Origin of the sequence: Streptomyces sp. P9-2 (genome assembly GCF_051903975.1) — a bacterium.
In the GTDB taxonomy this organism is placed as follows: Bacteria; Actinomycetota; Actinomycetes; order Streptomycetales; family Streptomycetaceae; genus Streptomyces; species Streptomyces cellulosae.
The window spans coordinates 6,677,435-6,731,084 of sequence record NZ_CP192633.1 but is presented as its reverse complement, the minus strand read 5'-3'; the positions used below and the strand labels follow the sequence as shown (position 1 = coordinate 6,731,084).

Below are 53,650 nucleotides of genomic sequence, written 5' to 3'. Positions count from 1 at the left end.
CGGCCGCGACGCCGCCCACCTGCACGAGGCCGGCCGCCGGGTGACGGCGGCCGACCTGTCCGAGCCGATGCTCGCGTACGCCCGCGACCACCACCCGGGGCCCGAGTACATACGGGCCGACCTGCACGGATACGACTTCGGGCCGGACGTGTTCGACGCCGTCGTGTGCCTGGACAGCGCGCTGCTGTACTGCCACACCAACGAGCAGCTCGACCGCTTCCTGTCCTCCTGCCGGCGCGCGCTGAGCCCCGGCGGCCTGCTGGTGGCGGAGATGCGCAACGGCGCGTACTTCCTGGGCCGCACGGACCTCCTCGACTCCCCCGCCGATGCCGAGTTCGTCTGGCGGGGCGCCGTGCACCGGTCCGTCACCACGCTCGCCGTCGACCGCACGGCGCAGCTTCTGCGCCGGGTGCGGGTGTGGAGCGCGGGCGACGGTGCGGAGCCGGTCGAGGAGCGGTCCGCCTGGCGGCTGTTGTTCCCGCAGGAGCTGCGGCACTTCCTCACCGCGCACGGTTTCGAGGTGCTGGAGCTGCACGACGGCCCCGGCCCGCGCACCGAACCGCCGTGGCGCGAAGGGCTTCCGCCCGGCCGCACCGCCGACGCCGACCGGCTGCACGTCGTGGCCCGCCTCGCCCGGCCCTGACACCGCTTCTCTCTCTTTCTCCCACGGACAGAAGGACTTCCTCATGCACGACGACTCTGTGTCTCCCCTGCCCTCCCACAGTCGCTTCGCGGGACTGCGCCGCCGCGGCTTCCTCGCCGCCACGGGGGCCGCCTCGCTCGGTGCGTTCTCGCTGGCCGGCTGCGGCGGCTCCGGTGACGACGGTGGTGGTTCCAAGGCGGGTGGCACGCCGCAGCGGGGCGGGCGGCTGCGTGCCGCGTTCGCGGGCGGAGGTGCGGGCGAGACGCTCGACCCGCACCGGGCCAACCTGTTCGCCGACGCCGCCCGCGCCAAGGCGCTGTTCGACAAGCTCGCCGACTACGGCCCCGACCTGGCCGCCCGCCCGCGCCTGGCGGAGCGCTGGGAGCCGAACAGGACGCTGGACCGCTGGCAGGTGACACTGCGGGAGGCGACCTTCCACGACGGCCGTCCGGTCACCGCCGAGGATGTGCTGCACAGTTACCGTCGGATCGCCGACCCGCGGGAGGCGTTCCGCGCCAAGGCGTCGCTGGAGCCCATCGACCTCGACGCGAGCCGGGCCACGGGCCGGCGGTCGGTCGAGTTCGTGCTCAAGCGGCCCACCGCCGAATTCCCCAACGTCCTGGCCGCGTTCGGCGCGTACATCGTGCCCGCGCACGCCGACGACTTCGACCGCGCCCCTGTGGGATCCGGTCCCTTCCGGTTCGTGTCGTTCGCGCCGGGCCGCTCGGCGGTCTTCCGCCGCCACGACGACCACTGGGACGGCGCTCCGTACCTGGACGAGGTCGAGTTCGTCGTCGCCAACGAGGAGTCGGCGCGCGTCAACGCGCTGCTCGGCGGGCAGGTCGAGTACGCGCACGAGCTGAACCCGACGACGGCCCGCGCCCATGAGGGCAAGGGGCAGATCGACATCGTGCGGCTGCGGAACAGCGCCATGCAGGCGTTCTGCATGAAGACCGACCGGCCGCCCTTCGACGACGTGCGGGTGCGGCGGGCGTTCTTCCTGATCGCCGACCGTGAGGAACTGGTCGACGCCGCGCTGTCCGGCGCGGGCGAGACGGGCAACGACCTGTTCGGCAAGGGGTACGAGTACTACGCCGACGGTCTGCCGCAGCGCGAACAGGACCTGGAGCAGGCGCGGTTCCTGCTCAAGCAGGCGGGCGCGGAGGATTTGCGCGTCACGCTGGACACCTCGGCCGTCGCCGCAGGGTTCACCGAGGCGGCGAGCGTCTTCCGCGACCAGGCCGAGCGGGCGGGCGTCACGGTGGACGTGCGGATGGGCAGCAAGGACTCGTACTGGAGCGACATCCTCGACGGCGGCACCCTGTGCTGCTACCGCTCCGGCGCCATGCCGATCGAGTCGCACATCTCGCAGCGCCTCCTCACCGACTCCACCACCAACGCCACCCACTGGCGGCACCGTGACTTCGACGCGCTGTACCGGCAGGCGCAGTCCACCCGGAACGCCAAGGACCGTGGCGCCGTGTACGAGCGCATGCAGCGCCGGCTGTACGCCGAGGGCGGGTTCCTGGTGTGGGGGTTCGCCGACTGGATCATCGGAACGTCACGCGGGGTGCGGGGAGTCGAGACGAACGCGCCCGCCAACACGCTGGACTGGGCGCGTTTCGACAAGGTGTGGCTGGCGTGAGCGGACTACGCTCGTTCGTCGCCCGGCGGCTGCTGCTCGGGGTGGCGCAGGTCGTGGCCGTGGTGCTTCTTGTCTTCGCGCTCACCGAGGCGCTGCCTGGCGACGCGGCCGTCGTCCTCGCCGGCGACCAGCCCGACCCGGCGCGGATCGAGGCGATCCGTACGGCCATGGAGCTGGACCGGCCCGCGTGGGAGCGGCTGGTGGACTGGGCGGCGGGCCTGCTGCGGGGAGACTTCGGTACGTCGTTGACGTCCGGGCGTCCGGTGGCGCAATACCTCACCGGCGCTTTCGGCCCGACGCTGCTGCTGGCCGCGCTCACGGTGGCGTTGCTGGTGCCGACGGGCGTCGGGCTGGGCGTGCTGGCCGCGCGGTACGAGGGACGGCTCGTGGACCGGCTGACCAGTTCGGTGACGCTCGCGGTGTACGCGGTGCCCGAGTTCGCCCTCGGGGTACTGCTGGTCACGGTGTTCGCGCTGCGGCTGGGCTGGCTGCCGCCGACGGCGGTCGGTCACGGCACCGACCTGCTCGCGCACCCGGGGGTGCTCGTCCTGCCCGTCCTCGTCCTGCTCGCCCGGCCCGTGTGCTCCCTGGTCCGGCTGGTGCGCGCGGGCATGATCGACGCGCTGGCGTCGCCGTACGTGGCGCACGCGCTGCGGTACGGGGTGTCCGGCGCCCGTGTGCGGTACCTGCACGCGCTGCCGCACGCTCTGGCGCCGGCGGTGCAGCAGTTGGCGCGGACGATCGACTGGCTGCTGTGCGGGGTGGTGGTCGTGGAGACGCTGTTCGTGGTTCCGGGGCTGGGCACCGTCCTGCTCGGGGCCGTGGGTGAGCGTGACGTGCCGGTGGTGCAGGGGCTGGCGGTGGTGTTCGGGGTGGTCACGGTGGTGCTGAACCTGGGTGCGGACGTGATCGCGCATCGGCTGGCCCCGCGGGCGGGGGTGGCGGCGTGAGGGGGCGCGCGGGCCGGTTCGTGCTGGGGGCCGTTGTGGTGACCGTGCCGGTGGTGATCGCGCTGCTGGGGCCGGTGCTTGCGGGTGAACCTCCGGCGCGGGCGGCGTCGTTCACCGAGGGCGGCGATGGGCATCGGCTGGGCACGGACTTCGTCGGACGTGACGTCTGGTATCAGGTGCTGCACGGCGGGCGGTCGGTCGTGCTGACGGCGCTCGCGGCCACCGCGCTGGCCTGTCTGGTCGCGCTGCCGGTCGGGCTGGTCGGGGCGCTCACCCACCGGCGGCTCGTGGAGGAGCTGCTGATGCGGCCGCTGGACGTGCTGCTCGCCGTGCCGTCGCTGCTGATGATCCTGCTGGTGGCGACCGTGTTCGCGCCGGGGGCCGTGGGGCTGGCGTTGCTCGTCGCTGTGGTCAATGTGCCGGACGCGGCCCGGCTGGTACGGGCTACGGCCACGGAGATCGCGGCGCGCCCGGCCGTGGAGGCGCTGCGGTTGCAGGGTGAGACGTGGTGGCGTATCGCCGTCGGCCATGTCGGGCGGTCGATGCTGCGCACCTTGGCCGCGGACGCCGGCACCCGGCTGACCGGGGTGCTGTATCTGGTCGCCACGGCGGCGTTCCTCGGTGTGGGCGCGGCGCCCGATGCCGCCGACTGGGCGGTGATGGTCGACCGGAACCGCACGGGTCTCTTCGTGCAGCCGTGGGCCGTCGTCGTGCCCGCGCTGCTGATCGTCGCCCTCACCACGGGCACCAACTTGCTGTTCGACGCGGCGCTGGACAAGCGGGGCCGGAGTCCGGGAGGGGAACGTGTCCGTGAGGCGTGAGAGCGGTGCGGGAGAGAGGCCCGTGGCCGAGGTGCTCGATCTGCGGGTGGAGATCGACGGGCGGGCGATCGTGGACGGGGTCGGCTTCCGGGTGCTGCCGGGGCGGGTCACGGCGCTGGTGGGTGCGTCGGGGAGCGGGAAGACGACTACGGGGCTTGCGCTGCTCGGGGAGTATCCGGGCGGGGCTCGGGTGAGTGGGGAGGTGCGGGTGACCGCCGGTGGGGCGGTGGGACGTACGACTGGAGGGCCGGTGGGGCGCACCGGGGAGCCGGTGGGGTATGTGCCTCAGCATCCGGCGAGTGTGTTGGCGCCGGCGCGGCGGGTGGACGCTTTGCTGATGGACATCGCACGGCCGCTGGTGCGGCATCTTCCGCGTGGGAAGCGGCGGGCTGCGGCGCGGGAGCTTGTGGTGCGGGCCCTCGCGGACGCCCAGTTGGCGGATGCGGAGGCGCTGTTGCGGCGGTATCCGCATCAGTTGTCGGGGGGCCAGCAGCAACGGGTGGTGCTGGCGCAGGCGTTGCTGCTCGGGTCCCGGGTCGTGGTGGCCGACGAGCCGACGACCGGGCAGGACAATCCGACCAAGCGGCGGGTGGTCGAGCAGCTCGCGGCTCTCGCGAGGCGTGGGATCGGCGTGGTGCTGCTCAGCCATGACCTGGACGTCGTGCGGGCGCTTGCGGACGAGGTGGTCGTGATGCGGGCGGGGCGGGTGGTCGAGTCGGGGCCTGTGGAGCGGGTGTGGGCGGCGCCGCGTCATCCGTGGACACGGGAACTGCTGGACGCAGAGGGTGGGTCGACCTCGTTCGACGGCGGGGGCGCTCGGTCTCGGCGTCCTGTGGTGCGGGTGCGTGGGCTGGCGGCACGGTACCGGGACGGTTCGCGGTCCGCGTCGGTCGTGCTGCGTGTCCCGAGACTGGATGTGCACGCCGGGGAGTGTCTGGCGGTGGTGGGCCGTTCCGGCAGCGGTAAGACGACGCTCGCTCGGTGTCTCGCCGGGCTGCATCGGGATTTCGAGGGCGACGTCCGGCTGGACGACACGGTGTTGCCCCGCAGTCTGCGTCGTCGGACACGGGAGCAACTGGCGGGCGTGCAGTACGTGTTCCAGGACGCGCACGCCTCGTTCGACGAGCATCGGCCGGTCGTGCAGCAGGTGGCCCGTACCGCCGTACGTCTGCGGGCAGTGGACGCGCAGGAGGCGGGGCGGGAAGCGGTGAAGGTGCTGGCCCGGCTGGGGTTGCCGGAGGATCTGGTGCGGCGTCGGCCCGGTGGGCTGTCCGGGGGCGAGCTGCAGCGGGCCGCGCTTGCCCGCGCCTTGCTGGCGCGTCCTCGTGTGCTGCTGTGCGACGAGATCACCTCAGGGCTTGACGCGGTCACGCGCCGGGACATCCTGGAGACCTTGACGGAAGTGGTCGGTGAGCTGGGTGACTTGGCGTTGGTCCTGATCACTCATGACCTCGCCACCGCCGCCCTCGCTCACCGTGTCGCGGTCCTGGACGCGGGCGAGGTCGTCGAGGAAGGTCCGGCGCTGGAGGTACTGCACAGTCCCCGGCATCCGTTCACCAGGTCGCTGGTCGGTACGGCGGAGCCCGCTGCACGCCCGTGACGGCGGCCCCGGGGTGACGCTGCCGGGGGCGGTCAGCCGTCCGCCACCGGGCGGCGGTCGTCCAGTACCGGGTGGAGCAGCGGGCGTTTGGCGGTGCGGCCGTCGCCGGACGAACGGCCGCGGAGGCGGCGGAGCAGCCACGGTCCCAGGAAGCCCGCCAGCCAACGGAGTTCGGTGCCGACGGCGCGCAGGCCGGTGGGCAGGGTCTGGGGAGGGAGCGGGTGGGTCCAGGTGTCGTCGCTGCCGGGGAGCCGTAGGGCGTGGGCGAGGGCGGCGGCGATGCGTTCGTGACCGAGCGGGCCGGCGTGGAGGCGGTTGGGGCTCCACAGGCGGGGGTCGCCCGCGACCGGGTGGAGGGCCGTCTCCGCGACGACGACGCCGTGGCGGCGGGCGGTGCGGCGTATGCCCTCGTTGAGGGCGGTGACGCGCGGGATCAGCGGGCGGGCGACGGGGCAGACGCGGGAGAGGTCGGGGATGGTGATCGTGGCGACAAGGGCGCCCTGCTCGGTCAGCGCTCCGAACATGGCGTCCAGGTGGGCGCAGACCTGGTCGGCGTCGAAGCCGGGTCTCAGCAGGTCGTTGACGCCGGCGACGACGGTGGCGAGGTCGGGCCGCAGCGCGAGGGCGGGGGCGAGCTGCTCGGCGTGGACCTGGGCGGCGAGGCGGCCGCGTACGGCCAGGTTGGCGTACTGGAGGGCGGGCTCGTGCCGGGCCAGGTGCTCGGCGAGGCGGTCGGCGAAGCCGCGGAGGCCGGTGGCGTCGTCGCCGTCGCCGACGCCCTCGGTCTGGCTGTCGCCGAGGGCGACGTAGCGGAGGTAGGTCGTCTCGGTGCCGGGGGTCTCGGTATCGGGCTTTCCGGTTCCAGGCGTCTCAGTTCCGGGCACGGGTGTGCCGCCTCTCTTCCAGTACGGCGACGGTTCGCAGGCACCAGTCGCGGTTCTCCTGCTCGAAGGCGACGCCGCGCAGGCAGGTCAGGTAGGGGCCGATGCGGTCGCCGTGACGGAGGAAGTCCTCCTCGCCGCGGTCGCCGCGCAGGCGCCGGAGCAGCGCCTCGAACAGTTCGACGCGGGCGCGGGCGATCTCGGCGCGTTCGGTGAGCTGGTCGATCAGGGTGGCGGTGTCGACGCTGTCGGCCGCCTGGACCTTGACCATGAGGTCGTCGCGGACGAAGGCGGGCTTGGCGGAGGCGGCGGTGAAGGCCTCCAGCTCGGCGAGGCCGGCATCGGTGACGTGGAACAGCCGCTTGTTGGGGCGGCTCTCCTGCACGACCTCGCGGCCCGCGACGAGGCCCTGCTGCTCCAGCCGGGTCAGCTCGGCGTAGAGCTGCTGCGGCTGGGCGTACCAGAAGTTGGCCACGCCGACGTCGAACGCCTTGGCCAGCTGGTATCCGCTGAGCTCGCCGTCGAGCAGTGCGGCGAGTACGGCGTGCCGGAGTGCCATGCGGTTCCTTTCCGGGTGCCGGTGTCCTGCCTCTGTCGCGTTACGCCGACCCCATGATACTCATCATTCTGACTACTCACATCTATGACTACTGAGGTGGTGGCGTCCATGGACACCGTGGAGCGTTTCCGTGCAGCCGTCGACGCGCGTGATCTGGCGGGATTGGAGGATCTGTTCACCGATGACGTGCGGCTGTACAGCCCCGTGAAGTTCACGCCCTTCGAGGGCAAGGCGATGGTCATGGGGCTGTTCGGCGTGCTGCTGCGGACGTTCGAGGACTTCCGGTACGTCGGGGAGTACAGCGGGGCGGCGCAGACCAGTGCGGAGGGGGTGACGTTGCCGTCGGCCGTGCTGGTCTTCCGGGCGGCGGTGGGCGGGAAGGAGATCCACGGGATCGATCTGCTGCACTTCGAGGAGGGCGGGCGGATCAAGGAGTTCACCGTGATGGTGCGGCCTCGCTCCGCGGTGGAGGCGTTGGGGGAGGCTGTGCTGAAGGGGTTGGTGGCGGAGGGACTGGTTTGAGCGGGGGCGGCTACGGAGTGGGGTTGGTGAGGTCGGGCGCCGGGTGCGGGTGCGTAGGGGTTCATCGCGCAGTTCCCCGCGCCCCTCAGGGAGTTGGCCCTGACGGTGTCGAGAGAGGCGCCGAGGGCCGACTGCGTATCGGGGGCGGGTGCGTTGAGGCTGGCCGCGCAGCTTCCCGCGCCCCTGAGGGTGATGGCCTCGGCTGTGCCGTGAACGGCTCGGGAGTCGCCTCTACTGCCGCTGCGTTGCGTAGGGCTGGAGGAGTTGGTCCACCGGGGCGTAGTCGTCGGTGAGGACGGGGGCGTCGCCGAGCCAGGTGGTGAGGGCGTCGCCCGTGGCCGTATTCCAGCCGGTGCTGCGGGCGTTCAGTGCCTTCTGGATCGCGGTCAGGTCGAACGGATGGTCCGAGGCCACGGCGACCACGTTGCCGCCCACGGGGGCGTCCGTGTGGGTCAGGCCGATGTCCGCCGGTTCGCCCAGGAGGGCCACGTGTGTGAACACCTCGCGCAGCGTCGCCAGTTCCGCCTTCGCGAAGGCCTGCTCGCCGTGGTCGATGAGGTTGACCGCGTAGAGGCCGTCGGGGGCGAGTGCGCGTCGTACCTCCCGAAGTGCCTCCACCGTGGTGAGGTGCCAGGGCACGCTCACTCCGCCGAAGGCATCGCCGACGACCAGGTCGAGGGAGTCGGTCGCCGGCCGCTTCAGGCCCAGCCTGCCGTCCTCCGTACGGACCTCGATGCCGGGGTCCGGCCGCGGTCCGAGCCGTTCGCGGTCGATGCGTACGACGCCGGCGTCGATCTCCGAGACCACGCTGCGCGTGCCCGGCCGCGTGGCCGCCAGGTAGCGGGGCAGGGTGAGGCCTCCTCCGCCCAGGTGGTGGGCCGTGAGCCGCCTGCCCGCCGGGAAGGCCGCGTCGGTCACCGACGCGACCGCCTTGACGTACGTGAACTCCAGGTGCGTCGGGTCGCCGGCGTCGACGTACGAGTGCCGTACGCCGTCCAGCACGAGCGTACGGCCACCCTCGCGGGTGGGGTCGGCGACGACCTCGGCGCAGTGGTACCGCGTCTCGACGTCGCAGCCGCCCGGCGCCACCGAGGCCGCCAGACCGCCCGCCGCCAGGACCAGCGCCAGGGCGGGCGCGGCACCGCTCCGGCGGCGCAGGCGCCAGCCGACCAGCAGCGACGCGACCACCAGCAGCGCACCGAGTCCCAACAGGATGCCGCTCACCGGCAGCCGTGACAGCAGCACGAAGCCGGTCAGGACCGTGCCGACGATCGACCCCACCGTGCCGACGCCGGACAGCCGGCCGACGACCGTGCCCGTCTCGGCGAGGCTGGTGAGCCGCACCTTCGTCACCAGCGGCGTCACCGCGGACAGCAGCGCGCCCGGCACCAGGACGGTCAGCGCCGCGACCAGGATCAGCAGCGGCCGCGCCCACTCCGCCACGCTGCGCAGCACGGCCGGCGTGAGCGCCACGACCGCGCCCGAGACGCCGAGCGCGGGGGCGAGGAGCCGCAGCGGGTCGACCTGGTCGGCGATGCGGCCGCCCAGCCACGAGCCGAGCGCGATCGCCGTGAGGGCGATGCCGATCACCAGCGTGCTGGTCCCGAGGGTGAGGCCGAGGTACGGGGCCAGCAGGCGCAGGGCGACGATCTCGACGACCAGCACCGCGGCCGACGCCCCGAACACCAGCACGGCGGCGGTACGGGGCCCCAGACCGGGGCGGCGGCTGCGCGTGCTCTCGGCGACGGGCGAGGAAGACAATCCGGTCACGGGCGACATCCTTGCACGCGGGCAGCCGCCGACACGCCGCCTTGCGCGCGACCTCCGCAGACGACCTCGACCGGTCCGGCCTCGTTCTCGCCCATCCGGTAACTCAACGCCGGACAAGGGAAGTCACCGGCGTTGTGCTTGCCGGTGCGGCAGGAGGGGTCTTCGGTGGTGCGGGGTGCGCCGGGGCGGCCGGGTCCGCCCTCGACCTCCGTCCCGGACGGCGTGAAAGTCACGTGCGCCGGCCCCCGCCACGGCCCCATCATGGCCGGATGAAGGCACGCTTCCTCGGCATCCCCGAGTTGACGGACGTACCGGACGTGGCCGTGGTCGTGGACGTCATGCGGGCGTACACGGTGGCCGCCTGGGCGTTCGCCCGGGGCGCCGAACGGGTCGTCCTCGCCGAGTCCTTGGACGAAGCCCTGGCGCTGAAGGCACGGCATCCCGAATGGATGACCTTGAAGGACGGCCTGCCCGCGCCCGGCTTCGACCTGGTCAACTCCCCCGTCCTGCTGCGGAACACGGACCTGTCCGGGCGCACCGTCGTGCAGAAGACCACCGCGGGGACCGTCGGCGCCCTCGCCGTGAAGGACGCCTCGCTGGTGCTGTGCGCGAGCTTCGTCGTCGCCGAGGCGACGGTCGCGGTGCTGCGGGCGCGCGCATCCCGCGAGGTGACGTTCGTCGTCACCGGCGGCAGCGGGCGCGCCGAGGAGGATCTGGCGTGCGCCGAGTACATAGCCGGCCGGGCCCACGGGGACATCATCGACGCCGACCCGTATCTGCGAAGGGCCGCCGCGTCGCGTTCCGCCGCCGAGCTGACGCAGGGCGTGCGTGCGGGATCCGCCCCCGAAGACGTCAGCCTCTGCCTGGAGTTGGACCGGTTCCCCTTCGCGATGGCCGCCTCCGTCGAGGACTCCCTCATGGTGCTCCGGCAGGTCACGCCGGCGGGCTCGCCCCCGGCCTGACATCCCGGCCACGGTCACCGGACAGCGGTCTCGGTCACGGGTATTGACAACGATGTCAGCACCGTGATCTAGTCCGCTTCCGTCCAGCCCGGTGCGACAGGTGAGCAACAGGAGCCGCTTCCATGGATTCACCCCTCCACAGATGGCGCCGCCGAGCGTCGACCGTCCTCGCCGCGCTCGTCGTCACCGGCGCCGGTCTCGCGCCCGCGCCGGCCCTCGCCCAGCCGTCGTCGTCCTCATCCGCGTCCGGTGCACAACTGACCTCCCTGGTCAACCCGTTCATCGGCACGCAGAACTTCGGCAACACCTTCCCCGGCGCCAGCGCGCCCTTCGGGATGGTGCAGGTCAGCCCGGACACCGGCGGGCAGGGCGGCTACGACTACCAGCAGGACAAGATCCACGGGTTCAGCCAGACCCACCTCTCCGGCGTCGGCTGCTCCGTCATGGGCGAGCTGCCGCTGATGCCGACCACCGGCGCGGTCGACACCGTGGATCCGAATGCGTACCGGTCGACGTACTCGCACGACGACGAGAAGGCCGAACCCGGCTACTACCGTGTCGGGTTGAAGACGTACGGCATCGACGCCGAGCTGACGGCCACCGAGCGCACCGGGTGGCAGCGCTACACCTTCCCCTCCACCGACCGCGCCAACGTGCTCTTCAACACCGGCAAGGCCAACCAGCGGGTGTACAGCTCGGAAGTGCACGTCGTCGGTGACCGGACGGTCGAGGGCCGGGTCGAGGCGGGCAACTTCTGCGCGGGCAAGGACCGGCACACGGTCTACTTCACCGCCACCTTCGACCGCCCGTTCACCGCGCACGGCACCTGGCGTGGTTCCACTCCCCGGCCCGGTGAGCGGGACGCGGCCGGTGAGGGCGGCAACGGGGCCTGGGTGACGTTCGACGCCGAGGAGGACCGTGACGTCGTCGTCAAGGTCGGCCTGTCGTACACGGGTCTCGAGGGCGCCCGGAAGAACCTCGAGGCGGAGACGGCCGGATCGTACGACTTCGACGCCACGCGGGAGGCGTTGCAGGCCACCTGGGAGCGGCAGCTGGCCTCGGTGAAGGTGGACGGCGGGCCGGCCGAGCGGCGGCGCGCCTTCTACACGGCGCTCTATCACGCGCAGTTGCACCCGAACCTCGCCGGGGACGTCGACGGGCGGTACGCGGGCTTCGACGGGAAGGTGCACACGGCGGACGGATTCACGCCGTACCAGAACCTGTCGTTGTGGGACACGCACCGGCCGCAGAACCAGCTGCTGCAGCTGCTGGAGCCGAAGGTGGCGCGGGACGTCGCGCTGTCGGTCGTGGCGATCGGGCGGGACGGCGGCTGGCTGCCGCGCTGGTCGCTCGCCAACAGCGAGACCAACATCATGACGGGCGACCCGGTGACGCCGTTCCTGGTGGAGGCGTGGTCGAAGGGGCTGCTCGCCGGTCATGAGCAGGAGGCGTACGCGCTGCTGCGGAAGAACGCGCTGCGGACGCCGCCGGACGAGTCCCCCTACAACGGGCGCGCCGGCATCGACGCCTACCTGGAGCGCGGGTATGTGCCCAGCGGGCTGGAGCTGGGGAAGGACTGCCCGGACAAGGGCGGCGACAACGACTGCGTGCACCCGGCGTCGGCGACCCTGGAGTACGCGGCGGCGGACGCGTCGCTGGCGCTGATGGCGAAGGGGCTGGGCCGCACGGCCGACGCGCGGACGTTCGCGGCGCGCGGGCAGTGGTACCGGAACCTGTGGGACTCGTCCGTCCAGCAGTTCCGGCCCCGCACCACCGAGGGCACCTGGGTCACGCCGTACGACCCGGTCGAGGCGGGGCACCAGTTCCACGAGGGCGGCGCGTACCAGTACCAGTGGCTGGTCCCGCAGGACCCGGCCGGGCTGGTGTCACTGATGGGCGGCCGGAAGAAGACGGAGGAGCGGCTCGACGCCTTCTTCGCCTACGACAAGTTGCTGAAGGACCCGGCGAAGACCGCCCGCGAGGACTGGATCTCGGCGCCGTACGACTACTACGGCAAGCCGACCTACAACCCGAACAACGAGCCCGACCTGCACGCGCCGTACATGTACCTGTGGGCGGGCGCGCCGGCGAAGACGGCGACCGTGACGCGTGCGGCGATGACCCTGTTCACGGACGGGCCGGACGGGATGACCGGCAACGACGACCTGGGCACCATGTCGACCTGGTACGTCTTCTCCTCCCTGGGTCTGTACCCGGTGACGAACGGCGGTGACTATCTCGCCGTGTCCTCCCCGCAGTTCCCGTCGGCGGAGATCCGCATCGGCGCGTACGGGAAGCTCCAGGGCGGCACGCTGACCGTGAAGGCGCCCGGGGCGAGCGACACCCGGCGGTACGTGAAGCGGGCGGAGTTCGGCGAGAAGGACCTGCGCGCCACGTGGCTGGACTGGGACGCGGTCGCCAAGGGCGGGCGGCTCGCCTTCGAGATGAGCGACGAGCCGTCGGCGTGGGGCACCGGCAAGGGTGCCGAGCCGCCGTCGGTGAACCGCGCGGCCGCCGACTCCCGCCGTCACCTCGACGCGTCCCTGCGCACGTCCGCCGACGTGGTGCCGGGGTCGGACAAGGCCCAGGACGTGCGGCTGCGACTGGACGTGCTGGGCCAGGCGCCGGGTGCGCTGCGAGTGAAGGTGGTGGCCGAGGCGCCTCGCGGGTGGACCGTGAAGACGTCGGGCTCCTTCACGCTGGCGTCGCACCGGCTGCCCGTGCAGCGGACCGCGGCGGTGGACGTAGGTGTGCCGGCCGGGACCGCGCCGGGCACGTACACCGTGCGGATCACGGCCGGCGCCCCTGGGGTCAAGGCGGTGGAGCGGGTCGCCACCGTCGAGGTGCGCGAGGCCGCGCGCTGCGCCGGGGACGGCGGTGAGCGGTGCGCCGTCGACCTGGGCAAGGAGCTGAACCACGACGGGACCGCGACCGTCGCGGCATCCGGTGAGGGCGACTTCGACGGCGGCGGCTGGAGCTACGACGGCGACCTGCTGCCGGCGGCGGGACCGGTGGTGTGGGACGGAGTGACCTACCAGGCGCCCGACCCGTCCGGCACGGCCGCGAACTTCGTCGAAGCGCGCGGGCAGGCCATGCTGCTGCCGGCCGGTTCGTACGGCGCGCTGCGGCTGGTCGGCGCGTCCCACCACGGGCCGGTGACGACGGACCTCACCGTCCGCTACACCGACGGCACGACCGCCGAACTGCCGGTCACCGTCGGCGACTGGGCGGGCTCGACGCCCGCGGGCAGTTCGGTGGCGCTGGAGATGCCGCACCGGATCAAGCAGGGGCAGGGCGTGGACGGGCCGCCGGTGCGTCTGTTCGCCACGTCCGTGGCCCTCGACGCGTCGAAGACGGTCCGCTCGCTCGGGCTGCGGAACGATCCCCGGGTGCAGATCTACGCCCTCACGCTCGGGTAACCCCCACGCTCGGGTAGCCCCCACGCTCGGGTACCCCCCACCCGAGGCCGGGCGTCCGTGTCCCGTGACACGGACGCCCGGCTTGTCACGTCCCGCCCGGTGTGCGCGGTAGCGTGCGGCACGAACCGAGGCGTCGTGACCTGCGGGCCCCGAGCCGCGCGGGCCAGTGAATCGAGGTGGCCGCCCATGGGCGTGGAGAGCGTCCTGCACCCGAGCCTGATCGTCCCCGTGGGGCACGTCGAACCCGTGCCGCGGCGTGTGCGGGGGTTCGTGGACGGGCACGTCGTGTTCGACACGCGGCGCGCGCTGTACGTGTGGGAGTGGGCCGGCTATCCGCAGTACTGCGTGCCGCGCGACGACCTGGTCGAGGCGGGGCTGATCGACGACGACCGGACGGAGCACCTCGGCGCGGGCCCCGCGCGGCGCCATTCGCTGCGTGTGCGGGACGCGGTGCGGGAGGGCGCGGCGTGGGTGTGGCAGGACGGCGCCCCGGAGGCCGTACGGGGGACCGTCCGCTTCCGCTGGAACGCGATCGACGAGTGGCTGGAGGAGGACGAGCCGGTGTACGTCCATCCGCGCAGCCCGTACGCCCGCGTGGACGCGCTGCGGTCCTCCAGCCGGGTGCGGGTGGAGATCGACGGCGTGGTCCTCGCGGACGCGCCGCACTGCGTGAAGCTGTTCGAGACGGGCCTGCCGACCCGCTACTACCTCGACCGCGCCCACATCAACTGGCCGCTGCTGCGCCGCACGGACCACGTCACCCGGTGTCCGTACAAGGGCACGACGAGCGGCTACTGGTCCTTCGACGCCGGCACCGGCCCGCACGAGAACATCCTCTGGGCGTACGACTTCCCCACCACCCAGGTCTCCCGCATCGCGGGCCTGGCGGCGTTCTACAACGAGTACGTCGACCTGTACGTGGACGGCACCCTCCTCCCCCGCCCGACGGGCACACCCGGGGTGCCGGCGCGGGCGGGGGGCAGGCGCAGCTGAGACGGCCGCCCGTCGTCCTCACTGCCGCGTACACCGCGGGCAAGGGGTTACCCGGGCCCGCCGGCTCGGTGAACGGCTCAGGACAACGGGCGGCAGTACAGCGCGTCCGGAGTTCGGGGAGATCCGACGCGGCCCGTCCAGGCTATGCCTGCCGCGTACTCGTCGTCCGCGCACTGGCCCTTGTAGTGGCCCCGGGCGAAGTCGCCGCCCCTGGGGGCGTCGCCGCGGTTGTCTCCTCGGTCGAACCAGACCGTGCGGCCGCCCGGGGCGGTGAGTGTGCCCGGGGTCGCCTTGCGGCACAGGGCGGACGAGACGGCGGCGCCGCGGACGCTGTAGCCGGTGAGGAAGTGGCCGTCGGCGCACTGGAGTTTGGTGTGACCGGACGCCCAGTCGCGGCCGGGGGCGACGTGCCGTTCGTCCCTCACCGCTTCGTGGGCGCCGCCCGGGTCGTCCAGGGCGCCCGCGCGGGCGTCGGTGCACAGGCCCCGGTTGCCCGTGTGGCTCAGGCCCGCCAGGCGGAGGCCGTCGGGGCAGGCCGCCTTGCGGGCGCCCGGGTCCCAGTCGGGCAGTGCGCGCATCCGGCGTGAGGCGACGAAGTCGCCGTGATCGGGGCTGAGCATCGCCCACTCCGTCGTAGGCGGGACGTGGCCCGTGCGGGCGGGGGCCTCGACCAGACGGCGCCATGCGTCCGACCGCCAGTCGTCGCCGTCGTGGACGGCCATGCGGCGGCCCTCCGCGTCCCAGTGGAGCAGGGCCCAGCCGTTGCCGCGGCGGTTCTCGTGCCAGCCGACCAGGGGCCAGTACGCGAAGTCGGCGTCGGCGCGGATCAGTTGGCCGACGAAGTGCTCGAACCAGGCGCGCGGGGCCGCGCCGGTCTCCTCGCGGCCGCCGACGCCGAACTCGGAGATCCACACGGGGGCCGTGTAGTGGCGGTCGGTGTCGCCGGCGACGTAGAGCGCCTGTCGGTGGAGCACGTCGGCGAGTTCGGCGGGGGCCAGGTCCTGGTAGCGGGGGTCGCTGGTCTCGCCGATGCCGGTCGCGCCGGTGTGCCGGGGGCCTGTGTAGCCGTAGAAGTGGGCGGAGTAGACGAGTTTGTTGGAGTCGACGAGGGTGTGCGACAGGTCGCGTACGGGTTCGAGGGTGGGGCGTCCGTGCGGGAGGCCGTCGACGGGCAGGCCGGTCCAGTTGATGCCCTCGACGATGATCAGCAGGTCGGGGTCGGCCTCGGTGAGGATGCGGTCGCCGGCCCTCTGGCTCGCGGCGAACCAGTCGTGCCGGTCGCCGAGGCCCCAGTCGGGGTCGTCCCAGACGCTGCGGCGGACCTCGTTGTAGAGGTCGGCGCCGACGACACGCGGGTTGTCGCGGTAGCGGCGGGCCATGAACAGCCAGTCGTTCTCCCAGGTCTCGTCCGACTGGCTCGCGTTCCAGCGTTCGTTGCCGTCCACGCCGCAGCACCAACGGGTGCTGTTGGTGTGGTTGTTGAGGATCACGGCGAGACCGGCGTCGGTGAGGGCGCGCACCGCTGCGTCGTACACCTGCAGCGGCGTCCTCCCCTCGAGGTCAGGGTTGGCGGTGACGGCGTCGGCGGTGACCGGGCGGGCGTCGTGGATCATCTCGTTGGAGAAGGGCAGCCGGACGCTGTTGATCCCGATCTCCCGGAAGCTCGCGACGATCTCGGCCATCGGGGCGCGGTCCAGGCCGAGCGGGACGCGGTGGGAGTTCTCCCCCGCGTGGTGGTCGGCGTCGTCGTCCGCGCTGCCGCTGCCGTTCCACGTGCCGCTGGCACCGTGCCAGTTGCCGGAGCGCAGCTTGAAGCGGTCTCCGTTCGCGTCAACGATCCAGCGGCCCCGTGTGCTGAGCGGCGGGGTCCAGTCGGCGAGCGCGGCGGTCTCCTCGACCGGCACGGCCGTACGGGCCGCCGCGGGGACGGGCACCGAGAGGGCGAGCAGGAGCAGGACGGCCGCGATCTTCGGTACCCAGGAACCTCGCACGGCCGCCGCTCCCTCCACGAAGGTCACTTCATGATGCGGTCATGACACACGGACGGTCCATACCGGGGCAGCGCCGCACTCGCCCAGGACCGGGACGGCGTCGTCATTGTCCATACGGCCCCCTCTTCGGCCATCCGCATGCGGCATCCGAGGCACGTCCGCGTCCGACGGGCGTGTGGCGTGGCGGGCCCGTGCGATCGCACCCAGCATGAGGACGTGCCCCGCCGGACACGCGGACGCTCCGCCGGTGCGGGGGCGTCCGCGCGTCCGGCCCCTCGAAGAGGAGCGTGCCCATGACCTTCAACCCGCTGGAGCAGCGCGGCATCCCGCTGGACCGCCAGCTGCGCAACTGGCGCGAGCTGAACGTGGAGCCCATCGACCCGGACCGCTGCGACCCGTACACCCGCTGTCGCGTCATCACCATGAACGGGATCGAGGTGGAGGCGATCCTGTTCAGCCACCAGCTCGCCCGCAACACCGTCGACCCGGAGATCAAGCGGCAGCTGGCCCAGACCCGGTACATCGAGGCGCAGCAGCAGAAGGCGGTCAACTGGCTGCTGCCCGGCCTGTCCTCGGTGCTGGAGACGACCATCGCGTACGAGCAGGTGGCCGTGGACCTGACCGCATGGGTGGCGCGGATGGAGCCGGACCCGTATCTGCAGCAGGCGTACCAGTTCGGTGTGCTGGAGGACTTCGACCATCTGTACCGGTACGCCAACCTGTACGAGATGATCGAGCACCGCAAGGCCGAGTCGATCGTCGACAACCTCACCGAGGTGATGCCGGGCCGGCCCACGCGGTACCACCACCGCGACCCGGTCGACAACGTCCGCGACCCGTACCAGAAGGACCGGACGGACCCGCTGTCGAAGCTGCACGCGTTGACGATCATGTCGACCGAGCAGCAGACGATGAACTTCTACATGAACACCGGCCCCACCTACATGGAGCCGATCGCCCGCCAGCTCTACCAGGAGATCGGGCTGATCGAGGAGGAGCACGTCACGCACTACGAGTCCCTGGTGGACCCGGGTGAGACGTGGTGGGAGCAGCTCGTCAACCACGAGTACAACGAGTGCTACCTGTACTACTCGTTCATGGAGCAGGAGAGCGACCCGAAGGTCAAGGCCATCTGGGAGCTGCACCTGAACATGGAGCTGGAGCATCTGCACATGGCGTGCGACCTGATGCGCAGGCTCGACGGCCGCGAGCCCGCCGAGGTGCTCGCCCCCGCGCTGCCCAACGTGCTGACCTTCGAGCCGAACAAGGCATATCTGCGTGAACTGCTCGACACGCAGATGGACCTGACCACGCTCGGGGCCGGCTACGTACGCGAGGCGCACGAGCGGTTCGAGAAGATGCAGGAGCGGATCCACGGCGGTGAGGACCCGCCGAGCGACCGGGTGATGCACGAGCACGACGACATGTTCGGGCGTGAGTACCGTGTGCAGACCGAGGGCGAGCACCCCGACCCCGCGCAGCGCGAGAAGTAGGGAGGGGACGGGCATGTCCGAGTTGCAGACCCCGCAGGCCGGGGACGACCGTTCCCGGGACGACGACGTCGTCTCCCTGCTGATGCGCCAGCACGGCGACATCCGCAACCTGTTCGACGAGGTCGAGGCCACCAGCGGTGAGGAACGCCGGGACGCCTTCCGGCGGTTGGTGCGGCTGCTGGCCGTGCACGAGACCGCCGAGGAGGAGGTCGTCCACCCGTTCGTGCGGCGCTCGGTCGCGGGCGGCCAGGAGATCGTCGAGGACCGGCTCAAGGAGGAGCGGGAGGCCAAGGAGATGCTGGCCGTGCTCGACGACATGGACCCCGACGGGCCCGACTTCCTGCCGAAGCTGATCGAGTTGCGGCGTGACGTGCAGATGCACGCGCGGGCGGAGGAGCGCTACGAGTTCATCCACATCCGGCGCAGCACCGACGTCACCGACCTCGCCGCGATGGCGAAGGCGATCAAGGCCGCCGAGGCGATGGCGCCCACCCGGCCCCACCCGGGCGTCGAGTCCGGCGCGAAGAACATGGCCCTGGGTCCGGTGGCGGCCCTCATGGACCGCACCAAGGACACCGTGCGCAAGGCGATGGGCGGGGGCTGAACTCCCCTCGGCGGGGGCCAACCCGCCTGAGGGGTCGCCGGGGTGACCCGTGCCCCGCGGGGTAGTCGGCGGGCGGCAGCCGATCGTTCGGAAGGACGGACCGCACCGTGAGCACCTCTGACCCCCTGGCCCGCACGGCCGCCGCACGACGCCCCGAGCCCCGACGGTCGCTGCTGGTCTGCGCGGTCGTCGGGGCCGCCGTCATGGCGGCCGTGGACGAGATCGTGTTCCACCAGCTGCTGCACTGGCACCACTTCTACGACCGCTCCACGTCCGGCGTGGCCCTGCTCTCGGACGGGCTGCTGCACACCGCCGAACTGCTGGCGCTGGTCGCCGGGTTCTTCCTGTACGCCGATCTGCGGCGGCGCGGTGCGCTGGCGCCCGGCCACGCGTGGAGCGGGGTCTTCCTCGGCGCGGGCGCCTTCCAGGTGTTCGACGGCATCGTGGACCACAAGGTGCTGCGCGTGCACCAGGTGCGGTACGGCGTCGACGTCACTCCGTACGACTGGGCGTGGAATCTGGCGGGGCTCGTGCTGTTGGTGATCGGGGGCGTGTCGCTGGCGCGCGCCCGGCGGGCCGGAGGGCGGCGGGTGTCGTGACCGCCGGTCCGGTGGCGGCGCCTCTCGCGCTCGCGTGTGTGCTCGCCGCCGTGGTGTACGCGGTGGGCGCCGTCCGGCTGCGGACGCGGGGTGACGCCTGGCCGTGGCTGCGGGACTGTGTGTTCGCGACGGGGTGCGCGGCCGTGGTGTGGGGGCTGGCCGGTCCGGTGCCGGGCGGGTTGTTCACCGCGCACACCGGCCGTCATCTGCTGGTGGCGATGGCGGGACCCGCGCTCCTCGCGACGGCCCGCCCGCTCACGCTCGTGCTGCGGCTGCTGCCGCCGGGCGGGGCGCGCCGGGGGCTGCTGCGGGTGGCGCACTCCCCCGCCGCCGGGTGGCTGCTGTTCCCTCCGGTCGCCGCGGCCGTCGACGTCGGCGGGTTGTGGCTGCTGTACCGCACGGACCTGTGGGCCGCCACGCACCGGAACCCGCTGCTGGGCGGTCTTCTGGAGCTGCACATGCTGCTGGCCGGGCTGCTGTTCGCGATGGCCGTCTGCCGGCTCGACCCGGTGCGCGGCCGGTGCGGTCTGCCGCTGCGGGCGGTGACGCTGCTGGCGGCGGGTGCGGCTCACGCGGTTCTGGCCAAGAGCCTGTACGTGGCGGGGCCGCCGGGGACGTCGTTCCCGGCGGCCGATCTGCGGGCCGGGGCGCAGCTGATGTACTACGGCGGGGACGCCGTGGAAGTGCTCCTCGCGCTGGTCCTCGCCGCGCAGTGGTACGCGGCGACCGGCCGGCGCCGCGCACGGCGGGCGGCGCGGGAGGCCCTCCCCGCGGGCGCGCGCTGACCCGGCGGTCACAGACGTACGACGATCAGCGCGATGTCGTCGCGGCCCCCGTCCGCTACGCCCAGGCGGGTGAGCAGGGTGTCGGCGAGGGGTTCCGGGTCGAGGTCCGCGTGGTGGGTGACCGCGTCGGTGAGGCGCAGCAGCCCCGCGTCGATGTCCTCGCCGCGGCGTTCGATCAGGCCGTCGGTGTAGAGCACCAGGGTGTCGCCCGGGGCGTAGGAAAGGGTGGCCTGCGGGCGCGGGGTCTTGTCGGTGAGGATGCCCAGCGGCGGGTCGGTGGCCCGGTCCAGCAGGATCGCCGGGCCGTCACGGTGTCCCAGCACCGGCGGCGGGTGGCCTGCGCAGGTGTACGTGACGGTGCGGGCGCGGGTGTCGACGACGGCCTTGGCCGCGGTGGTCGCCAGCGCGCCCTCGAAGGTGCGGGCGTACCGGCTGAGGAGGTCCATCGCGGCGCCGGGTTCGCGGATGGCGCGCACGGCGGCGGACAGGGCGCTGCGCAGCATGCCCATGACGGCGGCGGCCTCCAGGCCGTGACCGACGACGTCCCCGACCGCGACGGTGAAGCAGTCGTCGTCCAGGTCCACCACGTCGTACCAGTCGCCGCACACGTTGAGGGAGCGGGTGGCCGGCATGTAGCGCACGGCGATGCCGCGGTGCGCGGCCAGGTCCGGGGCGTGCAGCATGACGTCCTGGAGGGCGAGCGCGGTGCGGCGTTCCCAGTCGTGGGCGGCGCGGAGCTTCTCGTTGGTCTCCTGCAGCTGCCGCGCCTTCGCGTACAGCTCGGCCTCCGTGACGGCCCGGGTGCGCGTCCGGCCGGTCGGTGTGTCGTGCACGGGGCGGGACAGCAGGAACTCGGTCATGTCCTCGACCCGGTGGACGATCCACTCGATCTCCCCGTCGGGGCCGAGCACGGGCGTGTTGACGGGTGACCACCAGCGTTCCTGGAAGGCGCCGGGGCGGCCGGGCACCGGGAGGTCGTAGCGCTGCACGGCGAGCGCCTCGGGCTCCTTGGTCCGCAGGACGCGCTGCAGCGAGGCGGCGAGGTTGCGGATGCCGTCCGCCGCCGGGTCCTCCGGGTTGTCCGGGTAGACGTCGAAGAGGTACTGGCCGATCAGCTCCTCACGGGTGCGTCCGGTCACTCTGAGGTACATCTCGTTGACGTCGACGACGGCGAGGTCGGCGTCCAGCACCAGGTAGGGGTTGGGCAGGACCGAGAAGAGGGCCTGGTGGTCGACCCGCGGTTCGTCCATGTGCGGTCTCCCGTTCCGGCGCCGGCGTCACCGTCAGTATGCGCCGCGAAGGCCGGGTCCGTCGGGTCGCCAGGGCCCGGCGGGGGACGCCGATGAGTCCACGAGGCCGGCGGAGTCCCCACCGAGGAGGAGGCGGCGCACCGGGCGCCGTGCCCGGGAAGCGGGAGCGGACACCATGAAGCTGACCACGATCACCAACGTCTCCGTCGACGGCGTCATGCAGGGCCCCGGCCTGGCCGACGAGGACCGCCGGGGCGGTTTCGAGCGCGGCGGCTGGGCGCTGCCGCTCGTCGACGAGGAGACCATGACGCATCTCGGCGGGGTGTACGGCCGCGCCGACGCGTTCCTGTTCGGGCGCAGGACCTACGAGATCTTCGCCGCCTCGTGGGGCGCCATGGCCGACCCGGAGGACAACCCGGTCGCGGGACCGCTGCACGCGCGGCCGAAGTACGTCGTGTCGAAGACGCTCACCGACCCGGGCTGGGCGCACACGACCGTGCTGGCCGGTGACCCGGCCGCCGCCGTGCGGGAGCTCAAGGAGCGGATGCCCGGTGAGCTCCAGGTGCACGGCAGCGGGCAGCTGGTGCGGTGGCTGGCCGCCGAGGGTCTGATCGACGAGATGATCCTGCTGACCTACCCGGTGATCGTGGGCCAGGGCACGCGGCTGTTCCCGGCGGACGGCCCGGACGGCGCGCTGAAGCTGGTGGACTCATGGGCCACGCCGGGCGGGGTGACGTTCCAGGTCCACCGGCCCTCGGGCCGGCCGCGGTACGCCACGGAGGTGCCGCCCCGGACGTCGTGACCCCGCCTGCGGCGCGGCTCGGAACGGCGCACGGGTCAGAACGGCATCCTGCCGCGCGCGCGGCGGCCGGCGGAGCCGCTGCGGCCCACGGCACGGGAGCTGGAGCTGAACGGCTTGCTGAGGAGCCGGCCGAGCGGCCCCGGGGCCTTGGATCCTGCGCGCGAGCCGAGGCCCAGGGTGCGTTGCGTGCCGTTCTGCGGGTGTCGTGACAGGCGTGGCACGAAGAAGGCGAGCAGGGCGATGACCACGCAGACGGCGATGATGCCGACGACCATCATGAAGTCCTCCAGGGTTGCGGTGGGGCCGTGGGCCGCGGACCGGGCGGTCCGTGCGACCTCTCGTTCCCCCTCCCGACGCGAACACGCTTCCGGATCCGGTGCTGCCTCTGCAGCGCCGGGTGCGGCTCGTATGTGGCTGGTCGCGCAATTCACCGCGCCCCTGAAGGGTGCTGACGCCACAGCCGCTCAAAGCGCCCCGCCGCCGCTGCCGCCCTGGCTCCGGGCAGTGGTGCCTCCCCCAGTGCCCCAAAAGCCTGGGAGGTGCCGCCTCACCGTGACCCCCATGTGATCACCAACGCGTAAGGTCCCCTGGGCCACCGTCAGTTGGTGGCGAAGGGGACGAGGACGGGGTACGGGGGGGCGGGACATGGAGTACCGGCACGCGGCGATACCGGCCGTGGCGGGCGGGCTGATGCTGACGCTGCTGCTGTGGTGGGCGGGCGCGAGCGCCGACGCGCTGGACCTGGACGGCGCCACCGGCGCGCTGGGCATCGAGACGGCCAACGCGCTGCGGTCCTGGCTGAACCCGTGGGCGTACGACCCGCGGCCCGCCGCGTCCGTGACGGCGACGGCCGACGGAGCCAGCTACCTCGCCCTGCACGACACGGCGATGCAGATCCGCTTCGTCGCCGTGTTCCTGTTCTACGCGGCCGGGTCCCTGCTGCTGGTCAGGCGGCTGCCGGCGGAACCCGGCCGGGTCTGGCAGGCGCTCCTCGCCCTGTGGGCGTGGGGTGTGGTGGCCGGGACCCTCGCGGTGACCGTGTCGGCCCCGTGGCTGATCGCGTCGGGCGGGCGCGGAAGTCACCGGTTCCTGCCGCAGCTCGCCGCGCTGGCCTCGGCCGGGCGGACGGTGCTCGTGCCCCTGGCGCTCCTCGCGGCGGTGTGGACGGTGTTCGTGGCCCGGCTGGTTCTCAAGAACGCCGAGCCGCAGCCGCGTGGGGACGTCCCGGCGCGGACCGCCGTCGTCGCCGCGACCATCGGCACCGCGGTCGTCGCGGTGTCCGTGGTGGTGCTGTCGTACCAGGCGAACGCGGCACGCATCCAGTCGATGTTCACGGGCGGCGGGTTCCTCTCCGAGCCGGGTGATCTGCTGCGGCAGTGGCTGCTGCTGGGCCTCTGGTCGGGTCCGTCGGGGGTCGGGCTGTGGGACTGGCTGCTGGTGCGGTTCGGTGACGTGCTGCTGCTCGCGGTGGTGTGGTGCGCGCTGCGGTGGCTTCCGGGGATGCTCACGAAGGTCTCGGTCCCGGCGATGGCGGCGTGCACGGTGTGCGCCATCGTTCTGGGGTCGCTGGTGCGGCATCTGTGGCGCGTGGTGGTCGTCGACAGCGGGACGACGGCCTGGCATCTGCTCCAGGCGGCGTCGGGACTCGGTGACGGGACGAGCGCGGCTGTGCTGTGGGGCACGCTCGCGGGAATCACCGCCACGGTGGTGCTGCGGGTCACGGGGCGGGGGGCGGAGGAGCCCGCGCCGGCGACGGCGGACGGTGCCGGTTCCGGCGGGTAGGGTCGGTGCCGGCCGTGTCCGCCGGAGCCGACGAGGAAGCGCATGATCGACGTCGAGGTGGTGCAGCTTCTGGTGTCGCCCGCGCACCGGCTGGCCGGGCGGCCCTCGGAGGGGCCCGCGCCCGGACCGGACGACGAGCGCGTCGGGCGCGCGGAGGTGCGGGCGCGCCTGGGGCTGGTGGGCGACCGCTACTTCGCGCAGGCCGCGCACCGGGACGCCTCCGTGACCATGATGTCCGTGGAGAACCTCCCCATGGAGATCGATCCCGCCGTCGACCTGCGGCAGACCCGGCGCAACGTGCTGCTGCACGGTGTCGACGTCGACGCTCTGATCGGCGCGACGGTCAGTCTCGACTGCGGGGAGGGACCGGTGCGGTTCTCGCTGAACCGTCCGGCGCGGCCCTGCGCGTGGATGAACGTCACCGTCGGCCCGGGCGCGCAGAAGGCGCTCCGGGACAAGGGCGGGGTGCGCTGCACGCCACTCGACGACGGGGTCCTTCTCGTCGGCCCTGCCCGGCTCGAGGTGCTGACGGAGCCGGCCCCGCGCCGTCGGCCGTAGGACGCGGGGGTACGGTCGCGGCCTGCCCCGGGCCGTAGGACGTCCGGGCGCTACTTGATCACGGCGTTGGCGCCGATGATCACGAAGCCGATGAGCATGTCCCCCGCCCCGGCCCGCAGCGAGGCCGGCCAGGTGCGGCCGGCGCGGCGCGCGGTCCACATGCCCCATCCGGCGAGGATCAGGGTGTTCACCACCAGCGCGACCTCGACGGCGTCGGCCTCCGTCCACCAGTCCGGGATCGCGAACAGCATCAGGACGATCGTGGGGACCGCCGCGGCGACCACCGGCCACTCCGCGACCATGGCGCGCACACCGGCCGTCAGTCCGCCGGGCTCGGCGGACATGCGGTGGGACAGCACGTGCGCGTAGCCGTGCGCGGCCGCGGCGGCGAGGGCGGTGAGCAGCACCCACAGGGCGTCGGAGCCGGGGCTGGTCTGCTCGTCCGGTGAGTCGAGGGCGGCCGCCAGGGCGCTGGCCAGGACCAGTCCGTAGACGCCGCTGAGCAGGCGGGGTTCGGGGAGAGGCCGTTCGGCGGCGCGTGGGGCGTCCGGCTGGGGCGACGGGTGGGCGGGTTCGTGCATCGCGGGCGGCCTCCGGCGGGAGGGGCGGGACAGGGCGGCACGGCAGCGCGTGAGGCGGCCGGAAGCACCGGCCGCCTCACATGTGCCGTGTTCTGGATCAACTGCCGGGCCGCCCGGAGGCAACGCCCCGCGCCGGAAGCTGCCCCATTTGCCCGAGCCCTCCACGAGGACCGGCGCCGGTCACCGGTCGGCGGTGCTCGTCGCCGCCCGCTGCTTGCGGGCCGCCATGACGGCGTAGACCAGTACGCCGCCGAAGAGGAACAGCACGCCCTGGTAGACGGCCTCGTATCCGGCGCCGGCGACCAGCCACAGCGAGAAGGCCGCGGCGACCGAGGCGATGATCATGTCGCGGACCAGCCGCCCGCGGTCGACGCGGTCCCGCTGCCCGGAGACGAGGTGGTAGAGCTGCGCGGCGGTGGCGAGGAGGTACGGGACGGTCGCGGTGAAGGTGGTGACCAGGACCAGCGTCTCGAACACCCGGGCCGTGCCGGCGGCGTAGTTGTACACGGTGAGCAGCGAGGCGAGGAGCACGGTGACGCCGACGCCCACCGTCGGCACGCCGCGCCGCTTGCGGGCCAGGGGGGCGGGGAAGAGTCCGTCCTTGGCGGCGGCGTAGGAGGTCTGGGCGGACAGGAGGGTCCAGCCGTTGAGGCAGCCTGTCATGGAGACGAGCGCGGCGAGTGCCACGGCCCAGCCGCCCCACGCGCCGCCGAACATGCCGTTGACGGCGTCCGAGAAGGGCGCGCCGGACTCGACGAGCCGGTCGTGGGCGACGGTGCCGAAGACGGCGAGGGTGCCCAGCAGGTAGACGACCGCCGCGCCGGCGGTGCCGATGACGGTGGCGCGGCCGACGGTGCGCCGGGCGTCACGCACCTCGCCGGCGCTGACGGCGGCGGACTCCACGCCGAGGTAGGAGAAGAGCAGGATGGCGGCCGCGGCGGAGACGGCGCCCATCGCGCTCTCCCCGCTCGCCTGGAACGGGCCGAGGTTGTCGGAGTCGAAGAAGAACAGTCCGCCGACGGCGACGAGCAGCAGCGGCACCAGCTTGAGGACGGTGGACACGACCTGGACCGCGCCGACGTAGCGGGTGCCCGCGTAGTTGGCGAGGGCGGGCAGCCACTGGATGACGAGGGCGGCGAGGCAGGCGGTCCAGCGGTGCTCGCCGACGGGGATCAGCACGTCGAGGTAGCCGACGGCGGCCACGGCGAGGGCCGCGTTGGACACCCAGGTGGTGATCCAGTACGCCCAGGCGGCGAGGAATCCGGCGAAGTCGCCGAAGGCCTCACGGGCGTACACGTACGGGCCGCCGGTGCGGGGGTCGCGTTCGGCGAGGCGGCCGAAGACCAGGGCCAGGGCGATCGCGCCGACCGTCAGCACGCCGAAGGCGACGAGGCTGATCGTGCCGTACGGGGCGATGGACGCCGGGAGCAGGAAGATGCCGCCGCCGATGATGTTGCCCATGACCAGCGCGGTGGCGACGGGCAGTCCGAAGCGGCGGGTGCGCCGTCCCGGGCCGTCGGGGGTGCCGTCGGGGTGGGCGGGGCCGCCGGGGATGTCCTGCGGGGCCGGAGCCGGTGGGGGGACGGTTCCGGTGACGTGCATGGGGTGGTGCGCCTCTCGTCGAACGGTTGCCCGGGATCGCCGGGCCGCAGACATGGTCGGGGATGACGGCGGATCGCTCCAAATCGGGCGTAATCGTCCTGCCGCGGACGGTCCGGCGCAGGAAAAGATGCACTGTGAAGGCATCCGGACGGGGAATCGTGCGGCGGTCCCCTGCGACCCCGGTGGCCTCTGCGGCGGGCGTGCCCCGGCGGTAGCGTGAGGGGCGAGCCCGTTCCCCGGGCACTGCGGAGGCGGCTTATGCCGACCTGGTCCTTCCGGTTCCGGCTGGGACAGTACGTCAGGACGAGCCTGTGGATCCTGCCGGTGCTCGGCCTGGCCGCCGGGGCCCTGCTCGGCGAGGCGGCCCTCGCCCTGGACGACATGGTGGGCATCCCGACCGGCTGGCGGTACACGGCCACCACGGCGACGGGCGTGCTGACCGCCATCGTGGGCGCGATGGTCGCCCTGCTGGGGTTCGTCGTCACGATCGGGGTGCTGGTCGTCCAGCAGGCCACGGGCACACTGTCCCCGCGCTACATGCGGCTGTGGTACCGCAACCCGCTGCAGAAGACCGTGCTGGCGCTGTTCGCCGGCACCTTCGCCTTCGCGTTCACGCTGTTGCGCCGGATCGGCCCGGACACGGTGCCCGACCTGGGCGTCACCCTGGCCGGTCTCGCGGTCGCGGTCAGCCTGGTGATGCTGCTGGTCTACCTGAACCGGTTCGTGCACGACGCGCGCCCGGTGGCGATCGCCGACCGGGTGTGCCGCACCGGCCTGCGCGTCCTCGGTGTCTCCGTGCAGGCGCAGGGCCGCTGCCTCCTCCTCGACGAGGGCGACGGCGGTCCGCGCCGGGACGCTCCCGCTCAGGTGGTGCGTACGGAGGAGGGCGGAGCGGTGCAGGGGCTGGACGTGGCCGGGCTGGTGCGGGCCGCGTCGCGGAACGACTGCGTGCTGGTGGTGGCGCACCGCGTCGGGGACTTCGTGCCGCCGGGGGCGGTGCTGCTGGAAATTCACGGGACGCCCGGCGCCTTCGTCGAGCCCCGCCGGCCGGCGGGGCTGGTGGCGCTGGGGGCCGAGCGGACCGTCGAGCAGGATCCCGCCTTCGCGCTGCGGGTGCTGGCCGACATCGCCGCGCGGGCGCTGTCCCCGGCGGTGAACGACCCGACGACCGCCGTGCAGGTCCTCAACCACATCGAGACGTTCCTGCACGGGGTCGGCCGGTCGGAGCTTCGGGGCCGGCACGTGCTCGCCGACCGGGACGGACGGCCGCGCGTGGTGGTGCCGGGGCGCGGCTGGGAGGAGTACCTCGAACTGGGCGTCACCGAGGTCCGCGAGTACGGCGTCGGCTCGCTCCAGGTATGCCGGCGGCTGCGCGCCCTGCTCGACGGGCTGCTGGCCGGGATGCCGGAGGCGCGGCGGCCCGCGGTGCGGCGGCAGCTCGCGCTGCTGGACGACGCCGTGGACCGGGAGTACCCCGAGGGGTTCCGCCGCACGCTCGCGCGTACCGGGGACCGGCAGGGCATCGGGGGCGGCGGGTCCGGGGGCGGTGGCTTCCCCTCCGGGAGCCCGACGCGGCCCGACGGTCCGGGGCGACCCGACGGCGGTACGTGACGCGAGGCCCCTCCGTTCGCCCCGGAAGCGTCACGGAGTCATGCTGGAAGGACGTCTTCCCCACCTGGCTCAGGGGGCCTCGATGAGAGCGGTACGAGCTCACGACCGCGACGCGCCCATGGACGATCTGGTCGTCGAGGAGGCCCCGTACCCCTACGCGGGCGAGGGCGACGTCGTCGTGAAGGTGCGGGCGGCCTGCTTCACGCCCGGTGAACTCACCTGGCCCGCCTCATGGGTCGACCGGGCCGGCAGGCCCCGCTCCCCCGTCGTGCCGGGCCACGAGGTGTCGGGGGAGGTCGCCGAGGTGGCGCTCGGCACCACCGGACTCACCGTCGGACAACGGGTGACCGGCCTCACCGACTGGAACCGTGACGGCACCCTCGCCGAGTACGTGGCGGTGGAGGCGCGCGATCTCACGCCGCTGCCCGCGGACGTCGACCCCGTGGAGGCGGCGGCCCTGCCGATGCCGGGGCTCACCGCCTGGCAGGGGCTGTTCGTGCACGGCCGGCTCGAGACCGGTCAGAGCGTCCTCGTGCACGGAGCGGGAGGGGGGGTGGGAATGGCAGCCACGCAGCTCGCCCGTGACGCCGGAGCGCGTGTTCTCGGTTCGGGCCGCGCGAAGAGCAGGGACCTGGTGCTGGCACTGGGCGCGGAGGAGTTCGTCGACCTGGAACAGCCGGCATGGGAGGAAGCCGTGGGCCTCGTCGACCTCGTATTCGACGCCGTCGGAGGGACGGTGCTCGACCGCTCGGCCGCCGTCCTCAGAGCGGGAGGCGCCCTCATCAGCATCTCCCGCCCGCCGACCGTGCGGCCCGATGACGGCCGGGCGATGTACTTCATCGTCGAGCCCGACCGGGGTCACCTCGCGCAGGTCGTCGACCGTCACCGGCAAGGCCGGCTGCGGCCCCTGGTGGGGAGCGTCCGCCCGCTCGCCGAGGCGCCGGACGCGTTCCGCACCGAGTCCGGTACGGCCGGGAAGACCGTCGTCGCCGTCACGTGACGCCGGTGCGACCGTCGGGGGCGGGGTTCCGCCACGACGGAAAGCAGTCACTCTCATGGATCTCAAACTCGAACTCATCGTGCTGCCCGTGTCCGACGTCGACCGGGCCAAGGCCTTCTACGAGGCCATGGGCTTCCGGCTGGACCTCGACAAGGAGGCCAGCGAGAACTGGAGGGCCGTGCACTTCACCCCGCCCGGTTCGGAGTGCTCCATCATCTTCGGCAAGGGCATCACGACCGTGCCGCCGGGCTCCGCGCAGGGCATGTACCTCGTCGTCCCGGACATCGAGAAGAGCCGCGCGGAACTCGTCGACCGCGGTATCCAGGTGAGCGAGGTCTTCCACGACGCCAATGCCGTCTTCTACCACGGCCACGGCGGCGGGGACCTCACCCACGACCCCGCCCTGGGGCAGGGCCGGGAGCCGGGTCTTCACCCGGACCGGATGTCGTACGGCTCCTTCGCCACCTTCAGCGACCCGGACGGCAACGGCTGGGTGCTGCAGGAGGTGCAGCAGCGGCTGCCCGGCCGCTGACGGGGTGTGACTCCTGGCTGTGTCGGGCGGCCGCCGTCCCGGGTTCGCCGGGACGGCGGCCGTCACCCCGAGCCCCTCCCGTTCACACGGCCGCCGCCGGGAGGCGCAGATAGTCGAGGCCGCTCGCGTCGAGCCAGAGGTGGCTCGGGGAGCGGACCATGCGCAGCAGCACGTCCTCGCAGCCGGGGCAGCGCAGCACCGTGCCCGGGCCGCCGAGGTAGGCGTGCGCCTCGGCCAGCCGCATCCGAAGGCCGCAGCCCTGGCACTGGCCGGAGGCCATGGTCATGTCGGCGCCGAACAGCGACTCGAGGTCGCCGGCGGCGGCGTTGCCGTCGAGGAAACCGGGTTCGGTGGTCATGAACGGGGGTCCCTTCGCTCACCCGACGGGGCCGAAGCGTTCGGTCCGTATACGGCGGGGATCGTGGCCGAGTGCCACGAGCAGACCGGCCGCCGTCTCCACGAATCCGGTGGATCCGCAGACGTAGCAGGCCGGTTCGAAGTCCGGCGGCCACCCGCCGGCGGACAGATCGTTCGCGGTGACGCGCGCGGGCGGCCGCGGCCAGCCCTCCGGTGCGGAGCGGCTGTAGAGAAAGGTCTTGTCGAGTCCCGGGTCCTGCGTGCGCAGGTCCGGGACGAACAGCTGGGAACGGGGGCTGCGGAGGCTGTACACCAGCCGGAAGGGGACGCGGCCGGCGAGGGCGCGCCGGGTGCGGATCATCGCCATCAGCGGCACCAGTCCCGAGCCGCCCGCGACGAGCAGCACCGGCTCCTTCTGCTCGTCGGGCCGCCACACGAACCAGCCGCCCACCGGTCCGCGCAGTTCGATCACGTCCCCCACCTCGAGGACGTCCACCAGGTACGGGGAGACCTCGCCGTCGTCGATCCGCTCGACGGTCAGCTCGACGCGTTCCCCGTCGGGCGCGGAGGCGATCGAGTAGCTGCGCTGCGTGCTGTAGCCGTCCTCCGCGGTGAGCCGCAGGTCGACGTGCTGTCCGGGCAGATGGCCCGGCCAGCCGGGGACGTCGAACACGAGGGTGCGGGCGGTGTCCGACTCGTCGTGCCGGCCGGTGAGGCGGGCCTCCAGCCAGCGCAGGCGTGCGCCTAGTCGCCCTGGTACCGCTGCTCGCGCCATGGGTCACCGTAATCGTGGTAGCCGACGGTCTCCCAGAAGCCGCGTTCCTCCTCGTCGAGCAGCTGGATGCCGCGCACCCACTTCGCGGACTTCCAGAAGTACAGGTGCGGGACGAGAAGGCGGGCGGGGCCGCCGTGTTCCGCGGGGAGGTCCTCGTCGTCGTAGCGGTAGGCGATCCACGCCTTGCCGTCGAGGAGGTCCTCGACGGGGAGGTTGGTGGTGTAGTCGCCGTAGGAGCGGACCAGGGCGTACTCGGCGCCGGACGCGACGTTCGCGAGGAGGACGTCGAGGGAGACGCCCTGCCATCGGGTGCCGAACTTGGACCACTTGGTCACACAGTGGATGTCGACGGTGGGCGTCTCGGAGGGCAGGGCCATCAGCTCCTGCCAGTTCCACTGGTACCGGACGCCGGTCTCGGTGCGGACGGTGAACTCCCAGTCGTCGTGGCTCACCGTGGGTGTGGGGCCCGCGGACAGGACGGGGAATCCGGTGGTCTCGTACTGCCCCGGCGGCAGCTCGTGCCCCTTGTCCCGCGCCCGGCCGTGGAATCCGCGTGAAATGACGGCCATGTCGCATCACCGCTCTCGGAAGGAGGGCAGTGCCCATTTTTCAGGAGGGGGCGGGGACCGGCATCTTGGCGGCAAGACCTCCGTCGGTCCGTGTGGCGTCGCTTTCCGGCGCGCCCGGCCGCCGGCGGGCGGCGGGCGGCGAGGATGTCCTCGAAGGCGGCGCGGCGGTCCTCGCTCAGGGGGCGGACGTCGCGGGCGAAGTGCGCCAGGGCCGGGAAGCGCTCCGGGTTGGCGCCGAGGACCGCGGCTCGGAACTGTTCCGCTCGCCGGGGTGATCGTCGCGCCGTCCTCGCCGGCCGAGATGCGGCGCACCGTGCCGGTGGTCCTCAGGAGGGCAGGACGATCGACTACGGTCTCGGTCTGCATCCGCCGGAGCCCTTGGGCCCGGGCCAGGAGCCCTGCTGGGGCCATGGCGGCACGGTGTGGGCGGCGGGACGCCGGCGATGGCGCGCGCCGACGGCGGCCGGCGGTGGTGCGTCGCCGTCAACCTCCGGCGCCGGAACGAGCTCGACGCCTCCGGCCGTCCGAAGCCGCACGCCGTCGACGCGGCGCTGGCGGCCTTCCACCGCCCGGCCGCGAACGGCTGACCGCGCCGGGGGCGTGTCCAGGGTCCGTCAACTCCCGCCCGGCAGGCGGGCGGGAGGCCCTCACGCGCTGTTGACACCCCCGTCGCCTACGCTCGGTGCAGAAGGCACCGATACTCGGTGCGGCTGCAGCTCGAGGAGGCGGGGGTGCTCGGTAGAGGGGTGTGGCTGATCGCGGGGGCCGTCGTCGTGACCTGCATGATGCTGCTCGGCCCCAGCACGCCCGCCGGCGCCCCGTTCGCCCGGACGGTGCCGGTGGACGCCTCGAAGGACGTGGTGCCCAACCGCGTCATGACGTGGAACCTGTGCAACCCGTGCGACGCGAGCAACGTCGACCGGGCGGCGGAGATCGCCGCGTACGCGCCGCAGGTCGTCGGTCTCCAGGAGGCGTGCGTACGGGACGTCGAGCGGATCCGGGACCACCTCGCCAACCTGCACGGGCTGGACTACCACGTCGAGTACGGCCCCGTGCTGCGCAGTTGGAGCCGCTGCGGGGGCGCCCCGTGGAAGCCGGGAGGGTACGGGCAGGCGCTGCTGTCGGCGGCGCCGATGACCGACGTCGTCACGGCGGAGTATCCGGACGGCGGCTCGGAGGACCGCGGGTACATCGCCGTCACGACCGAGGTCGCCGGGGAGACCGTACGGGTCTTCAACACGCATCTGGCGCAACGGCGTCAGGAGTCGGTGCGCGAGAAGCAGACGGCGGTGCTCGCGCCGCAGGTCGCCCGGTACGAGCGGGCCGTGGTGCTCGGCGACTTCAACGCCGTGCCGGACTCCCCCGAGCTGTCCCCGGTGTGGGCGCTCGCCGAGGACACGGACGCCGCGTGCCGGCCGCCGGCCGCCGGCGACTGCGAGGCGACGACGGACTGGCAGAGCAAGTTCGACTACGTGTTCCTGCGCGGGCTTTCGACGCTGGGACACGAGGTGCGGCCCAGCCAGGTTTCCGATCACCATCTGCTGCACACCGACGTCACCGCGCGCTGATTCCTTTAAAAGTTCTGTTAGTAGGCGTGATTCGCGGATACACGTTCCGCGAACCGACGTCAAAGGAGTCAGTGATGGGCATTATCGCTTGGATTTTCATCGGTCTGATCGCCGGCGCGATCGCCAAGGCGCTCATGCCGGGCAAGGACCCGGGCGGCATCATCATCACCATGCTCATCGGCATCGCGGGCGGTCTGCTCGGCGGTTTCCTGGGCAAGGTGATATTCGGGGTGGACTCGATCGACGGCTTCTTCGACCTGTCGACGTGGATCGCCGCCATCATCGGCTCCGTCATTCTCCTCGCGCTGTACCGGGTTTTCACCGGCCGCAGCCACCGAGGCGGTCACGCCCACGCCTGACGGCGTATTCAGTGGTGTGAGGTGACACCCCGCAGGCACCGGTCTGCCACGCGGAAGGCCCCCGTCCGACGACGGGGGCCTTCCGCGTGTTCACGCATCGCGATGTGCTTCGGCGAGGAAGTCGCGTATCTCGTGGACGACGCGATCGGGTGCGTCCTCCATGAGGAAGTGGCCGGCGTCGGGTACGACGACGAGTTCGGCGCCGGGGATGTCGTCGCGCAGGCGCTCGGCGTAGTGGACAGGCTGCCACTGGTCCTCCGCTCCCCACAGGATGCGCACCGGCATGGTGAGCTGTCCGAGCCGGCCGGCGATCTCCTGGGTGTAGCGGGCGTCGTAATGGCGCACCTGGTGCTCGAAGAAGGAGGTACGGCCGAGCCGTGACGCGTGGGGCGCGAGGTACGCGCGCAGGACGTCGCCCGTCATCCGTGTCGTGTCGGCGACCGTCATGGCGAGCTGACGGGTCAGCAGGGCGTCGAACTCCTCCTGTGGCATCGCCGCGTGCGAGTCCAGTTCCTCGTCGATGATCCGCCTCCAGGTGGGCGACGGCCATGAGTCGTAGCTCACCGCGTCCATGATCATCAGGCGTCGCACCCGGCCGGGGTGGGCGAGGGCGAAGCGCAGGGCGACGGCGCCGCCGATGTCGTGCGCCACCAGGCTCACCCGGTCGGCCCCCAGGGCGTCGAGGAGGTGCCCGAGCAGGTCGGTCTGGCCGGCGACCGAGGTGTCCCGGTGGGCGGGGCGTTCGGAGAGGCCGTAGCCCAGCAGGTCGTACGCGATGACGCGATGGCCGTCGTCCTCGACGCGGGGGACGACGTCGCGCCACTCGTAGGAGTGAGAGGGCGTGCCGTGGAGGAAGACGACCGGCTCGCCGTTTCCGCGGTCGCGGTAGGCCACACGTACTCCGTCGACGACGAGGTGGTCGGTCAGGAACGGCATGGTGCCTCCTTGGGGGCCGGGGGCGGCTGGACGTCGGCGGGGAGCGCTGGCGTCCCTTAGAATAGGTAGACCAGTCTACCCAGTAAAGGGGCATCATGTCGGGAGAGCGCGAGTGGGCGGGGACGGTCGGGCCGGGAAGGAGACGGCCTGCGCGGGAGCGCATCCTGCGGGCCGCGGCGCGGCGCTTCTACCAGGAGGGCGTGACAGCCACCGGTATCGACACCATCACCGCCGAGGCCGGCGTGGCCAAGATGAGCCTCTACAACAACTTCTCCTCCAAGGCCGATCTCGTCCGCGCCTATCTGGACGACCGGCACGAGGACTGGCTGGTGCGGTACCGGGAGCGCGTGGGACCGGAACCGGACCCGCGCGACGGTGTGCTGGGCGTCTTCGACACCTACATCGACGGCGCGGACGCCCCTCCCACGGGCGGCTTCCGAGGGTGCGGGCTGCTGAACGCCGCCGCGGAGATGCCCGCCGGGCACGAGGGGCGGGCGCAGGTCCGCCGGCAGAAGGAAGAGGTCGAGCGGATGATCGCGGAGCATGTCGAGGCACTGCTGCCCGGCCGTCCGGAGGCCGCCCAGGCCACGGCGCGGCAGATCGCCTTCCTGCTGGAGGGTGCGATGGTGCGGGCGGGCCTGGAGGGCGGCAGCCGCTGCCTGCGGGACGCGCGGGCCATGACGGAGCGGCTGCTGGACCAGGGGTGAGCGTCCCTGCTGAGCTGATCTTCGGCGCCGCGCGGCTCGTTCGGGGCGCGTGGCTGTCAGGCGGCGAAGCCCACGTTGCTGACGTACTCGTACTGGCCCCACTCCGAGCCGAGGTCGACGACCGCGTCGCTGATCCACGCCTCGTCGAGGGCGGCGTCGTCCTGGGCCGCCCAGGCCTCGACGATGCGGTCCCAGTGGCGGACGTTCAGCGTGCGGTAGGTGATCACGCGCTGGCGGGGGCGGTCGACCTGGGACTGGTTGAGCGGGTGGAACTCGACCCGGGTGCCGCGGCCCTCGCGGTTGAGGCGGGCGAGCAGGTAGCGGGCGACGTTGTGGCGGCGGACGGTGCGGTACGCCGTCTCGACGCGTTCCAGGTTGCGGCGGTTCGGGGTGCGCATGCCGTCGAGCCACGCCTTGAGGGTGCGGTCGGTGACGGTCAGTCCCGCCTCCCGGGCCGCCTCGCGGGCGCGGTCGGTGCGGGTGAGGTAGTGCAGCCGGGCGAGCAGTCCGCGCCGTGCGGTGATCGGGGTGGCGACGAACCCGGCGAGCGAGTCGAGGCGGCGGGCGACGGCCTCGTGGCCCTTCAGGCCCCGGGCCCCGAACTTGCCGAACTCGATGTTCCGCTCCGGCACCCTCAGCTCCTCGGCTCTCGCGCGTCGACCAGGCCCTCCGTATGCGCCCGTAGGCTACCGGATCACAAGATCGACGGAGGGTTTGCCGGGGTTCCGTACGCTGGTGGGCATGCGCGTGCGCCCCACTTTGAGATGGACCCCGACGGAGGACCTGCCGCCGGCCACCACGGATCTGGAACCCGTCGTCGACGCGCTGCGCGCCGGTGGTGTGCTGGTGCTCAGCGGGGCCGGGATCTCCACGGAGTCGGGGATTCCCGACTACCGCGGCGAGGGCGGGAGCCTGAGCCGGCACACCCCGATGACGTTCCAGGAGTTCGTGGGCGGGGCCGCCGCCCGGCGCCGGTACTGGGCGCGGAGTCATCTGGGCTGGCGGACCTTCGGGCGTGCCCTGCCCAACGCCGGTCACCGGGCGGTGGCCGCGTTCGGCCGCGACGGCCTGGTGTCGGGCGTGATCACGCAGAACGTGGACGGGCTGCACCAGGCCGCCGGCAGCGAGGGTGTGGTGGAGCTGCACGGGGGTCTGGACCGCGTGGTCTGTCTGTCGTGCGGACGGACCGGTCCGCGCCGTGAGCTCGCGGAGCGGCTGGAGGAGGCCAACCCCGGCTTCTCGCCGGTGGCCGCCGGCATCAACCCCGACGGCGACGCCGACCTCACCGACGACCAGGTGGTCGGCTTCCGTGTGGTGCCGTGCGCGGTGTGCGGCGGCGTCCTCAAGCCGGACGTGGTGTTCTTCGGGGAGACGGTGCCGCCGCAGCGGGTCGAGCTGTGCCGGCGGATGGTACGGGAGTCGGCCTCCCTGCTGGTCCTGGGGTCCTCGCTGACGGTGATGTCGGGGCTGCGGTTCGTGCGGCTGGCCGCGGAGAGCGGCAAGCCCGTGCTGATCGTCAACCGGGACCCGACCCGCGGCGACCGGCACGCGCGGGCGCGGGTGGGGCTGCCGCTGGGCGCGGCGCTCACCACCGTCGCCGGGCGGCTGGGCGTCACGGTCGAGGAGGCGGCGGCCTGAGCGGCGGGCCTGCCCCGCCTATAGGGCTGCGGCCGCCAGGCGTCGCCTGAGTTCGTCCTCGCTCACGTCCTCGAGGTGGGTCAGGAACACCCACAGATGCCCCGACGGGTCCCGGAGGATCACCGTGCGGTCCCCGTGGAACATGTCCGTCGGCGGCTGGAGGATCTCCGCGCCCTCCGCCTCCGCCCGCACGGCCAGCGCGTCGACGTCCGGCACGAAGACGTGCAGCGTGACGGACGTGCCGCCGCCGAGGAAGGCGGGCGCGGTGAAGGACCCTGCCTCCGCCTCCTTCACGCTCGCGTCGCCCAGCATCAGCGTCGACCGCCCGATGGTGATCTCGGCGTGCAGCACTCCCCCGCCCGGCGCGTCCAGCCGGAAGTCCTCCCGCGCGCCGAACGCCCGCCGGTAGAAGTCGACCGCGGCCGCCGCGTCGTCGACCATGATGTGCGGGACCACCGCGTAGCGGTAGCGCTCGGGTACGGCCGCCTCTGCCGTGCGCTCGTCCATGACAGACCTCCTCGTGGGCGCTGCGGCCTGCTGCCGCGGCTCTCGAGGACGAACGTAGGAACTCAACTTCGGTTGAGGTCAACTCGTACGGCATCCGTTCGCACCTGGGCGGAGCACCCGGCCAAGGCTGCCTGACGGTCCGCTCCCCTTCCGTCGGCTGGTGCCGGGGCGGCCCGGATGTCGCGGCCGCGCAGTTCCTTGGCGTACTGCACGGTCAGCGAGTTGAGTGCGGTCTCGGACGGCACGTACGCGGCCCTCGGGGGCGGGTGGTGAAGTGGTCCACGGGATCGCTCTGGGCGGCGAGCCCGCCGGAGATGCCGGCGTTGTTGACCAGGATGTCCAGCCGGCCGAAGCGCTCCTCGATCCAGCGGGCGGCGGACAGGACGCTCGCGCGGTCGGTGACGTCCAGGGGGACCGGGGATACGCGCGGGCCCAGGTCGGCCGCGGCTGCCGCACCGCGGTGCGGGACGCGCGAGGCCGGCAGGACGTTCGTGCCGAGCGAGGAAAGCCGGGCCGCGACCTCGCGCCCGAGGCCCTTGTCGGCACCGGTGACCAGGGCAGTCGTCGTTTCTGTCATGCGTTCGGCCCCCCACGGGGCCGGCCGGGAGTTCCGACACCGATCTGTTCCGCCAGGGCCACGATGATGCCCGAGGGGCCGCGCAGGTCGCAGAGGCGGTGGACGTTCTCGTACTCGACGACCTCGCCGATGAGTTCGGCGCCGTGGCGGCGCAGGCGGGCGAGCGTGTCGTCCAGGTCGTCCACGGCGAACATGACGCGGTGCAGGCCCAGGGTGTGGGGCGGCGGGTCCGGGGGTCCCACGGTGACCGCCGCGGGAGTGTGGAACTGGGTCAGCTCCAGCTTCCCGTGGCCGTCGGGGGTGTGCAGCATGGCGACGCTCGTGTGGACGCCGTCGAGGCCGAGCATGCCGTCCGGGACGCTTCCCTCGATCTCCGCCCGGCCCTCCACCTCCATGCCGAGTTCGGTGAAGAAGACGACGGCGGCCTCCAGGTCGTCGACGTTGACGGCCACGTTGTCCATCCGCTGGATCGCCACATATCGCTCCTCACGCGTCGCGCGGTGCGTTCCGGGCCCTTGGTACACCCGGGGCGTGGCCCGTGTCCCGCTTCCACGTTTCGCGCGGAGGGCGCGTGTCGCGGCCGCGGTCTCGGCAGGGGGCGGGCTCAGTCGAGGTCGTCGAAGGCGCGGCGGGCCTGTTCGATCTCGGGCATGTGGACCGTGGCCCACTCCAGGAGCACGTCGACCGGGCGTCGCATGGTCTTGCCGAGCGGCGTGATGCGGTACTCCACGGCCACGGGGCGGGAGCTGACGACCTCCCGCTCGACGATGCCGTTGCGTTCGAGCCTGCGCAGGGTCGCGGTGAGGGACTTCTGGGTCACCGCGGGGACGGCGCGGCGCAGGTCGTTGAAGCGGCAGGGGCGCTCGCAGAGTTCGTTGAGGACGCTGAGCGACCACTTGTCCAGCACCTGGTCGAGCAGCTCCCGGTGCGCGTTCTCGATCCGCAGCTCGCCGCCCGCGCGGCCGTCGTCGGTTTCCGGCACGATACCTGGTCTCCTTGAAGTGTCCTTCGGCCACCAAGTATCAACGGTATACCTACTGCTTCGACACGAGGAGACCCCGTGACCGTCCGCCGTTTCACGCCCGAAGGCATGCTGCAGCCCGCCCCCTACGAGCACGTCGCCGTGGGCACGGGCACCCGTCACGTGCACGTCAGCGGGCAGGTCGCCCGCGCCGCCGACGGCACTCCGCTCGCGCCGGGGGACCTCGCCGGGCAGGTCGCCCACGCGCTGCGGGGCGCGGCGCGCGGCCTGCGCGGCGCCGGCGCCTCCTTCGACGACGTCCTGCGCCTCACCTTCTACGTCACCGACTGGGCGCCCGAGAAGATCGGCCCGTTCATGGCCGGGGTCGAGGAGGTCGCCGAGGAGATCGGACTGCCGCTGCCGCTCCCGCCGTCCTCCCTCATCGGCGTCGGCCACCTCTTCGAGCCGGACGTGCTGGTCGAGGTGGAGGCGACGGCGATCCTCGACTGAGCCCCACAACTGGGCCGCGTGACAGCGCCGTTGGCGGCTTTACCTTCTCTTTGCAACCTGGGTCCCCGCTCCCCCGTCTCTCCGCACGATCCATCCCCCAGCCCGCCGGGCGACCGTGCGGGCGGACCCAGGAAAGAGAGCGTCCCATGCTCCGAAACGTCCTGAGCGCGGCGGCACTCGCGTGCACCGCCGTACTGGCCACCGCGATGCCGGCGTTCGCCGACGACCCCTCCCCCGTCCCCGACACGACGGCGGCGCCCACCGACTCCGGCGAGCAGGCGGCCGAGACCGGCCCGAGCCCGGTCCCGTCCGACCGCGGCGCCACCGAGGCGACTCCGGCTCCGGCGGAGGAGGGCGACGGGGTCTCCGTGGTGCCGCGCGGCGCCCCGGACACCGGTGACGCGCCGGCCGCCGGGCAGTCCGGCGGCGACGGTCTGCTGATCGGCGGGGGCGCCGCAGCGGTGCTCGCCGCGGGCGGTGCGGCCGTCTTCGTCGTGCGCCGGCGGGCGTCCGGGGCATGACCCCGTTCTCCAGGCGCGCCGTCGTCGCCGTGGCCGTGGCCTGCCTGGTCGCGGGCTGCGGCGGCGGTGGCAGTGGCGGTGGCGGTTCCGTCGGCGACGGGCCGGCCGCGACGGGAGCACCGGGGACCGGCGCGTCCGCCGCGGCGGGGTCGTCCGTCTCCGGGCCGCGCCCCCTGGCGCGTTCCGTCCCGGTCGGTCTGGAGATCCCCGCCCTCGGGGTCGACACCCCGGTCGTACGGCTGGGGCTGGCCCCGGACCGCACGGTGGAGGTCCCTCCGATCACCGCGGACGACCCGGCCGGCTGGTACCGGTACTCCCCCACCCCCGGCCGGCCGGGTCCCTCGGTGATCCTCGGCCATGTCACCGTCGGCCCCTACGGCGACGGAGTCTTCCGTCAACTGGCGCGGCTGCGGCGGGACGACGGGATCACGGTGCGTCTGGAGAACGGCACGGCGGCGGAGTTCGCCGTCACCTCGGTCCGCACGGTCGCCAAGGCCGACTTCCCGACGGAGGACGTCTACGGCGACACCGTACGGCCGGAGCTGCGGCTCATCACGTGCGGCGGGCCGCTGGAGGACGGCGAGTACCGCGACAACGTGATCGTCTTCGCGGCGCTCCGCGCCACCGCCCCCTGACCCGGCGTACGCCCGGCGTCCGTGTGCCGGACCGTCACACCGGCAATCCGGCACACGGACCTCCCCACTTCCCCCGCGCGGTGTCCCGTCACCGGGTCCGCCCCGACCATGGAGAGCATTGAAACGGTCCCGCGAGCAGGCAGCGTCCGAGCTCTTCGCCGCCCTCTACCCGCGCCTCGCCGGCTGGTGCCGCCGTCTGGTCGACGACGACGAGACGGCCCACGAGATCGCCTCCGAGGCGTTCACCCGGCTGTGGTCACGCTGGACGTCCGTGACGGAACCACGGGCCTTCCTGTACGTCACCGCGGCCAACCTGGTGCGCGACCACTGGCGCAGACTCGACCGCGAACGGAAGACCGTGCGCCGGGTCGGCACCGAGGCGGCCGTACGCCCGCACACGGAACCCTCCGACCCGTCGGTGCGGATGCTGGTGCAGGCGCTGCCGGAGCGGCTGCGGGTGCCGATCCTGCTGCACTACTACGCTGACCTGCCGGTCCGGGAGGTGTCCGCGGTGACCGGACGCAAGGAGGGAACCATCAAGGCCGATCTTCACGCGGCCAGGGAGCTGCTCCGTGCCCACCTGAGGAGAAACCTTGATCACTCACGCTGACGAGGGGCCCGAGTTCGAGCCGGACGACCCGCTCGCGGAGCTTCTGCGGCCCACGTCCGACCATCTCGGCCCGCCGCCGGGCCGGTTCGAGACGATCCGCCGACGTGCGGCCCGGCGACGGCTGGTGCGTACGACGGTCGGCGCCGGGCTCACGTGCGCGGTGGCCCTGCTCGTCGCGCTGCCGCTGCAGAACGCGACGACGACCTCCGACCGGCCGGTGTCCCCCACGGTCCCGCTGGCGCCTCCGCCCCTGACCAGCTCCCCCACCCCGCCCCGCACGACGGGCCCCACGCCGGAGCCCGCCGAGACCCCGGCGGACGCCCGCCCCACCCCGGCGGCCCGCGAGTCGGCCGTCCCACGGAGCGGCGACGCCCCGACGCCCGGGCCGGTGGTGCCGGAGAGGATGGCCGAGCCGACGCAGGAGTACCGGAGGCGGTGAGGGCCGGTGCGGGTGGGTGTGCCGCACCCAGGGGAACGGCGGCCTGGTCGCCGTGGGCCGCGCGGGCGACGCTGGAGCCATGACCAGCGACAACACAAGCCGCGCCCCGCACCCGTACGTCGGGATGTGGGTGACCGCGGACGGACACATCCGTCAGGAACTGCTGCCGGACGGCCGGTACGACGAGGCGCGCGGCACCCGCCGGAGCGCCTACACCGGCCGGTACACCGTCACCGGCGACCACATCGACTACGTCGACGACACCGGCTTCACCGCCACGGGCGACGTGCGTGACGGCGTTCTGTACCACGAGCACCTGGTGCTGTACCGCGAGGGCGACGAACGCATCCGGGCGGACGGGCGCCGGTCCCGGGACTGACGCGGCGCGGCCCGTGCGGACCCGCTCCCGCGCGGTCGGTCAGCTCGTCCTGTCCGGCGCGGGGGCGGGTTCGGCGTTGAGGGAGCCGAGGAGAGCGAGGGCGTCGGCGGAGGGTGTGCCGGGCTCGGCCTGGTAGACGACGAGCTGCTGGGTGGGTGCGCTGTTGACGGTGAACGACTCGTAGTGCAGCTCCAGGTCGCCGACTTCGGCGTGGTGGAGCAGCTTGGGCTCATGGGTCTTGCCCCGTACGTCGTGGCGCGCCCACAGGGTGCGGAAGTCGGCGCTCTTGACGGACAGCTCGCCCACGAGGCGGCCCAGGCCCGGGTGGTCGGGGTCGAGGCCGGCGGCGTGCCGCAGTGCCGCGACGGCCGACTCGGCGGCCCGGTCCCAGTCACGGTGGAAGCCGCGGGCCCACGGGTCCAGGTACGTCATGCGCAGCAGGTTGTCGGAGTGGGTGAACCCGGCGAAGAGCGCCTCCGCGAGCCGGTTGCGGGCCAGGACGTCCAGGGCGGTGCCGAGGACGAAGGCGGGGGTGTCGTTCCACCCGTCGAGCAGTCGTCGCAGGTGGGGTGCGACGCGTTCGGTGCGCTGTGCGGGCCGCCGGGTGCGGCGGGCGGCCGCGTCGGCGAGGCGGTGGAGGTGGGCCACCGCATCGGCGTCGAGCCGCAGGACCCGTGCGACGGCGTCGAGCATCTGCGGCGACGGATGGCGTTCACGGCCCTGCTCCAGACGCGTGTAGTAGTCGGTGCTCACCCCGGCGAGCATGGCGACCTCCTCACGCCGCAGCCCGGGCACCCTTCGCCGCCCCGAGGAGGGAAGGCCCAGATCCTCGGGGCGCAGCCGGGCACGCCGTGCTCGGAGGAAACCGCCCAGGGCGTTCTCGGCGGCGGGGTGATCGTCGTACGGGCTCATGCTTCGAGGCTACGGCGGGGGCGGGCGGCGTGGTGACGACGAAGGGGGGTGCGTCGCACCCGGTGTCGCGTGCCCGGTCCGCCCCTTGTAAGCGGCCGAGCACCCTGCTTGGCTGGCCCGCATGACCGATCTTGGCCCCGTCCCCTGGCCGCCCGCACCGATCCGGACCGAGCGGCTGATGCTGCGTGCTGCGGAGGCGCGGGACCGTGCGGGGTTCGTCGAGCTGTACGCGTCGCAGGAGGTGCACACGTATCTCGGCGGCGCCAAGCCGCGGGACGAGGTGGACCGCGAGATGCCGGCCCTGCCCGGGCAGTGGCCGGGGAGCTTCGTCGTCGTGCTCGACGGGGCGATGATCGGGCAGGTGCTGCTGAGGAGGGCGGCGGAGCATGCGCGCCCCGCTGCGGTGGGCAAGGTCGATCTCGGTTATCTGTTCCTGCCGCTGGCGTGGGGGCGGGGGTACGCGGCGGAGGCGTGCGGGGCGGCACTCGACTGGATCGAGGGCGTCCTCCCCGACGAGCCGGTGGTCCTGGCCACCCAGACCGCCAACACCCGCTCCCTCCGGCTGGCGACCAGGCTGGGGTTCACGGAGGTGGAGCGGTTCTGGGCGTGGGACGCGGAGCAGTGGCTGGGCCTCCGGCCGGCGGCTTCCGCGTGACAGCGGGCGCGTGCCCGAACTACACCCGTGCCGGACGCAGCAGGACCTCGCTGCCGAGCGGCGTGAACCCGCAGGCGAGGAAGGCGCGGAGGGAGCGGGCGTTGCCGGGGGAAACGGCGGCGAAGACGGGCTCGTCCTCCGGGACGAGGGACAGGGCGTAGGCGATGAGCGACCGTCCGTGTCCTGCGCCGCCGTCCTGGGTGTCGTGGAGTTCGATGCTCAGCTCCCGCCGTCCGGCGACGCCGTCGGCCAGGGTGATGAGGCCGCGCTCGTCACCGTAGACCTCGACGTTCGTCCGCACGTCCCTGGCGTGCGTTACGCGCGGATGGTCGTCCGCGTCGGCCAGCTCCGCCAGGCGCGGCGGGCCGCCCGTGCCGCGGGCCGCGAGAGTCACGTCGATGACGTCGATCCACCCCTTCGGCCCGGCCAGGTGGCGCAGAAAGTCCGGCGCGAGGGACGCGCCGAAGCCGTCCGGTTCCTGGGCCCGTACGGCCTTGCTGCTCAGGGCGGTGGCGACGACTGCGTGGCCGGTGAAGGCGACCGAGCACTCGAGCCCTCCGGCCAGGGGCGGCAGCACCGTCACCTTGCCGTCGACCGGCGGGAAGCGTCCGTCGGCGGCCGCGAGGAAGTACGCGAGGAGCGGGTGCGGTGCGGCCACGGTCGCCCACCTGTCTGTCGAGGAGTCCGGCAGGGGCCATTGTCGGACAGGTCTGCCACGCACCGCGCCCTTAAATGAGTCGACAGGGCCTCTCACCGCGCGGCACAGTGGCCCACCGTGACGAGTAGTGAGCTGTGGGGTCCTGAGTCCGCCGAACGCTATGACGCCGAGGAGACCGAGATGACCTCGGCCGCCGTCCTCGGGGCGACCGTCGATTTTCTCGCCGAACTGGCCGGCGACGGCCGCGCGCTGGAGTTCGCCGTCGGGACCGGGCGCGTGGGCGTGCCGCTCCGCGAGCGCGGTGTGCCGGTGACGGGCATCGAGCTGTCCGAGCACATGGCGGCCGTGCTGCGCCGCAAGGTCGACGAGGACACGCTGCCGGTGGTCATCGGGGACATGGCGACCACCGTCGTGCCGGGTGAGTTCTCCCTGGTGTACCTCGTCTACAACACGATCTCGAACCTGCTCACGCAGGACGAACAGGTCGAGTGCTTCCGCAACGCCGCGCGGCATCTGCGCCCCGGGGGCCGCTTCGTCATCGAACTGGGCGTGCCGCCCCTGCGGTTCCTGCCGCCCGGGCAGGTCGCGGTGCCGTTCGACGTGTCGGAGCGGCATCTGGGGTTCGACACCGTCGACACCGTCGAACAGCTCCTCGTCTCGCACCACTTCACCCGCGACGGCGAGGACGGCCGCTACCGCCGCGGGGCCTCCCGCCACCGCTACGCCTGGCCGGCGGAACTCGACCTCATGGCCCGTATCGCCGGGCTTCAGCTGGAGCGCCGCGTCGCGGACTGGGACGGCTCACCGTTCACTCAGGAGTCGCCCAAGCACATCTCCGTGTGGCGGAAGTCCGCCTGAACGACGACCGCCGCCCCGCCGACAGGATCCCCACCCCCCATGACGCCCCTTTCCGACCCCACGGTGTGGTCCATGATCCGTGCCGAGCGGGCCGCGCTCGCCGGCGATCTCGCGGGGCTCCGGCCCGATCGGTGGGCCACGCCCTCGCTCTGTGACGGGCTCACCGTGCGCGACGTGCTCGCGCACCTCACCGCGGGGGCGAGTCTCAACACCTTCACGTGGCTCGCGGGCGTCGTCCGCTGTCGGTTCGACTTCGACAAGCAGGTCGCCATGCGCCTGGCCCAGCAACTCGGTCCGGGGCCGGCCGACACCCTCGGCCGCTTCCGGCGCACCGTGTCGAGCACCACCAAGCCTCCCCTGCCCGCCGTCGCCATGCTCGGCGAGACCGTCGTGCACGGGGAGGACATCCGGCGGCCGCTCGGCATACGGAGGGCCTGTCCCGTCGAGACCGTGACCGCCGTCGCCGAGTACTACCGGCGCACCGACCTCGTGGTCGTCGCGAAGGGGCGGATCGGCGGGCTGAAGCTCGTCGCGGACGACGGGCCGTTCTCCACCGGGGACGGGCCGCTCGTGTCCGGGCGGACGATCGACCTCGTCATGGCGATGACCGGCCGCACGGCCTGCTGCGACGAACTCGACGGCGACGGCGTCGGGATCCTCCGCAGCCGCTCGGGCATGAGGTGACGACCGCGAGCCCGACTCCCTGTCCCCCCACGGGCAGGGAGCCGGGCTCGCGGAGTTCGGGTCAGACCGCGGGGAGGACGCCCGTGCGGGCGATCTCCGCGTACCAGCGGGCGCTGGCCTTCGGGATGCGCCTGCCGGTCGGGTAGTCGACGTACACCGCGCCGAACCGCTTGCTGTAGCCGTGCGCCCACTCGAAGTTGTCGAGCAGGGACCACAGGAAGTAGCCGCGGACGTCGGAGCCGTCGAGGATGGCGCGGTGGACGGCGGCCAGGTGGTCGCGGACGTAGGCGATGCGGGCGGGGTCGTTGACGTTGCCGTCGGGGTCGGCGTAGTCGTCGAAGGCGGCGCCGTTCTCGGTGATGACCAGCGGCAGCTTCGGGAAGTCGTGCGACAGCCGGCGCAGCAGGTCGTACAGGCCGGTGGCGTCGACGGCCCAGCCCATGGCGGTGCGCTCGCCGGGCGGCTGGTGGAAGGCGACCTTGTCGGCGGCCGGCCAGGGGCTGTGCGGGCTGTTGCCGTGGCCGTCGGAGGTGTGGGTGCCGCTGCCGTCGGTCTCGGAGACGACGGTGGGCGTGTAGTAGTTGACGCCGAGGAAGTCGAGCGGCTGGTTGATCCGCTCCAGGTCGCCGTCCCTCACGAAGGACCAGTCGGTCAGCCCCGCGGTGTCCTTGAGGAGGTCCTCCGGGTAGGCGCCCTCCAGCATCGGTCCGGTGAAGACGCGGTTGGCGAGCGCGTCGATGCGGCGGACCGCGTCCCGGTCGCCCTCGCTGTCCGTGAGGGGGCGGACGTGGTGGATGTTCAGGGTGACGGAGCACTGGGCGGCGGCCGGGAGGCGGTCGCGCAGGGCCCGGACGGCGAGTCCGTGACCGAGGTTGAGGTGGTGGGCGGCGCGCAGGGCGGCGACCGGGTCGGTGCGGCCGGGGGCGTGCACGCCGGAGCCGTAGCCGAGGAAGGCGCTGCACCAGGGCTCGTTGAGCGTGGTCCAGGTCTTCACGCGGTCGCCGAGGGCGTCCGCGGCGAGGGCGGCGTACTCGGCGAAGCGTTCGGCGGTGGCGCGCTCGGGCCAGCCGCCGGCGTCCTCCAGCTCCTGGGGCAGGTCCCAGTGGTAGAGGGTGGCGACGGGCTGGATGCCCTTCTCCAGCAGCTCGTCGGTCAGCCGCCGGTAGAAGTCCAGGCCCTTCTGGACGGCGGGGCCGCGTCCGGTGGGCTGGATGCGGGGCCAGGCGAGGGAGAACCGGTAGGCGCCCAGGCCGAGTTCGGCCATGAGGGCGACGTCCTCACGCCAGCGGTGGTAGTGGTCGGTGGCGATGTCACCGGTGTCGCCGTTGCGGACCCGGCCCGGGGTGCGGGCGTAGGTGTCCCAGATGGACGGGGTGCGTCCGTCCTCGGCGGCGGCGCCCTCGATCTGGTAGGAGGCGGTGGCCGAACCCCAGAGGAAGCCCTTGGGGAAGGTGCGGGCGGCGTCCGGGGAGGGCGCGGTCTGCTGTGCTGCGGTGACCACGTAAGTCCTTTCGGGGTGGAGGGCGCCGGCCGCGGGGGTGCGCGGGCGGGCCCGGCGGGGGTGTCGGTTCGGCGCTGTGGCGGGGGCGGTCAGCCCTTGACGGCGCCGGCCATGATGCCGCTGACGATCTGGCGGCCGAAGACGATGAACATCGCCAGCAGCGGCAGGGTGCCGAGCAGCGCGCCGGCCATGATGAGCGACTGGTCGCGGACATAACCCGCGCTGAGCTGCGTGAGCGCGACGGGGACGGTCGGATTGGACATGTCGAGCACCACGAACGGCCAGAAGAAGTCGTTCCAGGCGTGCACGAACGTGATCATGAACAGGACGGCCATGGCGGGCCGTGCGACGGGCAGCACGATGCTCCAGAAGATCCGCAGCGAGTGCGCCCCGTCGACCCGTCCGGCCTCGACGAGTTCGTCGGGCAGCGCCTCGGAGAGGTACTGCCGCATGAAGAACACGCCGACGGCGCTGACCAGCGTGGGGAAGATGACGGCGGGCAGCTGCTGCGACCAGCCGAGCTCCGACATCATCATGAACAGCGGGACGACGCCGAGCTGCGGCGGCACCATCATGGTGCCGATCACCAGCATCAGCAGGATGTTGCGGCCCTTGAAGCGCAGTTTGGCGAAGGCGAACCCGGCGAGCGTCGCGAAGAACACCGTGGACAGGGCGATCACCCCGGCCACGATCGTGCTGTTGATCATCGCCTTGCCCATGGCTGCCTCGTCCCAGGCGCGGGCGAGGTTGCCGAACAGGTTGGGGCCCGGCAGGAACGGCGGCGGGGTCTGGCTGACCCGGGTGTTGTCCGTGGAGGCGGCCACCATCGTCCAGTACAGCGGGAAGATGGACAGGATCGCCATGACGGCGAGCAGGACATAGGCGAGCGGACCCGCGTGGTGGGTGCGTCCGGCGCGTTCGCGCAGCAGGCGGCGCCCGCCGCCGCGGCGGGCCGGCTGGTCGGGTTCGGTCCGGGCCGGGGCGTCCGTCCGGGCCGGGAGGCTGTGGATGGTCATGGCGTCTCCAGGTCAGGACGTACGGGAGCGCAGGCGCTTGATCAGCCGTTGCGCCAGGAAGGCGAGGACCAGCAGCATGAACATCGCCCAGGCGACGGTCGCCGAGCGGCCCATCTGATAGTTCTTCCAGCCCTCCTCGTACAGCAGCAGGCCCAGCGTCTGGTACTGGTTGTTCGCCCCGCCGGTGACGCCGTTGGGGCCCTGGCCGAAGATCAGCGGCTCGCCGAACAGCTGGGTCGCGCCGATCGTGGAGAGCACGATGGTGAAGACGATCGTGGAGCGGATGCCGGGCACGGTGACGTGCGTGAACTGCTGCCAGCGGGAGGCGCCGTCCAGGGAGGCGGCCTCGTAGCGCTCGGCGGGGATGGCCTGCATGGCGGCCAGGTACAGCAGGGCGTTGTAGCCGGTCCAGCGCCAGATGACGATGGTGGAGATGGCCACCTGGGCGGGCCACTTGTCGGCCTCCCAGTTCACCGGGTCGATGCCGACGGTGCCCAACGCCCAGTTGATCATGCCGAAGTCACGCTCGTAGATCATGGTGAAGACGAGCGCGGCGGCGCCGACGGACGTGGCGTACGGCACGAGGGACGCGACGCGGAAGAACAGCGAGGCGCGCATGCGGTAGTTGAGCAGATGCGCCATGCCGAGGGCCATCAGCAGCTGCGGCACCGTGGAGATGACGCCGATGGTGATGGTGTTCTGCACGGCGTTCCAGAACCGCGAGTCGCCCCACAGGTCGACGTAGTTGTCGAACGCCACCCACTCCATGATGTCGAGCGTGGCCAGTTCCACGTCGTGCAGGGAGATCCACGAGGTGTAGACGAGCGGGTAGAAGCTGAACGCGGCGAAGACGACGAAGAACGGCGCGACGAACGCGTACGGCGCGCCCTTGACGTCGAGGCGGTGCAGCCAGGCGCCGCGCCGCCGTGAGGTCTCCTTGCCGTCCCGGGCGTGGGACGGGCCCGGCGGCTCCTCGCCGGCCAGGGCCTTGGTGGTGGAGGTGGCCACCGGACTTCCTTCCTGAGAGCGGATGGGGAGCCGTCCCGGGCCCGCGCCCGAAGGCGGGCGGGCCCGGGACGGCGGCTGGGACCGCGGTCAGCGGACCGCCTTCTTCACGCGTTCCGAGGTGGTCTTCCAGGCCTCGTCACGCGGCGTCCCCTGCTCGACCAGGGCGAGGCCCTGGGAGAAGGTGTCCTTGATGGTGCCGTCCTTGCGGCCGAGGACCTGCTTGTCCGGGATCTCCTGGGCCGCGGCGCCGAAGATCTCACCGAGCGGCGCGCCGCTGAAGTAGTCGTTCTTCACGGCCTTCACGGTCGGGTCCTCGAGGGCCTTCTGCGAGGACGGGATGTTGCCGAGGTCCTTGAAGATGCGGGCCTGCTGCTCGGGCGCGGTCAGCCAGGCGACGAGCTTCTGCGCCTCCTCCTTCACCGGGCTCTCCTCGATCACGCCGAGGAAGGAACCGCCCCAGTTGGCGCCCTTGGGCGCGCGGGCGACGTCCCACTTGCCCTTGTTGACGTCACCGGCCTTCTCGCTGATGTGGCTCAGCATCCAGGCCGGGCAGACCGCGGTCGCGAACGTGCCGTTGGACAGACCGGGGTCCCAGCCGGGCTGGAACTGGCGCAGCTTGGCGGTCAGGTCCTCCTCGGCGGCGTCCGACGCGAGCGCCCAGGCCTCCTTGACGGCCGGGTTGGTGTCGTAGATCAGGTCGCCCTGCTCGTCGTAGTACTGCTCGGGGTAGCCGTAGACCATGGCGTTGAACAGGCCGCTGGCCGAGTCGGTGTAGGCGACGCCGTCACCCTTGAAGTTCTTCTTGAAGGTGCGGCCGACCTCGACGTACTTCTTCCAGTCGCCCGCCCACAGCTTGCTGACCTCTTCGCGGTCGGTGGGCAGGCCGGCCTTCTCGAAGTAGTCCTTGCGGTAACAGACGGCCATGGGGCCGATGTCGGTGCCGAGGCCCAGCACCTTGCCGTCCTTGGTGGTGATCTGGGACTGCTTCCAGGGCAGGAAGTGGTCGGTGCCGGGGATGTCCGCGAAGTCGGCGAACATGTCCGGCCGGGTCTCGGTGATCTCCTTGGCGCGGCCGATCTCGATGCCCTGGATGTCCTTCAGGCCCTTGCCGGCGGCCAGCTTGGTCTGCAGCGCGGTGTAGTAGGTCTGCTCGTCACCGGCTATCTCGGCCTTGATGGTGACGCCTGGGTTGTTCTTCTCGTACTCCTCCAGCAGGCCGGTCTCCTTGATGCCCATGACGCCGAACAGGCCCATGGTGATGGTGACCTTGTCGCCGTCCTTGCTGCCACCGGTGACCGAGTCGCTGTCGCCGCTGCAGCCGACGACGAGCGAGAGCGCGCCGACGGCCGCGGCCGTCGCCACCGCCTTCCTGCGCAACGAACCGAGAGTGCCCATGGATCTCCTCCTAGCGACGGCGCTGACACATCGGAGTGACGAGTTCTGCGATGACTACAGCGGCTCTTGATCGAGATGGGAACGTGCCCAACTCTGGGTGGGCACGTTCCCACTGCCCCACGAAGACTTGTAGCAGCGACGCAATCTGTCAATAACTTGAAAGCAACTTCTGGAAGGGAAGCGGGCCTTCCGTTCGCCTTCCGGACCCTGGGGGTGCTGTGCCGTCCCCGGCGTCTGCAAGAATTGCCGCAGGTCACCTCCGCGGCAGAGAACGCCGCCGCGGCCGCAGAGGGGGGAGTGCATGACGGGCAACCGCCGTCCCACGATCAAGACCGTCGCCGCCCGCGCCGGCGTGGGTCGCACCACGGTCTCCCGCGTCGTCAACGGCTCCGACCTGGTGAGCGCCGACGCCCGGGCGCGGGTCCTGGCGGCGATCAAAGAACTGAACTACGTCCCCAACTCGGTCGCCCGCGGTCTGGTCACCAACCGCACCAACGCGGTGGCCCTGGTGATCCCCGAGTCGGAGAGCCGGCTCGGCTCGGAGCCGTTCTTCGCCGCGCTGATCCGCGGGGTGAGCGGCGCGCTCGCCGAGAGCGGCACGCAACTGCAGCTGATGCTGGTGCGTGACCAGGCCGAACGCGACCAGCTCACCGAGTCGGTGGCCACCCGCCGGGTGGACGGCGTGCTGCTGGTCTCCGTGCACTCCGAGGACCGGCTGCCCCGCACGCTCGAGGAGATGGGCCTGCCCATCGTCCTCGCCGGCCGCCGCGACGCGGGCGAGCAGCTGAGCTACGTCAACTCCGACAACGCGGGCGGCGCCGCCGAGGCCGTACGGCATCTGCTGGGCCGCGGGCGGAGGCGGATCGCGACGATCACCGGCCCGCAGGACATGGACGTCGGCCGCGCGCGCCTCGCGGGGTGGCACACGGCGCACAGGGAAGCGGGCGTTCCGGTGGACGAGGCGCTGATCGAGGCGGGCGACTTCACCGAGGACAGCGGCGGCCGCGCCATGCGTTTGCTTCTTGAACGCACGCCGGATCTGGACGCCGTGTTCGCCGCGTCGGATCTCATGGCGGTCGGCGCGCTGGCCGAATTGCGCCGCCGGAAGCGGAGCGTGCCGGGCGACGTGGCCGTGGTCGGCTTCGAGGACTCGGTGCTCGCCCGGCACACCAACCCTCCGCTGACGACGGTGCGCCAGCGGGTGGAGGAGCTGGGCCGCACGATGGCCCGCATCCTCACCGACATCACCCTGAACGACGGGCCCCGGCAGCAGATCACCCTGCCCACGGAGCTGGTCGTCCGCGAGTCGTCGTAGGGGCGCGCGGTGATACGGGGCTGGGTGCTGCCGGCGCTGCTCACCGCGGCCGGGGTGCTGGGCGCGGCGGGGTTGCTCGCGGACGGGAACACCGTCGCGGGGGTCGTGATCCTGCTCGCGTTCGTGGGCTTCGCGATGGTGAACTCGCCGCTGGTCTTCCCCGCCTCCGTCGGCTCGGAGGAGGCCCGGCGCCGCAGCGCGGCGGACGGGCGTCCGGTGATCTACTGGCGACCGGGATGCCGTTACTGCAGGAGCCTGCGCCTCGGTCTGGGCCGGGACGCGCGCCGCGCCCACTGGGTCGACATCTGGCGCGACCCGGCGGCAGCGGCGGCGGTACGGGCGATCGCGGACGGGAACGAGACGGTGCCGACGGTGGTCCTGCCGGACGGGCTGGCGCGGGTCGATCCTGAAGTGGAGTGGGTGCGGAGACGGTTGGGAGGGACAGGTAGTTAGTCGTCCCCGTCTCCCGCCTCCGCCGGGTCCGGGTCGCCGACCGTGTAGACGTCCTTGACCTTCACCTCGGTGACACCTCGGCCCTCCGGGAACACCGCACGCCAGTCGCCGGTGACGTGCAGCTCGTCGGTGCCCATGGCGCGGACGACCATCAGGCCCTCGTCGTAGGCGCGGTGGGCCTTCCACCACAGGTTGACGAACGCCTGGGAGCGGATGATGTGCATCCAGTCGGTGCGGTACAGCTCCCGGTTGTAGTTCGACTCCCCCATCGTCGAGACGAACTTGGAGTACATCGCCTTCACGTACTCCAGGGTCACCTCGTCGTCCTCGGCGATCGCCCGGTCGCGCGCGTCCCTGAGCGCGGTGCGGAACTTCTCCAGCAGGTTCTCGGTCGCTCCGGACGTCCACGACTCGTGGATCTCCGGCGGGTCGCACAGCCCGTACTTGGGGCCGGAGAGGCGCAGCAGCAGCCGCAGGGTCGGCTCGGTCACCCACAGCGGGCCCGGTTCGTCGCGGCTGCCGATCGGGTTGGGCAGGACAGCGTCGTGCTCCCAGGCGGGCGAGGTGATCAGGTGCACCCCGGCGCGGCGACGGTCGTGCCGGCCGCCGGTGGAGTGTTCCAGCTGGCCGATCGGCAGATGCGTCTTGAGGGCGGACAGGTAGGCGCCGTTGATGTCGAGCGCGGTCACCTCGTGCTGCCCGGGCGGGAGTTCGGGCCGGGTCCAGCGGGGGCGGGCCTCCCAGATCTGGTCGGGACCGCGCGCGGACTGCTTGCGGAGGACGTCCGGCAGCCACGGGTGCGCGATCACGTCGTAACGGCCGCCCTTGCGGGTCTCGTCCAGCAGGGCCATCGCGTCCGGGATCGCCCGCTTCACCAGCGCGGCGGTCGCGGCGGCGACGTCCCCCGCGTGCGCCTCCAGGGCGGCGGCGACGGCGCGGCCGATCAGGTCGGGGGCATCGGCGGTCTTCAGACGTCGGCCGGCGGGTACGACCTTCACTCCACCGCCGGTCAGGCGGTGGGTGGTTGGGGTGCTGCCCGGAGTCTCAGGGGACGGCGGCTGCGTGGCGGACGGCTGGGTACCGCAGCCCTCCGGGTCCAAGTGCTGGGCGAAACCCGCGACTTGGTGGACGGCGGGCTGTCCGCAGAGCACGCACGGCTGGGGGACGGGGAGGGTGTCGACATCGTCGTCCG

58 protein-coding genes and 2 pseudogenes (2 of these 60 cut by a window edge) are annotated in these 53,650 nt (G+C 72.6%); 35 read left to right on the top strand and 25 right to left on the bottom strand.

From position 1 onward, the window contains the following. The 5 genes in view from ACQY0Z_RS30530 to ACQY0Z_RS30510 are tightly spaced (at most 43 nt apart) and all read left to right on the top strand, a layout consistent with a single transcriptional unit that may run on beyond the window. Window positions 1–643: the 3' portion of a class I SAM-dependent DNA methyltransferase gene (locus ACQY0Z_RS30530; protein WP_189900798.1), read on the top strand. 164 nt of this gene lie to the left of the window's left edge; the window shows 643 of its 807 coding nt (coding positions 165–807); the start codon falls outside the window, past its left edge; it ends in the stop codon at window positions 641–643. A 43-nt stretch (window positions 644–686) separates the two neighbouring features. Then, entirely contained in the window at window positions 687–2,288 is a 1,602-nt protein-coding gene (locus ACQY0Z_RS30525) for an ABC transporter substrate-binding protein (protein WP_439813141.1), read from the top strand. Next, entirely contained in the window at window positions 2,285–3,238 is a 954-nt protein-coding gene (locus ACQY0Z_RS30520) for an ABC transporter permease (protein ID WP_189900794.1), read from the top strand. The genes ACQY0Z_RS30525 and ACQY0Z_RS30520 overlap by 4 nt, the downstream gene beginning before the upstream one ends. Further along, a complete protein-coding gene (locus ACQY0Z_RS30515; RefSeq protein WP_381728192.1) occupies window positions 3,235–4,059 on the top strand; it encodes an ABC transporter permease in 825 nt (274 codons plus the stop codon). Before ACQY0Z_RS30520 ends, ACQY0Z_RS30515 begins: the two co-directional genes overlap by 4 nt. Window positions 4,060–4,081: 22 nt before the next feature. Next, the gene (locus ACQY0Z_RS30510; RefSeq protein WP_254587651.1) at window positions 4,082–5,659 is read left to right on the top strand and encodes an ABC transporter ATP-binding protein; all 1,578 of its coding nucleotides are present in this window, start codon (window positions 4,082–4,084) and stop codon (window positions 5,657–5,659) included. Between the two features lie 32 nt (window positions 5,660–5,691). Here ACQY0Z_RS30510 and ACQY0Z_RS30505 read toward each other — a convergent pair whose 3' ends face one another. After that, on the bottom strand, window positions 5,692–6,543 hold the full coding sequence (locus tag ACQY0Z_RS30505) for an SGNH/GDSL hydrolase family protein (protein WP_439813140.1): 852 nt from the start codon (window positions 6,541–6,543) through the stop codon (window positions 5,692–5,694). Further along, a complete protein-coding gene (locus ACQY0Z_RS30500) occupies window positions 6,530–7,099 on the bottom strand; it encodes a PadR family transcriptional regulator (protein ID WP_189900786.1) in 570 nt (189 codons plus the stop codon). Before ACQY0Z_RS30500 ends, ACQY0Z_RS30505 begins: the two co-directional genes overlap by 14 nt. Before the next feature lie 84 nt (window positions 7,100–7,183). Here ACQY0Z_RS30500 and ACQY0Z_RS30495 point away from each other — a divergent pair, with 84 nt between their 5' ends. Beyond that, window positions 7,184–7,621 carry a nuclear transport factor 2 family protein gene (locus ACQY0Z_RS30495; protein ID WP_254587649.1) on the top strand — a complete coding sequence of 146 codons (438 nt, stop codon included), beginning with the start codon at window positions 7,184–7,186 and terminating at the stop codon, window positions 7,619–7,621. Between the two features lie 231 nt (window positions 7,622–7,852). Here ACQY0Z_RS30495 and ACQY0Z_RS30490 read toward each other — a convergent pair whose 3' ends face one another. Continuing rightward, entirely contained in the window at window positions 7,853–9,400 is a 1,548-nt protein-coding gene (locus ACQY0Z_RS30490; RefSeq protein ID WP_439813139.1) for a fused MFS/spermidine synthase, read from the bottom strand. 260 nt (window positions 9,401–9,660) lie between these two features. Here ACQY0Z_RS30490 and ACQY0Z_RS30485 point away from each other — a divergent pair, with 260 nt between their 5' ends. The 3 genes from ACQY0Z_RS30485 to ACQY0Z_RS30475 all read left to right on the top strand — a co-directional run bounded on the left by ACQY0Z_RS30485 (window position 9,661) and on the right by ACQY0Z_RS30475 (window position 14,765). Then, window positions 9,661–10,353 carry a 2-phosphosulfolactate phosphatase gene (locus ACQY0Z_RS30485; protein WP_254588241.1) on the top strand — a complete coding sequence of 231 codons (693 nt, stop codon included), beginning with the start codon at window positions 9,661–9,663 and terminating at the stop codon, window positions 10,351–10,353. A 122-nt stretch (window positions 10,354–10,475) separates the two neighbouring features. Continuing rightward, window positions 10,476–13,772 carry a GH92 family glycosyl hydrolase gene (locus tag ACQY0Z_RS30480; RefSeq protein ID WP_439813138.1) on the top strand — a complete coding sequence of 1,099 codons (3,297 nt, stop codon included), beginning with the start codon at window positions 10,476–10,478 and terminating at the stop codon, window positions 13,770–13,772. 186 nt (window positions 13,773–13,958) lie between these two features. Beyond that, window positions 13,959–14,765 carry a DUF427 domain-containing protein gene (locus ACQY0Z_RS30475; protein WP_347224693.1) on the top strand — a complete coding sequence of 269 codons (807 nt, stop codon included), beginning with the start codon at window positions 13,959–13,961 and terminating at the stop codon, window positions 14,763–14,765. 77 nt (window positions 14,766–14,842) lie between these two features. Here ACQY0Z_RS30475 and ACQY0Z_RS30470 read toward each other — a convergent pair whose 3' ends face one another. Then, window positions 14,843–16,756 (bottom strand): glycoside hydrolase family 5 protein, encoded by a 1,914-nt coding sequence (locus ACQY0Z_RS30470; protein ID WP_439813137.1) that lies wholly within the window; start codon window positions 16,754–16,756, stop codon window positions 14,843–14,845. Window positions 16,757–17,049: 293 nt separating this feature from the next. Here ACQY0Z_RS30470 and ACQY0Z_RS30465 point away from each other — a divergent pair, with 293 nt between their 5' ends. The 4 genes from ACQY0Z_RS30465 to ACQY0Z_RS30450 all read left to right on the top strand — a co-directional run bounded on the left by ACQY0Z_RS30465 (window position 17,050) and on the right by ACQY0Z_RS30450 (window position 20,237). Continuing rightward, window positions 17,050–18,249, top strand: a complete 1,200-nt coding sequence (locus tag ACQY0Z_RS30465; protein WP_189900774.1) for a hypothetical protein — start codon at window positions 17,050–17,052, stop codon at window positions 18,247–18,249. 13 nt (window positions 18,250–18,262) lie between these two features. Beyond that, window positions 18,263–18,853, top strand: coding sequence for a hemerythrin domain-containing protein (locus tag ACQY0Z_RS30460; RefSeq protein WP_189900772.1), 591 nt, complete (start codon window positions 18,263–18,265; stop codon window positions 18,851–18,853). 107 nt (window positions 18,854–18,960) lie between these two features. After that, on the top strand, window positions 18,961–19,452 hold the full coding sequence (locus ACQY0Z_RS30455; RefSeq protein ID WP_254588561.1) for a DUF2243 domain-containing protein: 492 nt from the start codon (window positions 18,961–18,963) through the stop codon (window positions 19,450–19,452). Further along, on the top strand, window positions 19,449–20,237 hold the full coding sequence (locus ACQY0Z_RS30450) for a cytochrome c oxidase assembly protein (protein WP_439813136.1): 789 nt from the start codon (window positions 19,449–19,451) through the stop codon (window positions 20,235–20,237). Before ACQY0Z_RS30455 ends, ACQY0Z_RS30450 begins: the two co-directional genes overlap by 4 nt. Window positions 20,238–20,245: 8 nt before the next feature. Here ACQY0Z_RS30450 and ACQY0Z_RS30445 read toward each other — a convergent pair whose 3' ends face one another. Then, window positions 20,246–21,487 (bottom strand): PP2C family protein-serine/threonine phosphatase, encoded by a 1,242-nt coding sequence (locus tag ACQY0Z_RS30445; RefSeq protein WP_189900767.1) that lies wholly within the window; start codon window positions 21,485–21,487, stop codon window positions 20,246–20,248. Between the two features lie 175 nt (window positions 21,488–21,662). Between ACQY0Z_RS30445 and ACQY0Z_RS30440 the strand changes: the two genes are divergently transcribed. Then, window positions 21,663–22,289: a dihydrofolate reductase family protein gene (locus ACQY0Z_RS30440; RefSeq protein WP_189900765.1), complete on the top strand. Its 627-nt coding sequence runs from the start codon at window positions 21,663–21,665 to the stop codon at window positions 22,287–22,289. A 35-nt stretch (window positions 22,290–22,324) separates the two neighbouring features. Here ACQY0Z_RS30440 and ACQY0Z_RS30435 read toward each other — a convergent pair whose 3' ends face one another. Next, a complete protein-coding gene (locus tag ACQY0Z_RS30435; protein ID WP_189900762.1) occupies window positions 22,325–22,567 on the bottom strand; it encodes a DUF6411 family protein in 243 nt (80 codons plus the stop codon). Between the two features lie 367 nt (window positions 22,568–22,934). On the opposite strand from ACQY0Z_RS30435, the gene ACQY0Z_RS30430 reads away from it, so the two are divergent. Continuing rightward, on the top strand, window positions 22,935–24,071 hold the full coding sequence (locus tag ACQY0Z_RS30430) for a hypothetical protein (RefSeq protein ID WP_189900761.1): 1,137 nt from the start codon (window positions 22,935–22,937) through the stop codon (window positions 24,069–24,071). A 42-nt stretch (window positions 24,072–24,113) separates the two neighbouring features. Then, the gene (locus ACQY0Z_RS30425; protein ID WP_439813135.1) at window positions 24,114–24,629 is read left to right on the top strand and encodes a molybdenum cofactor biosysynthesis protein; all 516 of its coding nucleotides are present in this window, start codon (window positions 24,114–24,116) and stop codon (window positions 24,627–24,629) included. Between the two features lie 50 nt (window positions 24,630–24,679). Here ACQY0Z_RS30425 and ACQY0Z_RS30420 read toward each other — a convergent pair whose 3' ends face one another. Together ACQY0Z_RS30420 and ACQY0Z_RS30415 are read right to left on the bottom strand one after the other, a co-directional pair. Further along, window positions 24,680–25,210, bottom strand: a complete 531-nt coding sequence (locus ACQY0Z_RS30420; RefSeq protein ID WP_189900757.1) for a hypothetical protein — start codon at window positions 25,208–25,210, stop codon at window positions 24,680–24,682. Between the two features lie 180 nt (window positions 25,211–25,390). Then, window positions 25,391–26,812, bottom strand: coding sequence for an amino acid permease (locus ACQY0Z_RS30415; protein WP_347224700.1), 1,422 nt, complete (start codon window positions 26,810–26,812; stop codon window positions 25,391–25,393). A 258-nt stretch (window positions 26,813–27,070) separates the two neighbouring features. Between ACQY0Z_RS30415 and ACQY0Z_RS30410 the strand changes: the two genes are divergently transcribed. The 3 genes from ACQY0Z_RS30410 (at window position 27,071) to ACQY0Z_RS30400 (ending at window position 29,955) form a co-directional block, all read left to right on the top strand. Further along, the gene (locus tag ACQY0Z_RS30410; protein ID WP_347224701.1) at window positions 27,071–28,423 is read left to right on the top strand and encodes a DUF2254 domain-containing protein; all 1,353 of its coding nucleotides are present in this window, start codon (window positions 27,071–27,073) and stop codon (window positions 28,421–28,423) included. 82 nt (window positions 28,424–28,505) lie between these two features. Then, window positions 28,506–29,423 carry an NADP-dependent oxidoreductase gene (locus ACQY0Z_RS30405; protein ID WP_439813134.1) on the top strand — a complete coding sequence of 306 codons (918 nt, stop codon included), beginning with the start codon at window positions 28,506–28,508 and terminating at the stop codon, window positions 29,421–29,423. A gap of 55 nt (window positions 29,424–29,478) precedes the next feature. Then, window positions 29,479–29,955, top strand: coding sequence for a VOC family protein (locus ACQY0Z_RS30400; RefSeq protein WP_189900752.1), 477 nt, complete (start codon window positions 29,479–29,481; stop codon window positions 29,953–29,955). 82 nt (window positions 29,956–30,037) lie between these two features. Here ACQY0Z_RS30400 and ACQY0Z_RS30395 read toward each other — a convergent pair whose 3' ends face one another. From ACQY0Z_RS30395 to ACQY0Z_RS30380, 4 genes and pseudogenes are all read right to left on the bottom strand, one after another. Beyond that, window positions 30,038–30,313 (bottom strand): DUF6510 family protein, encoded by a 276-nt coding sequence (locus tag ACQY0Z_RS30395; protein ID WP_381729583.1) that lies wholly within the window; start codon window positions 30,311–30,313, stop codon window positions 30,038–30,040. A gap of 18 nt (window positions 30,314–30,331) precedes the next feature. After that, the gene (locus ACQY0Z_RS30390) at window positions 30,332–31,087 is read right to left on the bottom strand and encodes a ferredoxin reductase (protein WP_439813133.1); all 756 of its coding nucleotides are present in this window, start codon (window positions 31,085–31,087) and stop codon (window positions 30,332–30,334) included. Next, complete coding sequence (locus ACQY0Z_RS30385) at window positions 31,057–31,656, bottom strand: sulfite oxidase-like oxidoreductase (protein WP_189900749.1); 600 nt, start codon at window positions 31,654–31,656, stop codon at window positions 31,057–31,059. The genes ACQY0Z_RS30390 and ACQY0Z_RS30385 overlap by 31 nt, the downstream gene beginning before the upstream one ends. A gap of 134 nt (window positions 31,657–31,790) precedes the next feature. After that, a pseudogene (locus ACQY0Z_RS30380) lies at window positions 31,791–31,916 on the bottom strand (TetR/AcrR family transcriptional regulator); the annotation flags it as partial. Window positions 31,917–31,918: 2 nt separating this feature from the next. Between ACQY0Z_RS30380 and ACQY0Z_RS30375 the strand changes: the two are divergent. The 3 genes and pseudogenes from ACQY0Z_RS30375 to ACQY0Z_RS30365 form a co-directional block, all read left to right on the top strand. After that, window positions 31,919–32,243, top strand: a pseudogene (locus ACQY0Z_RS30375) (hydrolase); the annotation flags it as partial. Between the two features lie 144 nt (window positions 32,244–32,387). Next, window positions 32,388–33,224, top strand: a complete 837-nt coding sequence (locus ACQY0Z_RS30370; protein WP_189900864.1) for an endonuclease/exonuclease/phosphatase family protein — start codon at window positions 32,388–32,390, stop codon at window positions 33,222–33,224. A gap of 74 nt (window positions 33,225–33,298) precedes the next feature. Beyond that, the gene (locus ACQY0Z_RS30365) at window positions 33,299–33,583 is read left to right on the top strand and encodes a GlsB/YeaQ/YmgE family stress response membrane protein (RefSeq protein ID WP_019523637.1); all 285 of its coding nucleotides are present in this window, start codon (window positions 33,299–33,301) and stop codon (window positions 33,581–33,583) included. Between the two features lie 90 nt (window positions 33,584–33,673). Here the strand turns inward: ACQY0Z_RS30365 and ACQY0Z_RS30360 are convergent, their stop codons facing one another. Then, window positions 33,674–34,519 (bottom strand): alpha/beta fold hydrolase, encoded by an 846-nt coding sequence (locus ACQY0Z_RS30360; protein ID WP_381728750.1) that lies wholly within the window; start codon window positions 34,517–34,519, stop codon window positions 33,674–33,676. 95 nt (window positions 34,520–34,614) lie between these two features. Here ACQY0Z_RS30360 and ACQY0Z_RS30355 point away from each other — a divergent pair, with 95 nt between their 5' ends. Continuing rightward, window positions 34,615–35,226 (top strand): TetR/AcrR family transcriptional regulator, encoded by a 612-nt coding sequence (locus tag ACQY0Z_RS30355; RefSeq protein ID WP_189900747.1) that lies wholly within the window; start codon window positions 34,615–34,617, stop codon window positions 35,224–35,226. A gap of 56 nt (window positions 35,227–35,282) precedes the next feature. Here ACQY0Z_RS30355 and ACQY0Z_RS30350 read toward each other — a convergent pair whose 3' ends face one another. Then, window positions 35,283–35,858, bottom strand: a complete 576-nt coding sequence (locus ACQY0Z_RS30350) for a transcriptional regulator (protein WP_189900746.1) — start codon at window positions 35,856–35,858, stop codon at window positions 35,283–35,285. Between the two features lie 109 nt (window positions 35,859–35,967). Between ACQY0Z_RS30350 and ACQY0Z_RS30345 the strand changes: the two genes are divergently transcribed. Beyond that, on the top strand, window positions 35,968–36,864 hold the full coding sequence (locus ACQY0Z_RS30345) for an NAD-dependent protein deacetylase (protein WP_189900745.1): 897 nt from the start codon (window positions 35,968–35,970) through the stop codon (window positions 36,862–36,864). Between the two features lie 18 nt (window positions 36,865–36,882). Here ACQY0Z_RS30345 and ACQY0Z_RS30340 read toward each other — a convergent pair whose 3' ends face one another. The 4 genes from ACQY0Z_RS30340 to ACQY0Z_RS30325 all read right to left on the bottom strand — a co-directional run bounded on the left by ACQY0Z_RS30340 (window position 36,883) and on the right by ACQY0Z_RS30325 (window position 38,930). After that, window positions 36,883–37,371 carry a VOC family protein gene (locus ACQY0Z_RS30340; protein ID WP_347224707.1) on the bottom strand — a complete coding sequence of 163 codons (489 nt, stop codon included), beginning with the start codon at window positions 37,369–37,371 and terminating at the stop codon, window positions 36,883–36,885. Window positions 37,372–37,585: 214 nt separating this feature from the next. Next, entirely contained in the window at window positions 37,586–37,948 is a 363-nt protein-coding gene (locus ACQY0Z_RS30335) for an SDR family NAD(P)-dependent oxidoreductase (protein WP_254588022.1), read from the bottom strand. Next, window positions 37,945–38,424 carry a VOC family protein gene (locus ACQY0Z_RS30330; RefSeq protein ID WP_439813132.1) on the bottom strand — a complete coding sequence of 160 codons (480 nt, stop codon included), beginning with the start codon at window positions 38,422–38,424 and terminating at the stop codon, window positions 37,945–37,947. The genes ACQY0Z_RS30335 and ACQY0Z_RS30330 overlap by 4 nt, the downstream gene beginning before the upstream one ends. Window positions 38,425–38,552: 128 nt before the next feature. Then, entirely contained in the window at window positions 38,553–38,930 is a 378-nt protein-coding gene (locus tag ACQY0Z_RS30325) for a winged helix-turn-helix transcriptional regulator (protein ID WP_254588020.1), read from the bottom strand. A gap of 78 nt (window positions 38,931–39,008) precedes the next feature. Between ACQY0Z_RS30325 and ACQY0Z_RS30320 the strand changes: the two genes are divergently transcribed. The 6 genes from ACQY0Z_RS30320 (at window position 39,009) to ACQY0Z_RS30295 (ending at window position 42,003) form a co-directional block, all read left to right on the top strand. Next, the gene (locus ACQY0Z_RS30320; protein WP_189900742.1) at window positions 39,009–39,419 is read left to right on the top strand and encodes a Rid family hydrolase; all 411 of its coding nucleotides are present in this window, start codon (window positions 39,009–39,011) and stop codon (window positions 39,417–39,419) included. 146 nt (window positions 39,420–39,565) lie between these two features. Then, window positions 39,566–39,940: a sortase-dependent protein gene (locus tag ACQY0Z_RS30315; RefSeq protein ID WP_381729579.1), complete on the top strand. Its 375-nt coding sequence runs from the start codon at window positions 39,566–39,568 to the stop codon at window positions 39,938–39,940. Next, window positions 39,937–40,575 carry a class F sortase gene (locus tag ACQY0Z_RS30310; RefSeq protein ID WP_347224709.1) on the top strand — a complete coding sequence of 213 codons (639 nt, stop codon included), beginning with the start codon at window positions 39,937–39,939 and terminating at the stop codon, window positions 40,573–40,575. The genes ACQY0Z_RS30315 and ACQY0Z_RS30310 overlap by 4 nt, the downstream gene beginning before the upstream one ends. A 118-nt stretch (window positions 40,576–40,693) precedes the next feature. After that, entirely contained in the window at window positions 40,694–41,185 is a 492-nt protein-coding gene (locus ACQY0Z_RS30305; protein ID WP_189900739.1) for an RNA polymerase sigma factor, read from the top strand. After that, window positions 41,169–41,624 carry a hypothetical protein gene (locus tag ACQY0Z_RS30300; RefSeq protein ID WP_189900738.1) on the top strand — a complete coding sequence of 152 codons (456 nt, stop codon included), beginning with the start codon at window positions 41,169–41,171 and terminating at the stop codon, window positions 41,622–41,624. The genes ACQY0Z_RS30305 and ACQY0Z_RS30300 overlap by 17 nt, the downstream gene beginning before the upstream one ends. 79 nt (window positions 41,625–41,703) lie before the next feature. Beyond that, window positions 41,704–42,003 carry an Atu4866 domain-containing protein gene (locus ACQY0Z_RS30295; RefSeq protein ID WP_189900737.1) on the top strand — a complete coding sequence of 100 codons (300 nt, stop codon included), beginning with the start codon at window positions 41,704–41,706 and terminating at the stop codon, window positions 42,001–42,003. Between the two features lie 39 nt (window positions 42,004–42,042). Here ACQY0Z_RS30295 and ACQY0Z_RS30290 read toward each other — a convergent pair whose 3' ends face one another. After that, window positions 42,043–42,915 carry an MmyB family transcriptional regulator gene (locus tag ACQY0Z_RS30290; RefSeq protein WP_189900736.1) on the bottom strand — a complete coding sequence of 291 codons (873 nt, stop codon included), beginning with the start codon at window positions 42,913–42,915 and terminating at the stop codon, window positions 42,043–42,045. Window positions 42,916–43,036: 121 nt separating this feature from the next. Between ACQY0Z_RS30290 and ACQY0Z_RS30285 the strand changes: the two genes are divergently transcribed. Then, window positions 43,037–43,570, top strand: a complete 534-nt coding sequence (locus tag ACQY0Z_RS30285; protein WP_439813131.1) for a GNAT family N-acetyltransferase — start codon at window positions 43,037–43,039, stop codon at window positions 43,568–43,570. A 19-nt stretch (window positions 43,571–43,589) separates the two neighbouring features. Here the strand turns inward: ACQY0Z_RS30285 and ACQY0Z_RS30280 are convergent, their stop codons facing one another. Continuing rightward, on the bottom strand, window positions 43,590–44,228 hold the full coding sequence (locus tag ACQY0Z_RS30280) for a hypothetical protein (protein ID WP_439813130.1): 639 nt from the start codon (window positions 44,226–44,228) through the stop codon (window positions 43,590–43,592). A gap of 117 nt (window positions 44,229–44,345) precedes the next feature. Between ACQY0Z_RS30280 and ACQY0Z_RS30275 the strand changes: the two genes are divergently transcribed. Next, on the top strand, window positions 44,346–45,086 hold the full coding sequence (locus ACQY0Z_RS30275; RefSeq protein ID WP_254588700.1) for a class I SAM-dependent DNA methyltransferase: 741 nt from the start codon (window positions 44,346–44,348) through the stop codon (window positions 45,084–45,086). A gap of 39 nt (window positions 45,087–45,125) precedes the next feature. Further along, on the top strand, window positions 45,126–45,770 hold the full coding sequence (locus ACQY0Z_RS30270; protein WP_439813129.1) for a maleylpyruvate isomerase family mycothiol-dependent enzyme: 645 nt from the start codon (window positions 45,126–45,128) through the stop codon (window positions 45,768–45,770). A gap of 61 nt (window positions 45,771–45,831) precedes the next feature. Here the strand turns inward: ACQY0Z_RS30270 and ACQY0Z_RS30265 are convergent, their stop codons facing one another. From ACQY0Z_RS30265 to ACQY0Z_RS30250, 4 genes are all read right to left on the bottom strand, one after another. Continuing rightward, window positions 45,832–47,271 (bottom strand): GH1 family beta-glucosidase, encoded by a 1,440-nt coding sequence (locus ACQY0Z_RS30265; RefSeq protein WP_347224712.1) that lies wholly within the window; start codon window positions 47,269–47,271, stop codon window positions 45,832–45,834. Window positions 47,272–47,360: 89 nt separating this feature from the next. Further along, complete coding sequence (locus ACQY0Z_RS30260; protein WP_347224713.1) at window positions 47,361–48,287, bottom strand: carbohydrate ABC transporter permease; 927 nt, start codon at window positions 48,285–48,287, stop codon at window positions 47,361–47,363. Between the two features lie 12 nt (window positions 48,288–48,299). Beyond that, on the bottom strand, window positions 48,300–49,295 hold the full coding sequence (locus tag ACQY0Z_RS30255; RefSeq protein ID WP_189900723.1) for a carbohydrate ABC transporter permease: 996 nt from the start codon (window positions 49,293–49,295) through the stop codon (window positions 48,300–48,302). 87 nt (window positions 49,296–49,382) lie between these two features. Then, window positions 49,383–50,690, bottom strand: coding sequence for an ABC transporter substrate-binding protein (locus ACQY0Z_RS30250; protein WP_439813128.1), 1,308 nt, complete (start codon window positions 50,688–50,690; stop codon window positions 49,383–49,385). 301 nt (window positions 50,691–50,991) lie between these two features. Between ACQY0Z_RS30250 and ACQY0Z_RS30245 the strand changes: the two genes are divergently transcribed. Both ACQY0Z_RS30245 and ACQY0Z_RS30240 read left to right on the top strand, forming a co-directional pair. Beyond that, complete coding sequence (locus tag ACQY0Z_RS30245) at window positions 50,992–52,005, top strand: LacI family DNA-binding transcriptional regulator (protein ID WP_189900719.1); 1,014 nt, start codon at window positions 50,992–50,994, stop codon at window positions 52,003–52,005. Between the two features lie 9 nt (window positions 52,006–52,014). Continuing rightward, the gene (locus ACQY0Z_RS30240; RefSeq protein WP_189900717.1) at window positions 52,015–52,458 is read left to right on the top strand and encodes a glutaredoxin domain-containing protein; all 444 of its coding nucleotides are present in this window, start codon (window positions 52,015–52,017) and stop codon (window positions 52,456–52,458) included. Here ACQY0Z_RS30240 and ACQY0Z_RS30235 read toward each other — a convergent pair. Next, on the bottom strand, window positions 52,455–53,650 hold the 3' portion of the coding sequence (locus ACQY0Z_RS30235; RefSeq protein WP_439813127.1) for a helix-turn-helix domain-containing protein. 328 nt of this gene lie beyond the right edge of the window; 1,196 of the gene's 1,524 nt are visible here — the last part of the coding sequence; the start codon falls outside the window, past its right edge; the stop codon is at window positions 52,455–52,457. The genes ACQY0Z_RS30240 and ACQY0Z_RS30235 overlap by 4 nt on opposite strands.

Coding starts and splice junctions, on each gene's coding strand:
- ACQY0Z_RS30390 (WP_439813133.1), bottom strand. CDS start 31,087: ATGGCGCGAGCAGCGGTACCAGGGCGACTAGGCGCACGCCTGCGCTGG.
- ACQY0Z_RS30270 (WP_439813129.1), top strand. CDS start 45,126: ATGACGCCCCTTTCCGACCCCACGGTGTGGTCCATGATCCGTGCCGAG.
- ACQY0Z_RS30460 (WP_189900772.1), top strand. CDS start 18,263: ATGTCCGAGTTGCAGACCCCGCAGGCCGGGGACGACCGTTCCCGGGAC.
- ACQY0Z_RS30315 (WP_381729579.1), top strand. CDS start 39,566: ATGCTCCGAAACGTCCTGAGCGCGGCGGCACTCGCGTGCACCGCCGTA.
- ACQY0Z_RS30500 (WP_189900786.1), bottom strand. CDS start 7,099: ATGGCACTCCGGCACGCCGTACTCGCCGCACTGCTCGACGGCGAGCTC.
- ACQY0Z_RS30260 (WP_347224713.1), bottom strand. CDS start 48,287: ATGACCATCCACAGCCTCCCGGCCCGGACGGACGCCCCGGCCCGGACC.
- ACQY0Z_RS30345 (WP_189900745.1), top strand. CDS start 35,968: ATGCGCGTGCGCCCCACTTTGAGATGGACCCCGACGGAGGACCTGCCG.
- ACQY0Z_RS30295 (WP_189900737.1), top strand. CDS start 41,704: ATGACCAGCGACAACACAAGCCGCGCCCCGCACCCGTACGTCGGGATG.
- ACQY0Z_RS30420 (WP_189900757.1), bottom strand. CDS start 25,210: ATGCACGAACCCGCCCACCCGTCGCCCCAGCCGGACGCCCCACGCGCC.
- ACQY0Z_RS30490 (WP_439813139.1), bottom strand. CDS start 9,400: ATGTCGCCCGTGACCGGATTGTCTTCCTCGCCCGTCGCCGAGAGCACG.
- ACQY0Z_RS30360 (WP_381728750.1), bottom strand. CDS start 34,519: ATGCCGTTCCTGACCGACCACCTCGTCGTCGACGGAGTACGTGTGGCC.
- ACQY0Z_RS30430 (WP_189900761.1), top strand. CDS start 22,935: ATGGAGTACCGGCACGCGGCGATACCGGCCGTGGCGGGCGGGCTGATG.
- ACQY0Z_RS30340 (WP_347224707.1), bottom strand. CDS start 37,371: ATGGACGAGCGCACGGCAGAGGCGGCCGTACCCGAGCGCTACCGCTAC.
- ACQY0Z_RS30485 (WP_254588241.1), top strand. CDS start 9,661: ATGAAGGCACGCTTCCTCGGCATCCCCGAGTTGACGGACGTACCGGAC.
- ACQY0Z_RS30395 (WP_381729583.1), bottom strand. CDS start 30,313: ATGACCACCGAACCCGGTTTCCTCGACGGCAACGCCGCCGCCGGCGAC.
- ACQY0Z_RS30410 (WP_347224701.1), top strand. CDS start 27,071: ATGCCGACCTGGTCCTTCCGGTTCCGGCTGGGACAGTACGTCAGGACG.
- ACQY0Z_RS30290 (WP_189900736.1), bottom strand. CDS start 42,915: ATGAGCCCGTACGACGATCACCCCGCCGCCGAGAACGCCCTGGGCGGT.
- ACQY0Z_RS30245 (WP_189900719.1), top strand. CDS start 50,992: ATGACGGGCAACCGCCGTCCCACGATCAAGACCGTCGCCGCCCGCGCC.
- ACQY0Z_RS30475 (WP_347224693.1), top strand. CDS start 13,959: ATGGGCGTGGAGAGCGTCCTGCACCCGAGCCTGATCGTCCCCGTGGGG.
- ACQY0Z_RS30525 (WP_439813141.1), top strand. CDS start 687: ATGCACGACGACTCTGTGTCTCCCCTGCCCTCCCACAGTCGCTTCGCG.
- ACQY0Z_RS30355 (WP_189900747.1), top strand. CDS start 34,615: ATGTCGGGAGAGCGCGAGTGGGCGGGGACGGTCGGGCCGGGAAGGAGA.
- ACQY0Z_RS30335 (WP_254588022.1), bottom strand. CDS start 37,948: ATGACAGAAACGACGACTGCCCTGGTCACCGGTGCCGACAAGGGCCTC.
- ACQY0Z_RS30365 (WP_019523637.1), top strand. CDS start 33,299: ATGGGCATTATCGCTTGGATTTTCATCGGTCTGATCGCCGGCGCGATC.
- ACQY0Z_RS30310 (WP_347224709.1), top strand. CDS start 39,937: ATGACCCCGTTCTCCAGGCGCGCCGTCGTCGCCGTGGCCGTGGCCTGC.
- ACQY0Z_RS30435 (WP_189900762.1), bottom strand. CDS start 22,567: ATGATGGTCGTCGGCATCATCGCCGTCTGCGTGGTCATCGCCCTGCTC.
- ACQY0Z_RS30445 (WP_189900767.1), bottom strand. CDS start 21,487: ATGGACGAACCGCGGGTCGACCACCAGGCCCTCTTCTCGGTCCTGCCC.
- ACQY0Z_RS30495 (WP_254587649.1), top strand. CDS start 7,184: ATGACTACTGAGGTGGTGGCGTCCATGGACACCGTGGAGCGTTTCCGT.
- ACQY0Z_RS30250 (WP_439813128.1), bottom strand. CDS start 50,690: ATGGGCACTCTCGGTTCGTTGCGCAGGAAGGCGGTGGCGACGGCCGCG.
- ACQY0Z_RS30480 (WP_439813138.1), top strand. CDS start 10,476: ATGGATTCACCCCTCCACAGATGGCGCCGCCGAGCGTCGACCGTCCTC.
- ACQY0Z_RS30465 (WP_189900774.1), top strand. CDS start 17,050: ATGACCTTCAACCCGCTGGAGCAGCGCGGCATCCCGCTGGACCGCCAG.
- ACQY0Z_RS30285 (WP_439813131.1), top strand. CDS start 43,037: ATGACCGATCTTGGCCCCGTCCCCTGGCCGCCCGCACCGATCCGGACC.
- ACQY0Z_RS30415 (WP_347224700.1), bottom strand. CDS start 26,812: ATGCACGTCACCGGAACCGTCCCCCCACCGGCTCCGGCCCCGCAGGAC.
- ACQY0Z_RS30440 (WP_189900765.1), top strand. CDS start 21,663: ATGAAGCTGACCACGATCACCAACGTCTCCGTCGACGGCGTCATGCAG.
- ACQY0Z_RS30425 (WP_439813135.1), top strand. CDS start 24,114: ATGATCGACGTCGAGGTGGTGCAGCTTCTGGTGTCGCCCGCGCACCGG.
- ACQY0Z_RS30385 (WP_189900749.1), bottom strand. CDS start 31,656: ATGGCCGTCATTTCACGCGGATTCCACGGCCGGGCGCGGGACAAGGGG.
- ACQY0Z_RS30405 (WP_439813134.1), top strand. CDS start 28,506: ATGAGAGCGGTACGAGCTCACGACCGCGACGCGCCCATGGACGATCTG.
- ACQY0Z_RS30400 (WP_189900752.1), top strand. CDS start 29,479: ATGGATCTCAAACTCGAACTCATCGTGCTGCCCGTGTCCGACGTCGAC.